Origin of the sequence: Pseudomonas sp. G5(2012), assembly GCF_000408945.1 — a bacterium.
GTDB classification, from domain to species: Bacteria; Pseudomonadota; Gammaproteobacteria; order Pseudomonadales; family Pseudomonadaceae; genus Aquipseudomonas; species Aquipseudomonas umsongensis.
This window is the reverse complement of record NZ_APIO01000037.1, coordinates 1-57,671: the sequence shown is the minus strand read 5'-3', so window position 1 is coordinate 57,671 and position 57,671 is coordinate 1. Positions and strand designations below refer to the sequence as shown.

Below are 57,671 nucleotides of genomic sequence, written 5' to 3'. Positions count from 1 at the left end.
ACGGAATGCCGTCGCAGGAGCAGCTATCGGATTCCGATCTGGAGTCGGAGAGCCTGTGAGCCAGGCTTTAAATCTGACCACACACGCTCACACGTCCGTATAAGGCGATACGCATAATGTATATTATGTTAAATCATGTATTTGGATTGTTCTCGGTTGCTCACCTCATCAGTCTGGAGTTCTGCCTGCCCCCATTCCCAGTTCTACCCACTGATCACCGAACCTGAAGCACCTTGCGCATGTACATCCACATCCAAGCAAATTCATTTTCTGTTGGAGATTACAAAGCATTGTGAGCAGGCCCAGAGACTCACAGCATTCATCCAGGTAACTAACCACCCCAGATTCGTCCTGTCTGTGTGTATGTCACAACGCATCCCTTAACGCTGTCGTAAAAGACTTCGTCGCCATAAAAAACGTCACCAAACACACCGCCATACGCACCTTCCGGTTCTGGATCGTGGGAAAGTTCCGATCCTACGGTTGTGGCGTAGATGTGGAATCTGATGTCGGGCCTGTTCTTTAAATAGGCCGTGAGTTGTTCGGACGTCGAAAAATATCGATCTTTTTCGCCGGTCTGTGCGGTGAGAAAAGCAAGCTTAACCTCATGGAGAACGCGTTGCTAATAAGTAAGGATCATCGACTTATCCCTCCGCTATGGTGTTCGCTGGTTGATAGCTCAAAGGTAGAAATTTCTACCTCATGCAATCAAACATCATCCTCCTGACGTAATCAACTGCACATCCAACCCAAACCTCTCCTGAGAACCCTCCCCCCTTACCAAATCAGAGCTCACCAGCAAATTCCACCCAGATCTTTATCAGCGAGACTGACGCCAATGTGCGGTTGCTGTGGTCGACCTTCCACTCCATCGAAATGGCCAGGCGTTAGTGGTTGCCGTGTTGGATGGGATTGAAACGCCTTGCCAGTAAGACCTGAATTCAGGCTTGCTGGCTACGCTCTGTTTCCAAGTCACTTCACTTCCTCCACCTCATAGTTCGCAAAACCAAAATCCTCGGACTGAGCAGCGTAAGCGGCCAGCCAAACCTGAGCCTGTACGCAAAAGCAAAGGGCCCAGAAGCGCTAAAGCATCAACCCCAACCATGAGCTTCCTCGATGAAGTGCAACACGGCGCTGGAACGCTCATCAATGCGCGAAATCAGAGAAAGCTCACTGACCATTTCCGGCTGAGCCAACGGAATTATCCGCACGCCAGGCATGGTCAGTCGGGTCATGGTTTCCGGCACGATACTCAAACCAATGCCCGCTGCGACCAGTCCGGGAATGCTCATCAACGAGGGCACATACATGATGTTCTCCGGATGCAGTTGATTCTGTCGGCAGGCCTGCAGTGTGTGCGAGGTTAAGCCGATACCGGCAGTGTCCTGCAAAAATACGAATTTCTCGTGCCGCAGCATCGCCAGCTCGCCGGTAAAACGTTCGGCTAGTTCGTGGTTGTCCGGCATGAGCAGGACGAGATTGGACTGACTGAAATGATGTGTGCGCAACCGGTCTGGAAGGTGATCCTTGAACACCCTGGCAAACGCCAGATCCAGCTTGTGATCGAGCAGCATTTCAAACTGCGCGCGAATACCCGCATCCACCAGCGACACTTTGACTTCGGGGAACGTGCTGAAGTAATGCCGCAGCAATTGCGGCAGATTGGCCTCGAACAATGCCGAATGGTAGCCGATGTTGATTTCGCCGACTTCGCCCCTCCTGGCACGCCGCGCAGCCGCAATCGCCAGTTCGCTAGACTCAATGGATTGCCTGGCATGGGGCAGAAACGCCAGGCCGGCAGCGGTCAATGCCACGCCACGGTTCTCGCGCCTGAACAGTGTCAGGCCTAACTCTGATTCAAGGGTACGCATCAATTGACTGAGCGCCGGTTGTGCAATGCCCAGCTGCTCGGCGGCCTTGCTGAAATGCTGGAGGTCGGCCGCAACGACAAAGGCCTTCAGATGTCGCAGTTCCATTAGGCGTACTCATAAGGTTGGCTTATGTATTTGTGCAGATTTCGATAATTATTCTGCAAGCAGGATGCGTTAACGTCTACCCACTTCGACGCGTCCTTCCAGTGGCCCTGCCCCGAATGGGAACGTGTGAGTACCCATAACCATAAAAACAACGACGAGCACCTCTATGAGCACGACAAGTCACGAGACTCATGATTCGCGCATGCCTCGCAAAGCGGTGACCGCCGCGACTATTGGCACCGCGCTGGAATGGTTTGACTTCACGCTGTATGGCGCGATTTCGGCAACCATTTTGCCCAAGCTGTTTTTCCCGGCGATGGAACCAACGGCGGGCCTTCTGGCCTCGCTGGCAACCTTCGGTGTGGGTCTGGCCGCTCGCCCATTGGGCGCGATTACCTGTGGCTACCTCGGCGACAAACTGGGCCGTCGCAACCTGATGCTGGCCACCGTGACCCTGATGGGGCTGGCGTCAGTACTGATGGGCCTGTTGCCGACTTATGGTCAGATCGGCGTCTGGGCACCGATTCTTCTGGTGCTGCTGCGCATCATTCAAGGCTTCGCACTGGGCGGTGAGTCCACCGGCGCCCAACTGATGGCCTTGGAACACGCCTCACCCGATCGCCGTGGGCGCTATTCGGGCATGCTGGGCCTGTGCTCACCGCTTAGCCAGATTTTGGCCAACGGCGTGCTCATGGGACTGGCCGCCACGTTGTCCAGCGAGCAGTTTGAAAGTTTTGGCTGGCGAATCCCCTTTCTCCTCAGTTTCATACTGGTGGTGGTCGGGATCTTCATCCGCCTGAAAGTCGATGAAACACCCGCGTTCGTTGCCTTGAAAAAGACTCCGGTCAAACAGGAAAAAAGCCCACTTAAATCCGCCGTCGGCAGCCACTACAAGACCATCCTGCGCTTGATGTTGTTCTTCTGCTCGCCCGCTGCGCTGTTCTATCTGATCGTGATCTTTTCCCTCAGCTACCTGACCAAGCACCTGGGCTTTAGCCAGCAAACGGGTTTTATGTCGCTGATGGTGGCAAACGTCTGCGCGATATTCGGTGCACTGGCCGGTGGTTACCTGGCCGATCGCTGGGGTCGAAAAAAGGCGCTGGCGCTGGGTTCGTGCATGACCTTGCTGATCCTGTTCGTGTACTTCCCGATCCTCAACACCCTGAACGTCCCCGCCATCATGGCAATCATGGGGCTGTTCCTGGGCTTCACCCAGTTCCAGAGCGGCATCCAGCCCGTGGCATTCGCCGAAGCGTTCCCGACCCAGGTTCGCTATTCGGGTTCCGCACTGGCCTACACCGGCGCCAACCTGGTCATTGGCGGCCCAATGCCAATGATCGCGGTCTATCTGATGGCCCAGTCGAACAACTCGCCGTGGCCTCTGGTGACGCTGTGCGCGGTGATCAATCTGATCTCGCTGGCGATGATCGTCATCGGCCCGGAAACCCGAGGTATTGACCTAAATACCGTCGCTGCACAAGACACCGTTGATACCACCCCCACCGCCATACTCACTAAATAAAGCAGCAGGACGACCATGAACCGCACTGTCTTCATCCTCAACGGCCCTAATTTGAACCTGCTGGGTCGGCGCGAGCCGCACATCTACGGCCACACCACGCTTGATCAGATTCGCCAGACCAGTGAAAGACTGGCCGAGGAACTTGACCTGGTCTGCGACTTTCGCCAGACCAACCACGAAGGCGTGATGGTCGACTGGATCCAGGAGGTTTTTGAACAGGGCGCGGCGCTGATCATCAACCCGGCCGGCTTTTCGTTTCACTCGATTCCGGTGCTCGATGCCCTGAAGTTGCTCGATACACCGCTGATCGAACTGCACCTGTCGAACATCCACGCCCGCGATGAACTACATCGTCACTCGATCATGTCCGGTGTGGTCAACGCCGTTATTTGCGGCATGGGAGCCGACGGTTATCCCCTGGCTATCAGGGCCATTGATGACCTGCTGCGCCGCAAGGCCCTGGGCAACTGACGCATCTCATCGCTTACTCCTGATACGGCGGTCTCTTTGGCAGAAGGTTAGCCGGGCCGCCTGCGCCTGAAATCCAGGTGCCGACCTCATAAGTGCACACAAAAAAACAATAATCCACTGCGAGAACACCTCCATGTACTCCCCTCTTTTTCACTGCAACGTGCCCGTACGACGCTCCTTGATAAGCCTGGCCCTGGCACTCGGTGCAGGACAGGTCGCCGTTGTCCAGGCCGATGAAAACAGCGGTTTTATCGAGGGCGCCAGCGCCACGCTGAATCTGCGCAATGCTTACATCAACCGCAATTTCGTCAACCCCGCCTACCCCAGCAGCGCCGCGCCTCAGGGCAAGGCTGAGGAGTGGACGCAAAACTTCATCCTTGACGCCCGCTCCGGTTATACCCCGGGAGTCGTAGGGTTTGGTGTTGATGTGCTGGGGCTTTATTCACAGAAACTCGACGGCGGCAAAGGCACGGGCGGCACTCAGCTTTTGCCTATCCATGATGACGGACGCCCCGCCGACAATTTCGGACGGCTTGGCGTTGCCGCCAAGGCCAAGGTGTCGAAGACGGTGGTCAAGGTAGGCGAATGGGTCAGCACGCTGCCGATTCTCCGTTCCGATGACGGCCGTTCGTTGCCGCAGACCTTTCAAGGCGCCCAGATCACCTCCCAGGAAATCAGCGGATTGACGTTGTACGGCGGTCAGATCAGGCAGAACAGCCCGCGTAACGACGCCAGCATGGAAGACATGTCCATGAACGGCAAAGCGGCGTTCACGTCTGACCGATTCAACTTCGGTGGTGGTGAATACACCTTCAACGAGAAACGCACCACCATTGGACTCTGGTATGACGAACTCAAAGACATCTATCAGCAGCAATACATCAGCTTGACCCACAGCCAGCCGGTGGGCGACTGGACGCTCGGCGCCAACATGGGCTTTTTCACCGGCAAGGAAGACGGTGCCGCCCTCGCTGGCGACATGGACAACAAAACCGCCTTCGGCTTGTTCTCGGCAAAACTGGGGGGCAACACCTTCTATGTGGGCTTACAGAAACTGACCGGAGACACTGCCTGGATGCGCGTCAACGGAGCCAGTGGCGGCACGCTGGCGAACGACAGCTACAACTCCAGTTTTGATAATGCTCAGGAACGCTCCTGGCAGGTGCGCCATGACTTTAATTTCGTCGCAGTGGGCCTCCCGGGACTGACCATGATGAACCGCTACATCAGTGGCGACAACGTGCACTCGGGAGCGTTTACCGATGGCAAGGAATGGGGGCGCGAGTCAGAACTGGCTTATGTGGTGCAGTCCGGCACGTTGAAAAACCTAAGCGTCAAATGGAGAAACTCAAGTATCCGCAAGACTTTCAGCACCAATGAGTTTGACGAAAACCGGCTGTTCATCAGCTACCCAATATCGTTGTTGTAGGGGGGGCAGTTGAGCCAACTGCGCTCATCGGTACCCGGCCTTGCGAACCAAGGCCGACCCACAAAGGCAGACAGTAACCGGAGTGCAACGAGCTGAGCCGAACCTGAGTAGAGGAGCCGTGTCTCCTCCATACTCATGCCTAGCGACATTCCCATCTCAATAGCCATAAACCCGGTAACCAGCCCGAATGGAACCACTGCGGGAGTCAGTGGGATGAGCGTCCGAATTACGAATTGATGTGTCAACAGCGCTCGTGAATCTTTTTGCTTTTGCGTGATTGACGGTCGCAGGCATAGGCGCTGATTCGCACCAGGTGTCGATGGGAGGGATGAAGTTGGGTTTAAGCCCGCGACGTGTACGCGGTGTGCGAAATTTAGGAGCCCACAAAAAAGGGCCCTCGACGGGCCCTTTTGTTCTCAAACCAAAATCACTTGGTCAGCCAGGACTCAACGGTCGCGGAGCCGTGTTGCACTTTCCATTCCTTCAGCGTTTTGTGATTGCCGCCTTTGGTTTCGACGATCCGCCGGTGTGCGGCTTTTTGTAGACTTTTACCTGACGAGGCTTACGAGTGCTGGTCCTGGACTCAGTAACTGGTGCACGACGACCGGACATCGGGCGTCAGAAAAAGCGTCCACCCGATGTGAGGCAATCGCAATTTTTTTTGTAGGTTTAATCCAACTCGCTGATGCAGACCACTTTAGGCTGCGTCATGTCCTCATACGCAAATCGAACACCTTCGCGCCCCAGACTTCCGTACTTGAAACCACCGAAAGGCATGGCATCGAAACGATAATCCGAAGAGTCATTGATCATTACGCCACCCGCTTCAATCTGACGCGATAGTTTTAAAGCCTTGGAAATATCACGTGTAAAAAGACCTGCATGCAGGCTGTACTCTGTTGCGTTAGCCAGAGCAACGGCGTCGTCCAGATGATCAAAAGGTTCCAGGATAACCACCGGCGCGAAGACTTCCTGCTGCCAAATCGTACTGCTATGTCTCACATGCTCGAGCACGGTCGGCGCATAACTTCCAGCTTGGCGTTGGTGCCCACACAGAAGGACAGCACCTTCGGCCAGTGCTTCATTGACCAATTGCTCCGTACGGCGCGCCGCCTGCTCCGTAATCATCGGGCCTACATCCGTTGCTCGCTGGTTAGGATCACCTACTACCAAGGCGCGCGTTTGACTGACAAAACGCTCACGGAACTCCTCATAAATTGAACTATGTACGAGGATGCGTTGAGTGCCGATGCAATTCTGCCCTGCTGCCCAAAAGGCACCCGACACACAGGACTCAACGGTCGGGCCGATATCACAATCTTCAAGCACAAGAACCGGGGCATTTCCCCCCAGATCCATTGCCAGCTTCTTCAACCCGGCGGTACGAGCAATGGCCTCACCCGTAGCAAAACCACCCGTGAAGGAAATCATCCGTACGTCGCGAACCTCCACCAATGCTTTACCCAGGTCAACGCCACCCGTAGCCGGGGTAATCACAGAGGGTGGAAGCCCCGCTTTCACCAAGCACTCGACGAGCTTGAGAGCAGACAGCGGCGCGAGTTCCGAGGGTTTCAAAATCACGGCATTGCCGCCGGCGATGGCCGGGCCGAGCTTATGGGCGACCAGATTCAGCGGATCGTTATAGGGGGTGATGGCGACGATAAGTCCCAACGGCTCCCGTGTGAACCAACCTTGCCGCGATTCCGATCCTTCATAAGCCCCAAATGGAATTACTTCACCGGCGTTACGACGCGCCTCTTCCGCCGATAGCTTCAAGGTGTTCACGCAACGCTTCACCTCCTTCTCTGCTTGTCGCAGCGTTTTTCCCGCCTCTGCAACGATCAGCTTGGCAAATGCATCAGACTCAAGCTCCACACACCGAGCGGCATCCTCAAGAATGCGCGCACGCAGGTGACGAGGCATTGCCGCACTCTCGCGCACGCCGATTCGCGCGCGTTCCAGCAAGCCAGGAACTGCGGCTGCATCAAGGCAAGGGACGCTTCCTACCAAGCGACCATCGAATGGACTGAACACATCAATCTGTTTGGCTTCCACAAGCTGGATACTGGCCATGCTGGATACGCTCATGACAACCTCCTGTTACTTGCCGTGGGTGGTGTGAATGGCGACGATGTCCGACAGCAATGCAAAGGCCGTCTCGATACGCCCTGCCCCAGGCCCGGACACCGTGACAGCTCCCAGCAGTTCGGTATTGAATGACACGGCATTCGTGGCGCCGGCGATACCTGCCAGAGGATGCGAATCCGGCAGCAGCCGGGCCTCGACACTCGCTCGAACCGAGCCATCGGCTGCACGATCGGCTGAGCCAATCAGTTTCCAGCTCGCACCATTGGCACTTGCCTGAGCAATATCTTGCGCACTGATATTGCTGATGCCCGAACACGCTACATCACTGACATTCAGTCGTGCATTCAGCAGTTCGTTGGCCAGGATGACCACCTTGAGGCGTACGTCAAACCCCTCTACATCGGCGGTTGGATCGGCCTCGGCGTAGCCGAGTTGTTGCGCTTGCACCACGGCATCGTTAAACGCCAGGCCATCTTTCATCTGGCTGAGCACATAGTTGGAAGTGCCATTGAGGATGCCTTCAAAACCTTGGACGTTAGCACCCGCCAAGGCCTGCTTGGCCAGGCGAATCACAGGAGTGCCACTCATCACCGCCCCCTCGTATTCGAAAGCCACCTGGTTGCGACGGGCCAACGCTTTGAGCTCGGCCCCGTGCAGCGCAATGGGCCCCTTATTGGTGGTGACTACATGAATGCCACTTTCCAAGGCCCAACGGCAAAAGGTAGTTGCGGGCTCACCATCCACCGGGTTTGTGAAAGTGGCCTCAGCGATGATGTCTGCACCGGAGTTCTTGATCACGGCTTCATTGAAGGCCTCAGCCTTGCCGCCAGGCAGGTGAGCGAATGCGCCTTTTTCCACCGGTAGCGCGACCAACTGCTTTGCATCAAGACCCTCTTTGGCAACGATGGAGCCAAGGAACAGATCGGTAACACCGACGATTTTAACCGTGAAACCCAGGGAGTTTTTCCACTCGGCATTACGCTCGGCGACCAATTGGGCAAAGCCACGGTTCACGCCACCAAACCCTACCAAGGCAATTTTGTACTCAGTCATAACAGCTGTTCCTTTATTGATGTTGTTCGATAGGAACATCCTAAGAGCGGAGCTTTGGCAGTTGAATATGGCAGTCTGCTGTATTAGTTGAGCGTTTTGCCCAAGCGCGATCTTTTAAAACACCGCGGAAAGAACGAACGATGTCACGGTGTTTTCCACCCCCGACATGGCCGCAATTTCCTTCCACACGAGGTGGACACGTTCAGGTGTGGCGGCATTCACGCGCAGCATCAAATCGAACTCACCACTGAGTACTTCACACTGCACGACTTCGGGAATGGAGCGCAGAGCCGCGAGTACTTCTTCGCCACGCATGCGGTCATAGCGGTAGACAAAGATCACCGCGCTGATAAGCGATGTAGGTCGTCGTGACTCACCGAGAAGGACTGTGTAGCCCTGGATCGCACCATCGCGCTCAAGACGCTCGATACGCTGACGCACAGCATTACGGGACAAGTTGATCTTGGCACCCAGTTCGATATGGGCTATTCGCGCATTGGCGGTCAGTTCGGCCAGTATGCGTTCGTCCAGCGGATCCAGAATGCGCTTCATGGAAGCCTCTGCTGTGCCAGACGGAGAGCCTGGCACAGGCCCTCCAGATCGCCCTTGGCCAGGTAAGGCAGTTGCTCGCGCACCTCGACAGTCCTCGCAACGCTTGCTTGCCAGACGCCGAGCTCTGCCAACAGCGCTGCCGACTTGGCCGGCGCTATTTGCCCGAAGGTGACCATTGGCGCCCCCAGGCTGCGTCGATGAAGCCGGCCGGCCAGCACACCGACAGCGGTGTGAGGATCGATGGCGGAACCTGTCTCTCGAAACAGTTCGACCACCTCATCGCGCACCTGGGATTCGTCTACCGCATAGGAATCGAAGAGTACTCGGGCACGCAGCCATTGCTGATTGCCGATGCTCATTTCTCCGCAACTTTCAAATTGCTCCATCAGCGCTTTTGTTGAGCAGCCATCGTGCTCGTAAATCTCCCAGATAAACCGCTCCAGGTTGGAAAACAACGAGAAGTCCATCGCTGGCGAAACTGTTCGACTGGTCATCCGGGTGGAGTAGCGATTGCAATGAAAAAACTGGTGCAGCGCATCATTGCTATTGGTAGAGATGATCACCTGATTGATGGGTAATCCCATTTTCTGCGCAATGTAACCTGCGCATATCTCGGCCGAGCTGGCAGCGGGAACGCTAAAGCCGACGGGACGTGAACCACCCCCCAGTTGCAACGCCGCGTGGAAGTAAAAAACGATTTGGGCCAGGACGCCGATCCAATTGGTCGAGTTGAAACAGACCGGCATCACTGCGTCCAACGGCCACTCACGCAAGAGTCGGGAGACCAGCGTCTGGCAATCATCGAAATTTCCGTCAACCGCAAACAGCTGAACCCGCGTTGGGTCGGCTGCCTGCAAGGCACTGAGTTGCTCAGGCGCAAGCCCCTCGCGCGGATACAGTATCGCCATGCGGACAGCCGGGCAGTCAGCAAAGGCTTCAAGCGCCGCGAGACCTGTATCACCATTGGTTGCACCGACCACCAACGCCTCTCTACCCACCTCCTCCAGAAAATGCTTGACCAGGCGCGACTGCAACTGCGCGGCGAAATCCTTGGAAGAGTGCGTCGGGCCATGAAACAGCTGGAGTATCCACTCGTTATGCCCGATCTGCTCAAGCGGGGTAATAGCGCGGTGCTTGAATTGTCGATAACTGTCGCTGAGCAATGCTCGGAGGGTGCTTTCGTCCATGGACGAACCAACAAATGGCGAGATTACCCGCCATACCAGCTCATCAAACGGCAGCCATGACCAGCTGGTGATTTGTTTCTCTGTGAATACCGGCAAACGGGTTGGTACATACAGGCCACCATTCTCGGCGAGCCCCGACAGCACCACACGGCGAAAGTCCGCCCGCATGTCACCGCCGCGTGTGCTTACATAATCCATGGTCACTCCCAATCGGTATTACAAAAGGCGATGGGCTTGAGCCACCAGCCAAGTAGAAAAATTTGCGGCATCAGGCGATAGCACTTCGGACTGCTCGTGCACCAGATAAAAAGATTCGCTGGCCTCTATTCGGTGATTGAATGGCGCAATCAATTGCCCACTCTGAAGCAAATCCTCGACAACGGAAGACCGCGCCAGCGCAACGCCCTGCCCCAATTCGGCCATGCGAATCGTGGAAATCAGCGTGTCAAACTGAAGCCCACGGGAATAATCGACGTCGTCTGCTCCAACTCGCTTCAACCAATAGCCCCAACCTTCTTCGTAACCCAACACGTGAAGCAGGGAATGGTTCATCAAGTCGCGAGGCTCATGTATGGGTGATCTGACCATGAGATCTGGAGAGCAAACAGGTTGAAGGATGTCCCAGGTCAATCGCTGAGCGTGCAAGCCAGACCACTCACCGCATCCCCACCGGATCTCCAGGTCATCCTCACCATCCGGTTCTTTCACCCAAAGATTGCTGATGTATCGAATATCAATCTGGGGATACTCCCGACAAAAGTCTGCGAGTCGGGGGGCCAACCAATAATGAAGAAAGGAAAGGCTGCCGCGCACCTTCACATGTCTTCGATTGTGCTGACCGAAAATCTCGTTCGTGCCAACGGCAAGGCGACTGATCGCGTCCTGAACAACAGGCAGGTACGACTGCCCCTCCTCGGTCAAGCCAAGCCCTCGGGGTAAGCGCTTGAACAGCGCCACACCGAGGTGACTTTCTAACTGACGAATCTGCTGACTCACGGCCCCTTGAGTCAAATGGAGTTCTTGCGATGCGTGGGTAAAGTTCAAACAACGCGCCGATACTTCGAATGCCCTCAACCAATTCAAGGGTGGTAGTGACTTTTGACTCATCGGCGCAACCTCATCAGGGCGTTATCTATACTCAATCATTGCCTGAGAAATTCACGCAGTGCTAGAAGAATGAGCAGCTGCGGCTAATGCCAACCTTTCTGCTCTCTTGTTTCGAGTGATCCAATAAACGAAATAGCACCACGCAATAAAGGGCAGGCCGAAATAAAGCGCCACTCGCTGCTCCGGATCAAATGCAATACCGACGCAGGCCAGGAGGCAGCACAACATTGCACCGATAGGCACCCACGGATAGCCACGCACACGGAAATGCAGGTCTTCAACGCGTCCGCCATTGGCAACGTATTGACGACGGAACGCGATCTGGCTTGCAGCAATGCTCATCCACACGACGACGACCGCCAGACCGGAAATGGACACCAAAGCCAAGTAAACCGTATCAGGGGCAAACACACTGCTGAGCAGAGAAGCCACTGCTCCTGCCATGCTAAGAACGATGGCGTTTACGGGCGTTCCGCGCCGGGAAAGCCTGGCGTAGCGCTTAGGCATATGTCCTTGATCGCTCAATGTCCACAGCATGCGCGATGCTGCATACAGCCCAGAGTTGGCGGCAGAAATCAGTGCAGTGAGAATGACAAAGTTCATAATGTCGGCGGAGTATGGGATACCAATCAACTCAAACACCATGACGAATGGACTTTCTACAAGTCCCGCCTGCTCCCGTGGCAGTAAGGTCGCAAGGACGAAAATTGTTCCCACAAAGAACAACGCCAAACGCACCACTGTCGTGCGGATTGCCTTCGGTACACTGGTTTGTGGATCTTTCGCTTCGCCTGCAGCAATTCCGATCAGCTCTGTTCCTGAAAATGCGAAGGAAACAGCCAGGAGGGTCATTGCAATGGGCAAGAACCCGGTGGGGAACAGCCCCTCACGAGTGAAGTTGGAAAGTCCCGCCCCCTGCAGACTCTGTACTTGCAAAAGTCCGATAATTGCCGCCCCCCCGATCGCTATGAACGTGATAACGGTCAGGACCTTAATCAGCGAAAGCCAAAATTCAGTTTCCGCAAACAACCGGACAGAGACAACATTGCTTAAGAAGACTGCAATGGCAAACAACGCACTCCAAATCCAGACCGGCGTTTCAGGAAACCACCGCACCATCAGTATACCCGCGGCTGTAAACTCTGAACCGATAGCGACTGCCCATGTGAGCCAGTAAAGCCAGGCCACTGTATAGCCGGTGCCTGGGCCAAGGTATCGCGTTGCGTAGCTACTGAACGATCCGGTTTCTGGCATCTGTACAGCCAACTCACCGAGACAGACCATGACTAAATACACCATCACCGCACCGATGATGTAAGCGATCACCGCACCGAGCGGCCCTGCCTGATTCACGGTGTAACCGGAGGTAAGGAATAACCCCGTACCAATCACACCGCCCAGTGCCAACATAACGATATGACGGGTTTGCATTTCCTTTTTAAAGCGCGAGTTTGGATCGGGCTGATTATTTTCTATACGCGTGGACATAGTTGTATTCTCATGAAATGTTCGGACAAAACTTGTAACTGGTTTTTTGGCAGTACAATTTTTTCGTCGCTGGATATTATTATTTTCATTCTTCATGAATGGCTTAAGATGAATATCGAAAGTCCTGCCTGCATTCAGGCTTCTATCTCAATGAAACGTTTGGCACTGTCAGCGTGAAGGATTGCATCATTTTGTTTACTTCGCACTAAAGCGAAGGCTTGCTTTAGATCAGCCAGTAAATCTGCTGAATCTTCAATTCCTACAGACACCCGAACCAGACCTTCGGAAATTCCAAGTGCCTGACGTTCTTCCGGGGTATTTTCCACATGACTGGTTGTCCGAGCAGGCCCATAAATAGTCTCGACCGCACCCAAATTACCCGCCCGATGCGCATATCTGAGCAGCGGGAGCAAACGAGTGACAGTGTCCATGCCTCCTTTAAGCACGAAGCTGACGATGGCTCCGAATCCGTTCATTTGCGATCGAGCAATGTCATGACCAGTGTGTTGAGGCAAGCCCGGATAGTTCACGGACTCTACCAACGGCTCGGTACAGAGGTACTCGGCCAAAAGTTGTGCGCTCGCCTGTTGCTGACGAAGGCGCAGAGCCAGAGTCTTGATGCCACGGATGATTAGATACGCCGAAAAAGGATCCAGCGATGCCCCATTGATTTCGCGGTAATGGCGAACTTGAGACATCAGATGCTCAGCGCCGCAGACTACACCGCCGAGTACATCACCATGACCGGACAGAAATTTGGTCGCGCTGTGCACAACCACATCAACGCCTAAAGCGAGCGGATTCTGATTTAGAGGCGTCGCGAATGTGTTGTCCGCAACAACCAAAGCACCCACTCGCTTCGCCGCTGCCACAAGGCGCCGAATATCAACAATTTTCAGCGTAGGGTTCGTGGGTGTTTCCAAGTACAGGACGCTGCATCCTTTAGCAATCTCCTGCTCAAGAACCACAGTGTCGAGCGTATCGCAAAGGGTTACCTCTACCCCCATGCGTGGAAGGAACTCCTCAAAAATCTTGTTCGTACCACCGTAGCTGTCACGTGTAGATATCACACGCTGCCCATAGGATAGGAAGGTGTGTAGTACACCGCTGATTGCGGCCATTCCGGTGCTGAAAGCTACGGCCGACTCTGCGCTTTCGAGTTCACAGATTTTATCTTCCAGGACAGAGACCGTGGGATTGCTCATCCTGCTGTAAATGAAGCCAGGCTCCTTTCCCAATGCCACGTCATACCATTTGTCGATATCGTCATACCCGTAGGCGGCACTGACCACTATGGGTGCCTGGGTCGCATTGTAGGGATGTTGAACCTGCTCTCCTGCCCATACGACTCGAGTTCCCATCCCAACCTCTGAAGCTTGGACGGTGCGTTTTTTGTTTTCCATAAAGTTGTCTCGCATCAAGGGAAACACAACCGTGTTCCTGGTGGGCTTGGGAGGACTATATGGAAGGCTCGTGCTTGTGAAAAATCATGATATCTGGGAGTAAGGGGTGCTTTTTTTAATGGCTGGATGCCAGTTAAAGAGTGTCAAACCGTTACTGGCTGAGAAGTGCTCACATTCAGCTGCGCATGTAGTGGCTGGTATCGCGCCGGGCTACTTGAGCCGTTCTGTAGCCCATGGTCGGTATCCATTTCGTTTTCAAGCGGAACACGCGCTCCATTGGCGCGTTGACCCTCGCGCTCATGGCGGATCGCAAAGTTTGGGTCCCGGGCCCGGGCAATGTCTTCGGTGATCACCCGCTCGCGCCGAAACGCTGCGGTGCCGCAGGTGCCTTCCTGTGTTGTGAACCTCTCTCGCAGCATTGAGTTTTATACAGCTCTACCCGGCTTTAAAGAGGGAATTCCAAGTGAAAGGTCGTGCCTGCTCCAATGCTATCAACGGATACGCGACCGCCATGCAGTTGCATGATTGAGCGAACAATGGCCAATCCCAGACCACCGGAATCGTCGGGTTGATTGCGTGAAGGGTCGCACCGGTAAAAGCGCTCAAACAATCGCGGTAGATGTTCTGCTGCAATCGGCTCGCCGTGGTTGTGCACCGTAATTTCGAGCGTGTCTTGCGAAACCCTGCTGCTAATCGTCACTGCAGATTCGGGAGTTGCGTAGCGCAGCGCATTGGCCAGCACGTTAGCCAATGCTCGACGGATCAAGCCTGGATCACCCACCAACTGATCCTGAGTCCGGTTTATCAGTTGCACATCTCGCTCTTGCGCCACGCCTTCAAAATACTCACATAGCTGCTCGATCAGACCGTGCAGGTTGATTTGCTCGAATTTTACGCAAGCGTTTGGCTGCTCGGTGCGAGCAAGAAACAGCATGCTGTCGATCATTCTCGCCAGCCTTTCATACTCTTCCTGATTGGAAACCAGCAAGTTCTGGTAGTCCTCGATAGATCGACTGCGTCTCAGGGCTTGCTGGGTTTGTCCCATCAGGTTGCCAAGCGGGGTTCGCATCTCATGGGCGAGGTCTTCCGAGAAGCGTGAAAGCTGGGCGAATCCATCCTCAAGGCGTGCAAGCATCTGGTTGAGGGCGCTACAGAGCAGCTTGAGCTCATTCAGTTCATTGAACTGATCCAGCCGCAGATGCAGATGCTGCACATCGATTCCCGCTGCGCGCTTGGCCAGCAGGCGCACAGGGTGCAAGCCTCGTTGACTGACCCACCAGCCGAATGCGAACGCCAGCAGCGCACCGACTGACATGGCCACCCAGAGCTTGAGCCGGTAAGCCCCCAGCATTTGGTCGCGCTCCCCCAACAACTTGCCAGCAATCAGGGTCAAACCGCGATCACCCTCTATTACATCCTGCCAGGCAAGTCGCACCGGCTCGGAGGACTGATCGTCAACGAGGCGAGCGTGGGGTGCAGCCGGCAACTTTGGAAAAGTCATACCCACCGGGTTGATTTCGATCAACACCTTGCCGGTGTCATCGACAATCCATAGCAGACTGTCGCGATTGCCCAGCATGTTTTCGTAAAGCTTGGGCCGAGCTCGCAGTTGCTCGATGCTGTCGCTATCGCTGATCAATGCTTGCATTCGCTCCAGGCGTCCCAGCAGGGCCTGGTCGTCGCGCCACGCAATCTCTCGCTGTAACGATTGATAAAGATAAAAACCAATGGAGCCCAGTAACAGTGCGCTGACCAATGCGAACATGATCGCCAGGCGCAGGCTCAGGGTGCGCGGAAAAAGAGTCAAGATTGCACCTCAAGCATGTAACCGATACCACGCACTGTGTGTATCAACTTGAGCGAGTATGGATCGTCGACCTTGGCCCGCAGGCGACGAATCGCGACATCCACCACATTGGTGTCACTGTCAAAGTTCATTTGCCAGATCTGTGAGGCAATCAACGAACGCGATAGCACCTCCCCTTCACGACTGAGCAGAAGATGCAGCAGGGCGAATTCCTTGTTGGTCAGGGTGAGGCGCTCTCCGTTGCGCGTTACCTTGCGTCGCAACAAATCCAGGCTCAGGTCGCCAGCCACAAAATGCTCCACCTCGCGAGGCGGGCCACGGCGCAGCAAAGTGCGTACGCGCGCCAACAGCTCGGCATAGGAAAAGGGTTTGACCAGATAATCATCGGCCCCCAACTCCAGCCCTTTGACCCGATCATCAACCGAATCACGTGCGGTGAGAAACAGCACCGGGGTCTGCCACTTACGGCGGATGATTTGCAGCAATTGCCAGCCATCCAACCCCGGCAGCATGACATCCAGAATGATCAGATCGTACTCACTCTCCTGCGCCAAATGCTGGCCATCTAGCCCGTCAAGGGCGATCTCTACGACATAGCCCGATTCAGTCAGGGCTTTGCGCAGGTAATCCGCCATTTTCGTTTCATCTTCAACCACCAGGATACGCATTTTTTCCTCCAGGACTGGAGCACAGGCTAGCCCGCTTCGCTGATTTCTCACATTACATATTGGTAATCCGCAGGCAATCATTCTGACGGGGTGCGCTGTTCATGATGTCTGGCAATGACTCAGACAGACTCAACCCACCAAGGAAACAGCATGCGTAAAAGCCTATCGACTTCATTGCTGATCACACTCGCAATGAGCTCTGCATTCGCCGTTGCAGCCCCGGATCAAGTTGCGCAGCGCAAGGACGTGTCACTTGCAATGGCCAACGATTTGCTAAATGCCGCGCTGACGGCCTGTCACGCCGATGGCCGCACAGCCGTTGCCGCAGTTGTCGACCGTGGCGGCAATCTGGTTGCCGTGCAACGCGATGACAATGTCGGCCCGCACAACACCTTAGCCGCACAACGTAAAGCCTATACCGCCCTGTCGACCAAGACTTCGACGCGCGTGTTGGCGGAGCGTGCTCGCGCTATTCCAGATGCTGAAAACCTCAACACCCTCGATGAGTTGTTGCTGCTGGGCGGAGGCGTGCCATTGAAATTCGATGGTCAGGTCATCGGCGCCATCGGGGTGGCTGGTGCGGGGGGCGCGGCACACGATGAAAGTTGCGCAGAGGTCGCTATCAACAAAGTTTTACCTGCCGTTAAAAACTAAGGACATCACCATGACTGTATTGAAAAGCTTCTTCGCTGGCGCTGTATTGAGTGCCCTTTCAGCCCTTGCATCAGCGGCAACAAATCCATTGAGCGTGCATGTACTCAACTTGCAGGATGGCCTGCCCTCCCCTGGAGTCAATGTCACATTGGAAAAACAGGACGGGAAAAACTGGGACATGCTCAACAGCGCGGCAACCAATGAGCAAGGTCGTATTACCGGGCTGTATCCGGAAGGTCGGGGTCTGGAGAAAGGTACGTACCGTGTCACCTTCAAAACCGGTGAGTGGTTCAAGGCGCACAAAACGTCCAGCTTCTTTCCGGAGGTACCCGTCATATTTGAGGTGGACGGCACTGTCCCGCACTACCACATCCCGTTGCTTCTCAGCCCCTATGGTTTCTCCACGTACCGAGGAAATTGATAAATAAGCGATACCCAATGGTAGCCGCCCGAAGGGGAAGACAGCCGCCCTACTCGAAAGGGCGGCACTGTGGCCTGACTTTGCGGCGTCAAAACCTTGCGCGATAACCGGCTACGGAAATGACTTTAGGCGCCATCCGTGCGCCCCTTTCAGTCGGATATTGAGTGCTCTGCCAATCATGCGGCAGCTGCGAAAAGAGAGGGGCAAACGCCGATGCGCAATCCCCTACCCGATCAATGCGTGATTCGCGATCAACGTGCGTACCTCGTGTTTAACCACGGATTTTCTTGTACAATCTCTATCGCTATGTATAAGTATTGCGTTTAATGAAAGTGCCAAGCAGTCCATACCACTGAGGTACATATGTTCAACTCGCAAATCAAAAAAGAACTGGCCATCAGCCAGCAGCGCTTGGCCGACTGCGAAGCCACCCTCGCTGCACTGGGTGGCTCCATGGCTCTGATTGAGTTCCAACCTGATGGCACTGTCCTCGACGCCAATAACAATTTCCTGAGACTAATGGGCTATCGCCTTGAGGAAATTCAATCTCGGCATCACCGCTTATTCTGTACGCCGACATACGCCAACAGCGTCGCTTATCAAGGTTTTTGGTCACGCCTGAGTAAAGGTGAGGTCATAAACGACCACTTCCTGCGCCTGGACAAACAAGGGCGTGAGATCTGGCTGGGGGCCACTTATAACCCAGTTCGCGACATATCCGGACGGGTTATCAAGGTCGTCAAGATTGCGACTGATGTCACTGCCCGGGTACAGAAGGAACAAGAGCAGGAGAGCCAAATCAAGGCGATTAACCGTTCCATGGCAACCATTGAGTTCAACCGGCAGGGAGAAGTGATCAGCGCCAACGAAAACTTCCTTGCAGTGATGGGTTACCGCCTGGATGAGATTATTGGCAAGCACCATCGTCTGTTCTGTGAGCATAGCGAAAGTGAATCCAACGAGTACCGACAGTTCTGGGAGCGCTTGAATCAAGGCGAATTTTTCTCTGGTAACTTCAAGCGCCTCAACAACCAGGGACACACCGTCTGGTTACGTGCGACTTACAATCCGGTGTTCGACGCCAACGGCAGCCTTTACAAATTCGTCAAGTTTGCGAGCGATATCACTGCTCAGGTGCTCCAGCAGGAAGCTGAGTCACGAGCCGCGCGCATGGCCTATGAGACTTCATTGAAAACCGACGGTACAGCGCGCGAAGGAGCACGAGTGGTGCAGGAGACAGTGGATGTCATGCAAAGCCTGGCTGGCGAATTGAATCACGCAGCCGAAGGTATCAATGCTGTCAGTCAGCAGTCGGAAGTCATCAGCAGCATCGTGCAGACCATCCGTGGCATCGCCGAACAAACGAATCTTCTCGCACTTAACGCAGCCATCGAAGCGGCTCGTGCCGGAGAGCAGGGTCGTGGTTTTGCGGTGGTCGCCGACGAAGTGCGCAATCTCGCTTCGCGCACAAGCCAAGCCACCATCAAGATTGTCGAGGTGGTGCAACACAATCGTGAATTGGCCAAGGGGGCAGTGACCAGGATGGAGGCGAGTAAAGACAAGGCAGAACAAGGCGTCAAATTAGCCGGTGAGGCTGGACAAGTGATCCTGGATATTCAGGACAGTGCTCGCCAAGTCGTACACGCGATCAGCAATTTCTCGTCGGCATTAGCACGATGATTCAGCCTTGCAGCCTTGTGCAAAGTCTTGTTTTGTCAGCATCAATTTTTTACCCAATGCGGCCTATGTTATGCAAAACCTATACGCGACCATACCATCTGTACAATAAAGAGTATCGACCACTGACGCTGTACCCTGAGCGTGAAGTTAACTTTACTGGACGATGTAGCGAAGCCTATGCACCTTCGTTCCATCAATCACCTGCGTGAGTTAATGCAGCTTGTCCCGCCATTTCCATGCGTGCTTGTGCAGCAGTGTGTCCATGACGAGATGTGCGGCTCACGTGAGGGTCCCATCGAGCCGTTGCGCATTCCTTTCTCCCTGGCTGCGCCTTGGTAAGTCACACTTACGCTGGATCCTGTCAAATGAACAAGACTCACCGACTATACCTGGTCTTGGGCGACCAGTTGTCCTTCGACCTGGCCTCATTGAAAGGGCTGGATGCGGAGCAGGATACGGTTTTGCTGGTGGAGGTAATGGAGGAAGCCAGCCATGTGCCCCATCACCCGCAAAAAATCACCCTTATCTTCAGCGCCATGCGCCATGCGCCATTTTGCCGAAGCGTTGAAGCAGCGTGGCATCCGAGTGCAGTACGTCACCCTTGATGACCCACAGAATAGCGGAACGGTGCCGGGCGAATTGCGCCGCTGGCAGACGCTGCTGCACGCAGAGGAACTGCACCTGACTGAGTGTGGTGACTGGCGTTTGGAGCAGTCGCTCAAGGACTGCGGCTTAGCGATCCAATGGCATAGCGATAGCCGTTTTCTCTGCAGCCGCACCGAATTTTCGTCCTGGGCCAAAGATAAAAAACAACTGCGCATGGAGTTCTTCTACCGAGAGATGCGGCGCAAGAGTGGCCTGTTGCTCAATGGCGACGGCAGCCCGGTCGGCGGCTCCTGGAACTTTGATGCGGAAAACCGCAAGGCATTACCCAAAGGCGTGCGCCCCCCCTCGCCCGTGCGCTTTTCGGCAGATGCGATTACCCAGGAAGTGCTGGCGCTGGTCGTAAAGAACTTCTCCAGCCACTATGGCGTCCTCGACACCTTTGACTACCCGGTAACCCACGCCGATGCCCAGGCGTTATGGGACTATTTCCTCGATTGGGGTCTGGCAGCCTTCGGCGACTATCAAGATGCGATGGCCAGTGATGAGCCCTTCCTGTTCCACGCGCGGATCAGCGCTGCACTCAATATTGGCCTGCTGGATCTGCGTGAATTGTGCAATGACGTGGAAGCTGCTTACTGGGCGCACAGGATTCCGCTGAACGCTGCCGAAGGCTTTATCCGCCAACTCATCGGCTGGCGTGAATACGTGCGAGGCGTCTACTGGCTGAAAATGCCCGAGTACGCCGGCGGCAATCTGTTTGGCAACAGCAGGCCGCTTCCGGAGTTCTATTGGACGGGCGCTACGAAGATGAACTGCATGAGCCAGGCGATCGGTCAAAGTTTGAAACACGCCTATGCCCATCATATCCAGCGCCTGATGGTGACCGGCAACTTTGCGCTGCTGGCCGGCATCGCGCCGAGCCAGATTTGCGACTGGTACCTGGCGATATACATGGACGCGTTCGACTGGGTCGAACTGCCGAATACGTTGGGGATGGTCATGCACGCCGATGGCGGTTACGTGGGCTCCAAACCTTATTGCGCCAGTGGCCAATATATAAAGCGAATGTCTGACTACTGCCGTAACTGCGCTTACAAAGTCAGTGAAAGTACGACGCACGACGCTTGCCCTTTCAACTCGCTCTACTGGCATTTCCTGATGCGTCACGGTGACCTTCTGCGTGGCAATCAGCGCATGAGCATGATTTATAAGAACCTTGATCGCATGCCTGAATCCAGGCAGCAGGCGCTATGGCAACGTGGCCAATTTTTGCTCGCGAAACTAGATGAAGGTGAGTCATTCTGAAAAAGAGTGAACGCCTGTCAAAGCATGCCTGGCATGCGGCCTTCCCTTCACATGGAGGAAGAAGTGGGCTCACGGCCGGGAGGAAGTGCGCTACTGCCCGGAATGCTGCCATAGGTAGTCTTCAGACGTAGGCATTCCAACAACAAATTGACGTGGAGCAGCAACGCTTGGAATTAAGACAACTGCGTTATTTCGTAAAAATCCTCGAACACGGCAGCCTGGGACGCGCAGCGCTTGAACTGGACGTGGGCGTATCAGCCCTTAGCCAACAGATCGCGAAACTTGAAAGTGAACTGTCAACCCGCCTCCTTAATCGCACCACCACTGGCGTCACACCGACCAGCTCCGGTATGGCGTTCCTGCACCATGCCCAGCTGTGTTTGCGGCAGGCCGACAATGCGATCATGGCGGCTCACCGTGGGCGAATGAGTGGGTATGTCACCGTCGGAATGGCGCCCACGACTGCCACTGTTCTCGCCCTGCCATTGATCAACGCGATGCGAGAGCGCTACCCGGATATTCAATTGCACCTGGTCGAGATGCTGTCCGGGCATTTGGCCACGCAACTCAATGCTCGCCAGATCGACCTGGCCATTCTGTTTCAACTCGAAGGGGGTAAGCGCTGGAGCGTGACGCCGCTGCTCGACGAGAAACTATTTGTCATCAGCTCTCCTCACCTGCTCCACGCCCCCCAAGGAACCAGCGTGCAACTGGCGGATCTGGGTCAACTTCCACTGGTGATGCCGAGTGTGCAACACGGTTTGCGTTCTACGCTGATGGTTGCGTTTGAACGTTCGGGATTGGCGCCCAACATCATCATGGAAGTGGATGGTCTTGCCGTATTGATGAACGCCGTACGCGCAGGTCATGCCGCCACCATCCAGCCCGGAGCGGCGGCGGCGCTTAAAGGCGAGTCGGGACTTTCCGTGGTGGAAATTTCCGATGCTCACGTGGGTCGACGAAACCTGTTGGCGACACTGCCTGATGATGAACTGGCTCCCGCAGCCCTGGCGGCGCGGCTGGTCATCACTGATGTCGCGCGACAGTTGGTGATTGATCATCAGTGGCCGGGCGCTTCGTGGATCGAAGACGTCGCGCCATGATCTCTATGCCCCCTACCCCGGCTTTACGGTGAGCGCCAACCGGCAAAGCCTTTACGAAAACTAAACACCCCAACTCATTTCGCGCCTTTCGACAATAAGCTGACAGCTCTACCTTCTCCCCACTCGCGAGGAGCACTTCGTTCATGCCTCCTTGCGATTGAGGAGTGATGATGATCGACGTATTAGTAATTGGCGGTGGCAATGCTGCCTTGTGTGCAGCGTTGATGGCTCGAGAGGCCGGCGCTAGCGTCATGTTGCTGGAAGGTGCACCCAAAATCTGGCGCGGCGGCAACTCGCAACACACCCGAAACCTGCGCTGCATGCACGACGCACCGCAAGATGTGTTGGTCGATGCCTATCCCGAAGAAGAATATTGGCAGGATCTGCTGAAAGTCACCGGTGGGATTACCAACGAAAAGCTTGCTCGTATTGTCATCCGCGCCTCGTCGAACTGCCGTGACTGGATGCGCTCCCATGGTGTGCATTTTCAGCCGTCGTTGTCTGGAGCCCTACATGTTGCGCGCACCAATGCGTTTTTCATGGGCGGCGGCAAAGCGTTGGTTAATGCCTACTTCCGCAGCGCCGAGCAGCTGGGCGTCAAGATCCGCTACAACGCACAAGTCACTGACATTGAGTTGAAGGGTGGAGAGTTCGTCGCGGCGTACATCGGTGAACGTGAGGTCGATGGTCAGCGTTTTCCCGCCGAGCGTATCCAGGCCAAGGCCTGCGTTCTGGCCGCTGGCGGATTCGAATCCAACCGCGAATGGCTCCGCGAAGCCTGGGGTCAAAACGAGCGCGGAGAATGGCCTTCAGACAACTTTCTGATTCGCGGGACGCGTTTCAATACCGGCGTACTGCTTCGGCGCATGCAGGCCCTGGGCGCCGATTTCATTGGCGACCCGACGCAAGCGCACATGGTGGCCATCGACGCCCGTGCGCCCCTGTATGACGGTGGTATCTGTACCCGTATCGATTGCGTATCGCTGGGCGTGGTGGTTAATCGCGACGGTGAACGCTTCTATGACGAGGGCGAAGACTTCTGGCCCAAGCGGTATGCGATCTGGGGGCGCCTGGTCGCGGGTCAACCCGGCCAACAGGCTTACTCGATCATCGACCAACAAGCCCTCGGCCGGTTCATGCCGCCTGTGTTTCCGGGCACTAAAGCCAACTCGTTGGAAGATCTGGCCCGCCAGTTGAAGCTTCCCGTTACCCAATTCGTCAAAACCATCGAGCAATACAACGCGGCCTGCCGCGTCGGCACGTTCGACCACACCGCACTGGACGATTGCCACACCGAGGGTTTGGCGCCCGCCAAAACCCATTGGGCCCGCCCGCTGGTAAAGCCACCGTTCTGCGCCTACCCACTCAAGCCCGGCGTGACATTCACCTATTTAGGTCTCGCTACCGACGAAACCGCCGCCGTTCACTTCAACGACAAGCCTAGCCCCAACCTGTTTGTTGCAGGAGAAATGATGGCGGGCAACGTATTGGGCAAGGGCTATACCGCCGGCATCGGCATGGCCATCGGTACCGCATTCGGTCGCATCGCCGGTGTGCAAGCCGCGGCTGCGGCCGGCTTCCTTACCCCTTCATTCACGGAGCCCCAACATGCAGCTGTTTGATCCCCAGGCACCGGGTCAATTGATACCGGTACTCAACCTTGAAGAAAGTGAAGTCCAGCGACAAATGACCGTTTGCAATGCCTGTCGTTATTGCGAGGGCTTCTGCGCTGTATTCCCGGCCATGACAAGGCGTCTGGAGTTTTCTCAGGCAGATATCCATTACCTGGCGAACCTTTGCCATAACTGCGGTGCGTGCCTGCATGCCTGTCAGTACGCTGCCCCTCACGAGTTCGAAATCAATGTGCCCAAGGCCATGGCCAAGGTCCGCCTCGACACTTACGCCGAGTACGCCTGGCCACAGGTGATGGGCAAGTTGTACCGGCGCAACGGACTGACTTTGGCGCTGGCATCCGGTGCAGGGCTCGCGCTGTTTCTCTGCCTCACGTTGTTGGCGATGGGCAATCTGTTTACCGCAATGCCCGGGGGAAATTTCTACGGGATCTTCCCGCATAACACCCTGGCACTGATGTTCGGTGCGGTCTTCGGCTTCGCGGTACTGGCTTTGACGATTGGCGTGCGACGCTTCTGGCGCAACGTTTCACCGGCGGATGCGCCCCGCCAGGAAAAGACAGCCGCTGTGCTGGAGGCCACGGCCAACGTCGCCCAACTCAAATACCTGGACGGGGGTCATGGCGAGGGCTGCAATAACGCCGATGATCAATTCACCCAGTGGCGGCGGCGCTTCCACCACTTCACCTTCTACGGCTTCATGCTGTGCTTCGCCGCCACCGGTGTCGCCACGCTCTACCATTTCCTGTTGGACTGGTCGGCGCCCTACCCCGTCCTGAGCTTGCCGGTAATGCTGGGTATCACCGGTGGACTCGGCCTGCTGATCGGCCCCGCAGGCCTGTTGTGGCTGAATCTGCGTCGCCACCCCGAGCACGGCGACGAGAATCAGAAACCCATGGATCGCGGCTTTATCGCGCTGCTGTTTCTAGTTAGCGCCAGCGGCCTCGCACTTCTCGCGTTTCGCGACACCACTGCCCTGGGCCTGCTGCTGGCGATCCATCTCGGCCTGGTCATGGCGTTTTTCCTGACCATGCCCTACAGCAAATTCGCCCATGGCATTTTCCGCAGCGCCGCGCTGCTCAAATACTCCATCGAAAAACGCCAACCGAACCCGATCAACGCTGGAAGCGACTGATCGTTGAGCCATCTATTCCAAAAACAATATTGATCACCACGGTAGCCATGATGAAAACAACAACTCAAGACACCCGATCCAAGGGGTCGAAACTGGGCGCCATCCTGCGTGTCACCAGCGGCAATTTTCTCGAACAGTTCGACTTCTTTCTGTTCGGGTTCTACGCGACCTACATCTCGCAGACTTTCTTCCCTGCCACCAGCGAGTTTGCTTCGCTGATGATGACCTTCGCCGTATTCGGCTCGGGGTTCCTGATGCGTCCGTTGGGCGCTATCGTGCTGGGGGCGTACATCGACAAGGTGGGACGGCGCAAGGGACTGATCGTGACGCTGTCGATCATGGCTGCCGGAACAGTATTGATCGCCTTGGTACCCGGCTACGCCAGCATAGGCATCGCAGCGCCGATATTGGTGTTGCTCGGGCGACTGTTGCAGGGATTCTCCGCGGGTGCGGAAATGGGGGGTGTTTCCGTGTACCTGGCTGAAATCGCCACGCCCGGACGCCGGGGTTTCTTTACCAGTTGGCAGTCGGCCAGCCAACAAGTGGCAATCATTCTTGCGGCTTCGTTGGGTTATGCGATTAACGCGTCCATGGACGCTGCGGACGTTGCAGCCTGGGGCTGGCGTATCCCATTCTTCATTGGTTGCCTGATTATCCCGTTCATCTTCATCATTCGCCGCTCGCTTCAGGAAACCGATGCTTTCAAAGCGCGCAGCCATCACCCAAGTGCCAGTGAAGTCTTTCGCTCGATGCGCGACAACTGGCGCACGGTACTGGCTGGTGGTCTGTTAGCGTCGATGACCACCACCACGTTCTATCTCATTACCGTCTACACCCCGACTTTTGGCCGGTCTGTACTGAACCTGAGCACCAGCGACAGTCTGGTGGTCACGCTCTTCGTCGGCCTGAGCAACTTCATCTGGCTACCCATCGGCGGTACGATCTCTGATCGCATTGGTCGCCGCCCCTTGTTGCTGGCGGTCAGCTTGCTGTGCATCTTCACCGCCTATCCCGCCATGCATTGGCTGGCCGCGGCGGCAAGCTTCGAACGACTGCTCGCCGTGCTGCTGTACTTCTCTTTTTTCTTTGGCATTTACAACGGCGCGATGGTTGCGGCATTGACCGAGGTAATGCCGCAGAACGTACGAGTCGTAGGATTTTCACTGGCATTCAGTTTGGCAACGGCTGTGTTTGGCGGTTTTACACCCGCCATCTCAACAATCCTGGTACAGGCAACAGGAGACAAGGCGTCGCCCGCCTACTGGCTGATGTTTGCTGCGGTGTGTGGGTTCACAGCGACGACGATCCTGTATCGCAGGCAAAAAGCAGTGCCAGTCAACGCTTGATCAAAGATAGGTTTCGGCGGAATTCAGGGCTTTGCGCTGAATAGATATCGCGCCCTGGCCTGCATTGAGTCCTCTTCGTCTCAATGCAGGCCAACAACCTACCTATCCTTTCCAGAGCCCTGCTCCACGGTGCCCAAACCTAAAACCAGAGCAAACAACATCTCGGGTGCGCGAGGCCGCGATCAGGGGATCACCAAAGAACGATGTCGTAGGTAAAGTAGACCCGGTTGCTGTCTCGGCCACGGGAATAATCCGAACGGTAAACGTAGTTACGCAACCGCACACCCAGGCCTTTGAAGGTGCCTTGCTGTACGACGTAAGCCAGTTCGGCATCACGCTCCCACTCTTTTACCGTGGTGTTGGATTTACCGTCGTTGCCGCTCAAATAGCGGGTGGAGAACGTCAGGCCCGGCACACCAACGGCAGCAAAGTTATAGCCGTAATTGAGCATCCAGGTTTTTTCATCTTCCTCGACGAACTTGCCTATCCCGGCGTTGCTGAACGAGTAAACCGTAGCGCCACTGATAAAGGGCAAACCAGCATCACCACTCAGGGTCTGGTATCCGCCACCGAAGGTATGGCCGGAGATGGCGTAGGACAGTTGCCCGCTCAGCATGTTGTTGTCGATCTTGCCGCTGTAGGCAGAACCGGTATCAACACTGTTGAAGTAGCGCAAATCACTGGTCAGCACGCCGCCGCCCAACGGAAGATCGTGCTGGATACCCGCAAAATTCTGACGGTAGAAATTTTCCAGCTCGCCGTAGAAGTAACTCAAGCGAATGGTTTTCCCCAGCTTGTACTCGGCCCCTGCGTAGCTGAAGTCGCCTGATTTATCACCGCCATAACCGTCGGGCACAATCGGCATGCTGTCGGTGGAATCACGCTGTTTGAATCGATCCAGGTAGCCCCCGGTGAGGGTGAGGTTGTCGATGTCGACGCTACTGATCTGTGTGCCCTGGAACGTTTGCGGCAATAGTCGCGCATCGTTGTAGATCAGCACCGGAGTCTTGGGTAACAAGGTGCCGTATTTGACCGTGGTCTTCGCCAATTGGGCCTTGGCGGTCATGCCCAGGCTTGAAAACTCGTCAGCCGCACGTCCGTCATCATGGACAGGCAACAAGCCAGTGCCGCTACGGCCCCGGCCGGAGTCAAGCTTGACCCCGAGCAGGCCAAGGGCATCCACACCAAACCCGATGGTGCCGGGGGTAAACCCTGACTGGTAATCCAACAGGAATCCCTGGGCCCACTCGGTTCGCTCGCTCTTCGCCGTCCTTGCCGATTTGGCACTCAAACCATGCTCGTCGCGGAAATTTTCATTGAAATAGACATTACGCAATTGCAGCTTGAGCTTGCTGTCATCGATAAATCCTTGCGCACTGGCACTGGCCAGCGGCATCAAACAAAGAAGTGGAAATAGCGCCCGTTGGGTGTGCAAAGTGGTCATGACAAGCTACTCATTGTTGTTTTTTTGGAGTGCAGGACAGCGCGCGCCTCACTGGCGAGGCGCGTCAGGAAAAAGCAAGTGGTGTTGGGGGAATCAGGTGAAGAGACTGATCGCCCCGGTCAACAGCGCTAGCGCGGTAATCACCAGGGAAGTGAGCACCGCCCATTTGACGGTGGCTTTCTGGAAGTCGCCGATATCGCGATCAACCATTCCCACCAGCAACAGGGTTGAAGCTACCAACGGACTCATCAGGTGTACTGGCTGGCCGAGAATCGATGCGCGGGCGATCTCCACCGGATCAATGCCATACGCCGCAGCGGCATTCGCCAGGATGGGCACCACACCGAAATAGTAAGCATCGTTGGACAGGACGAAGGTCAGCGGCATGCTGGTAATCGCCACTACCAGTGGGAACAGATGCCCCCAAGACGGCGGAATCCAGTCAACCAGGGTTTGCGCCAGCGAGTCGACCATCTTGGTGCCGGAAAAAATCCCGGCAAAGATACCGGCGGCAAACACCAGGAGTACGACTGTCATCGCGTTGCCCGAATGGGCAAGGATGCGTTCCTTCTGAATATCCAGTTGCGGATAGTTGATCATCAGCGCCAGTACGAATCCGATCAGGAACAGGATCGCGGAATGCATTATCCCCATCACCAGCGCTACCATCACCACGATCACCAACAGCAGGTTGACGTAGGCCAGTTTCGGGCGCTTGTGCGGAGTATCTTCAAGAATCGCCTTGATGTAGCAATCACCGCCGCCGCTTTCCAGTTGGATATTACCGATACGCTTGCGCTCGGCACGGCCCAGCAGGAAGGCGGTGAAGACCACCCACATTGCACCGCCGATCATGGTCGGCAGCAACGGCACGAAGTAGGCACCGGCATCCAGGCCCAGCGCCGCGATCGCTCGGGTCGCGGGCCCTCCCCAAGGGGTCATGCCACTCATGATGCTCAGAGAAAGCATGGCAATGGTCGCCAGGATCATCGGATTCATCCCGATACGTTTGTACAGGGGAAGCATTGCCGCACAGGTAATCATGTAGGTGGTGGTGCCATCACCGTCCAGGGCTACCAGCAGCGAAAGCAACGCTGTGCCGACCGCGATTTTCATCGGATCGCCGTTGACGCGCTTGAGGATCTTGCGAATCAGTGGGTCAAACAGGCCGGCGTCGATCATCAAGCCAAAAAACAAGATCGCGAACAGCAGGAGCGCGGCCGAAGGTGCGACCATTTTCAAGCCGTCGAGCATCATCTTGCCGGTAGTGCCCCCAAAACCGCCAATGACGGCAAACACAATCGGCACCACTGTCAGGGCGACAATCGGCGACAACCGTTTGGTCATTATCAGGACTGTGAAGACCACCACCATGGCCAAGCCAAGCAATGCGAGCATAGGTAAGTTCTCTTGTTCTTATGAGTAGCGTGGCCGACGCACAGACGCACGACCCCGTGCCCGCCAGATGGCACGATCAACGGTACCTGGCGGGGGGTGTTAATTGAAGTATTGAAGGGGGCTCAATTCAGCCGTGACCGGTTAGACGTGTTCCGTGACCTTCAGGCCGTCCCAGTCCGGCGTCTGGACTTGGGTAGAGGCCACCGCGGGCAAAGGTGTGCCGTCCAGGGTGCGCATCAAGGTCTCGCGGTCGCAGGCGTTCTCCGAGATGGACATCACCACGGTAGCCACCGCGTTGCTCGCCAGACTGGTCAATGCCCGGGCTTCCGACATGAAGCGGTCGATACCGATCAGCAGGGCGAGGCCGGCCAGGGGAATATCATGGATCACGGTGAGTGTCGAAGCCAGCGCGACAAAACCGGCGCCGGTGACACCTGCGGCCCCCTTGGAGGACAAGAGCATGATCGCCAGCATGGTCACGGTCTGGGTCATGCTCAGTTCGATGTTGCAGGCTTGGGCAATGAACACTGCTGCCAGCGAGAGGTAGATCGCCGTACCGTCGAGGTTAAACGAGTAACCCGTTGGCAGCACCAACCCCACCACACCTTTCTTGCAACCCAGGGCTTGCAGCTTTTCCAGCATCCGCGGCATCACAGGCTCAGTGGAAGAAGTCCCCAACACCACCAGGAATTCTTCACGGAAGTAGCGCAGCAACTTCCAGAGGCTGAAACCATTGGCCCGGCAAATGCTCCCCAGCACCACAAAGACGAAGAACGCGCAGGCGATGTACAACGTCATGATCAACTTGGCTAACGAGCCCAGCGATGTAATACCGTACTGGCCTACGGTGAACGCCAGGGCGCCGAAGGCACCGATCGGAGCGAAGCGCATCAGGTAGGAGAAGATCTTGAACACCATGTGCGAGGCGGATTCCAGTACATCCAGCACCGGCTTGCCACGCTCGCCGATGGCCGAGAGTGCAAAACCGCAAAGCACCGCGATGAACAACACCGGCAGTACTTCACCTTTATTGAAAGCACCGATGAACGTGTCCGGGATGATGTGGATGAAAAACTCGACCACTCCCAGCTTCGCGGCAGAATCGGTGTACTGCGACAGGCCCTTGGTGCTCAACTGGGTGGGGTCAATGTTCATGCCCACACCGGGCTTGAACAGGTAGACCGACACCAGGCCGATGATCAAACTGATCACGGTCAGCGCCAGGAACAGCAGCATGGTCTTGCTCAACAGGCGGCCGAGGGAGCGTTTGTCGCTCATCCCGGCGATGCCGGTGACGATGGTGCAGAAAACCACCGGAGCGATCATCATCTTGATCAGCTTGATGAAGGCATCACCCAGCGGTTTCAAGGCAATGGCCTGTTGCGACCAAAAATGTCCGACCAGCACGCCCAACAGCACGGCGAGGAGGATCTGGAAGTAGAGCGATTTTACAACTTTCATGGCATCACCCATTTTTAGAATTGTGCTGATGCAACAACGGCAATGACTGGGGGGAATTATCCGGCGAGTCGTTGGGAAGCCGCGGCGTAGACAAAACCGGAGAACAGTCGGCGCGCTGTACGTACCACCGAGGCGCGAATGGTCTCACCCTGATCGCCGGTGTAGGACAATACGACATCTATTCCACCACTTGGATGTTCAATGCGTACTTGCTTCAAGCGTGGCTCGCTTACCCCGCCAAGCAATTGCGCGACCACACTGCCTGGCGTGACGCAAGCGGTGGCCAGGCCGATGGAACCGGTGATCGCCAAGGCCCGGTGGCAGTTGTGGGGCATGAAGTAGCGCACCTGGATTGTGCCGCCAGCCTTGGCCGGAGATACCAGCACGGGCTTGGGAATCACTTTATCGCTGACATCACCCAGGCCCATTGCCAGGCCCGCTTGCAGTCGCAAGGACTCCAGGCGACGCAGGAACTCTTTATCGGCATCCAGTTCAGCAGGGCTTTCATCACCCTGTTTACCCAGTTGGCCGGCTTCGACGATCATCATCGGCATTGCCATGTCGATGCAGGTCACGGGGATACCGTCGATCAAATCCTGCGTTTGCCCCGTCGGGAAAAGTTTGCCGGTCTTGCTGCCCGCAGCATCCAGGAACGTCAGTTGCACAGGAGCGGCGGTACCCGGCACACCATCGATGGCAGTGTCGCCTTCATAGCTGACCGTGCCACCGGGGGTCTGTACCTCGGCGTTCACAAAAGTCCCGGTATTGAGGTTGCGAATACGCACACGGGTCAGGTCTTTGCAGGCTTTGACCAGCCCCTGCTCGATGGCGAACGGGCCAACGGCGCAGAGCATGTTTCCGCAATTGGGCGCGGTATCGACTCGACGCTGGGAGACCATGACCTGAACGAACAGATAGTCGACATCCGCATCAGGATGCAGCGACGGGCTGACGATCGCCACCTTGCTGGTTTGTGGGCTACCGCCACCGATACCGTCAATTTCCAGCTCATGCCCAGAACCCATAAGGTTGAGCAACAGTTCATCACGCTCTGCGATCGCAACAGGTAAATCCCAGGCGAGGAATACCGGGCCCTTGGAAGTACCACCGCGCATTAGCACACAGGGAATTCGTTGCATGAATACTGACTCTTGTTGATCAATGGGGGTTATTGATGTCTTGTGAGCAAGAGTCGCAGGCTTTCAAAATTGTTTCCAATGCAAATATCAGCCTGATTATTGCGTTTGACGAATGATAAACCTAGGATGACTGGGCTGACCAACGCTCCTCTGAGGGGATAAAAAAAGTGAATTATGAGCTCAATGACATTCGATCTTTCGTGAAGATCGCAGAACTTGGCAGTTTCCACGAAGCTGCCGATGCATTGCATCTCTCTCAACCTGCGTTGAGTCGCAGAATGAAAAAGCTTGAAGAGGGATTGGGAACAGCGCTCCTCGATCGCACGACAAGAAGGGTAAGCCTCACCAGTGTCGGGCGAGACTTTCTGCCCAAGGCACGACGCTTACTGGATGACTTCGACGACTCGATACTCAACATCCGGGAGCTGGCGGAGCGCCAAAGCGGCCGGGTAACCCTGGCTTGCATCCCCACCGCAGCCTTCTATTTTTTGCCATCGGTCATCCGTCTCTACAACGAGCGCTATCCACAAATTCGCATTCGCTTGCTTGACCTGAGTGCGAACGAAGGGCTGGAGGCTGTCCTGCGTGGCGAAGCCGACTTTGGCATCAACATGATGAGCGGCCAGCACCCGGACATAGAGTTCGTGCCGTTGGTCAACGAGCCTTTTGTACTGGCGTGTCGACGCGATCATGAGTTGGCCAAACGAAGCGCCGTCACCTGGTCTGAACTCAGCAATTACCGCCTGATCGGGGTCGGTCGCCTGAGCGGCAACCGAATGTTGCTTGACCACGCTTTGTCGGGCTTGAGCTGGCGCCCGCAGTGGTTTTATGAGGTGCAACACCTGTCTACATCGCTGGGTCTGGTAGAAGCTGGATTAGGCGTTTCGGCAATGCCGAGCCTGGCAATGCCTGCAGTGGATCATCCAACGTTGGTGAGCATCCCTTTGATCGAGCCTGTTGTGAACCGATCGTTGGGACTGGTTTACCGACGAGGCGCCTCCCTCTCCCCTGCAGCGGAAAAATTCGTCTCCATCCTACTGGAACAGTGGGAGCAATGACCCTTGAGTTTCCGCTAGCCTAAGTTGAGAGAAAGGCCGATCGGCTTGGGCGGCTTATCCAGCAAAACGCGCCGGTGCATCAAATCAATGATCACATTTTGGCGCGTGTCAGCCGTAATCGGGTCGCCTCCTACCTGTGACACTCAGCCGCTTACGAATAACACTCGCAGAAATCTAAGCGACTGGATCGTCCGGCACTGTTTTTATCGTACACCCCTTCGATCCTTGGTCTTTACTGCCAAGCGGACAGGAGCGCTCGATTTCGACCTGTCCTTAGGACTTAGTCAACGCCATCTAGGGAATGATCGATGAAGTGCATCCAGTTGAAAGAAAATCATCCGGGAAAAATGCCTAAAAAACGCGTTGCATTTCAATGGACAGCCATTGGGATGTTGGTATTCAGCTTTCCGCTCAGCGGCCTCAGCGCTGCAAAGGCGGCTACTCAAGTCGCAGACACCGTCTATTTCGGCGGCTCTATCTTGACCATGGAAGGTGATAATCCAACCTATGCTGAGGCGATTTCCGTGAAGGACGGAAAGATTCTGTCTGTCGGAAACAAGACTGATGTCCTGAAGGGTCAGGGAGATCACAGTCGCCTTGTGGATTTGAAAGGTAAGGTACTTCTTCCGGGATTCATTGATGCGCATGGCCATGCCTGGACAACGGGCTTTCAGAAACTGTCCGCTAACCTGCTGCCACCTCCGGATGGCGGGGGCAAATCCATTCCAGCGGTGGTAGCTGCGTTGAAAAGCTGGCAGCAAAAAAACGCTGTCGCTATCGATAAGGTTGGCTGGATTGTCGGATTTGGCTATGACGACTCTCAATTGGTGGAGCAGCGCCATCCCAACGCAGATGATCTTGACCAGGTTTCTACCGAGCTGCCTGTTGTCATTATCCATCAGTCAGCCCACCTGGCAGTGATGAATCATAAAGCACTGGAAATGTCCGGCATTTCGGCGCAGAGCACCGACCCTTCCGGCGGCGTGATTCGTCGTACAAGCGACGGTAAAACCCCTGACGGCGTGCTGGAGGAAATGGCGTTTTTCGCCCCGATCTTCAAACTGCTGGCCACTTTTGACCCTTCGGTGAATGAAAAAATTGCCTTGGCCGGTGCCGATTACTACGCACAATACGGATTTACCACGGCCCAGGAAGGCCGAGCCAGCAAAGCGCAGGTAGAGACCTGGCAAAAACTGGCCAGCCAGAAAAAGATGAAGATTGATGTGGCAGCCTATCCAGACCTTCAGGCTGAGCAGGCTTTCATGAAAACGGTTTCTCCGAGTGTCGAGTACGACAACCACTTCCGGATCGCCGGGGTAAAGCTCAGTTTGGATGGCTCTCCCCAAGGACGCACTGCTTGGCTGACAGAACCGTACAAGGTTCCGCCGCCAGGCCAGGCAGCCGACTACAAAGGCTACCCTGCAATTCCCAAAGCTGAAGATAGAGAAGCGCTTGTCAATCAGGCATTTGAGAGTAACTGGCAGGTGCTTGCCCATTGCAATGGTGATGCTGCATCCGACGCATTCATTGATGCGGTGACAAAAGCCGAAAAAAGGTACGGCAAAGGTGATCGTCGGACGGTGATGATTCATGCTCAGGCTGTTCGTGAAGATCAGTTGGACAAGATGAAATCGCTGGGCATCATCCCGTCTTTCTTCGGCATGCAGACCTTCTATTGGGGGGACTGGCACCGCGATGTGACCATGGGCAAAGAGCGTGCATTTCGTTGGGATCCTGCCGCCTCTGCCATCAAACGCGGAATGCTTTTCACTGAGCATCACGACGCGCCAGTCGCCACACCTAGCGCAATGATGATCGTCTTTGCCTCAGTCAACCGCACCAGTCGCTCGGGAGAGGTGATTGGACCTGACCAGCGCATCAGCCCATACGTGGCTTTGAAGTCCATTACGGCCTCTGCGGCTTATCAATATTTTGAAGAACGGAGCAAAGGAACCTTGCAGCCAGGCAAACTCGCCGACTTCGTTATCTTGAACAAGGATCCTACCAAGGTTGCCCCTGCAACAATCAAGGACATCCAAGTTCTCGAAACGATCAAAGAGGGCGACACTGTCTATCAGGCAGTAGAAGGATAACTATTTCTAGAAGTCGCGGCTTATCGCGGTGTTGGAAGCCGGTAGGTGTGTTTGGCAAACGCTTACGCATGATGCGCGGACAAGGTGAGGCTGCCGAGAACATACGCGGGGCCCTGGCTCCCAAACAGGTGAAGGGCGATCCAACCGCATGGCCGGATTATCACGCCCTGGAATCCACCATTACGCTGATGCCTCACTCAATGCAGCGCGTTCGGCCACATGCCGTAAAGAGTCGAAATTGATATTGGCACCGGAGTCGATGGCAATCAGTGTCTGATCCCGCACACCCGTTCGTGCAACGTATTTCTTGATGCCAGCAACGGCCAGAGCGCCAGAAGGCTCAGTGATAGAGCGTGTATCGTCGTAGATATTCTTCATCGCGATGCAAAGCTCATCGTTACTGACAGTCAGTACCTCATCGACGCAAAACCTGCACACCTCAAAGCCGTGGGCGCCGATCTGCGCGACCGCCACACCATCGGCAAAGGTGCCCACACTTGGCAGCACCACTCGATCATCGGCCTGGAGGGCTGCATTCAAACAGGCTGAATGTTCCGACTCGACGCCAATGATGCGCACCTCTGGCCGCAAGTATTTAACGTAAGCCGCGATGCCGGCGATCAAACCGCCACCGCCCACCGGAACAAAGATGGCATCCAGCCCCCCTTGATGCTGACGCAGTATTTCCATGGCGACCGTGCCCTGCCCGGCAATGACATCTGGATCATCGAAAGGCGAAACAAAAGTTTTGCCGGTTTGGCGTGCCAGTTCTAGTGCATGAGACAAGGCAAACGGAAAGCTTTCGCCGTGCAGCAGTGCCTGGGCGCCACGACTACGGACTCCTGACACCTTCAACTCTGGCGTCGTGGTGGGCATGACAATCATGGCGTCGATGCCAAGTTGCCGTGCTGCCAATGCCACACCCTGGGCATGATTACCCGCTGAAGCGGTGATCACTCCGCGCTTCTTTTGCGCCGCGCTCAAGTTGACCAGTTTGTTGTAGGCGCCTCGGATCTTGAAGGAAAAGGTCGGTTGAAGATCTTCGCGCTTGAGCAGGATCTGGTTACCCAATGCCAACGATAATGCAGGTGCCGGCTGCAGGGGCGTATGCACGGCCAGTTCGTAAACCGGCGCGGCGAGGATCTTTTTGACGTACTGCTCAAGTAGGGTGTGTTGGGCGAGCGTACTGGGCATGATCGTCTCCTGACATTGATCAGAGCCCCGAGACAGAAAATGAAAACCCGCCTCCAGGGCGGGTTGGGTGCTGCAGTCGTGAGCTAGCCCGCCAAATGAGGAATGGCGGTAATAATGCTTGGCTGGCAGCGCAATACGATGAAAGTCATGCTCGGAAATTAGCCGGGCGCCGACGGCAAGTCAACGGCCAATTTCCAAATTCTTCGGTAGCTGATTGGCAACGCCTCATTTACGTTTGCGTGGCGGCAAAAGCATCGGACTTTGCAGTGTTCCGTAACGCAGTTGCCCCTTTATCTGAAACATTGCAGTGGATTAGACCGCACTAACTCAACAACGGACTGGCTCCAGCTAAGGCCGAGAAAAAACTTAACGTCGTGTCCGGGATTAGTTGCCCACTACAGAGCGTCCGTTCTGAGTGACTGAAGAACTCGACCTTTATCGAACCCTTGCCGAAGCGATAGGTCTGCTCTTGTACACGTCCACGGAAATAATCGAATGTCCGCTCAACACACCCTTGTCGTCCTCGCTCGGGGCGGATATGCCGCTCGCGGCGTTCTGTATCTGATCATTGGTATCTTCGCGCTGCTGGCAGCTCAAGACTCAACAAAACCGAAGGACAGCCAAAAAAGCCTTGAAGCGTTGTTGAGCCAGCCATTCGGATATGTCCTGGTTGGGCTAGTGGTGGCCGGTCTACTGGCCTTCGCAGGGTGGCGAGTGCTGCAAGCCATTCGCGACGTCGATCATCACGGTACGAAACTAAAGGGGCTGGTGATTCGTGCGGGTTTGTTGGCGGGCGGTTTACTCAATGGTGCTCTTGCGTTTTTTGCATTAGGGCTGCTCATTAGCGGCGTCAGAAGCTCAGGTAATGCCGGAGGTGGGGAGACGAAGGATCTACTGGCGCATCTTTTGTCCTGGGATCACTCAAACGTGGTCGTCTACCTCATTGCGCTCGTTCCATTAGGCGTAGGAATTGCTCACATCATCAAAGGATGGAAAGCGTCGTTCGAGAAGTATTTTGAGGCTGATGAGGACGTGATGCGATACGTCCGTCCGGTGGCTCGTTTCGGACTCATGGCTCGCGGCGTGGTGTTTCTTGAGATCGCCCTGCTCCTGGCAATCAGCGGCTCCCGTTATCAGGCCACGGATCCACCTGGCATGAAGGAAGCGCTCGATGCTCTTCAGAACCTGCCTGTTGGCGGTTTGATTCTGATGGTGATGGCATTGGGATTGATCGCCTTTTCAGCCTACAGCTTCTCCGAAGCCGCATGGCGCAAGATAAACATGGATGTGCCTGGGGTAACGAAAACATAGGCGCGTGGCAGGAGTCATCGCCAAAGCGGAACCCTCCGTATTAAATTAATTTGAACCGCTTTGGGACGTGCCCGCCTAATGATCAGCTTGTGATGAATTGCACAGGCAATGTGCCAATAACGGCATGCTCCGAGAGGTGATCGACGTGGCTAAAGACGAGAAGAAAAGCAAAGGTGACGCTTCGAAAGCAAGCAAGGATTTGAAAGACAAAAAGGCATCACCGGCGAAGAAATCAGCTGCGGCCTCGGCTCTTTCGAAGTCTTCCGAAAAGAAAGACAAGAAAAAAGATGCCGAACCAAAGAAGTCTGCAAAAAAAGCTGATAGCAAGCCAGAAAAGGCCAAGAAATCAGAGAAAGCAGAAAAGTCGACGAAAAAGAAAAAGTGACATCCTGGTATTTGCTAGGGCTTTACGCCCTAGCTTACTCAGGCCGAGTTGTTCGCAACCGCGATCAGTACCTTCGCCATGAAGGTGGAGCATTTGGACAATCTTGATTGGGTTCAATGGCCCGCGATGTTCGTCACGGTACTTGCGGCATGGCTGATCGGATCTCAGCGCCCAAGAAGGCGAATGACCGGGTTCGTATTGTTCAGCTTGAGTAACGTGCTATGGGTGATTTGGGGCATTTATGCGCAAGCTCATGCCCTTATCGTGTTACAGATTTGCCTGTTCCTGATGAATCTCCGTGGGTTCAAAAAGAACTCTAGGGCCCCGTAGCATCAGGATCCTGGGAACTCCTCAAACCCTTGAGATTCTTTCTGAAACCCCGGGCGTTCATCCCTAGAAGAACACACTCAAGTACGATCAACGCATAAGCGTGCGAGTGAAGGCCCCAGACAACCCACAACGCATTGCTCGCGATGAAGCCCCAAAAAGCGATCATCCGTCGGCGTGGTCGTTGGGAACCGACGAACCAGGCCGAGATCACCGTGACCACCATAGCGGGCCATTGCACAAGATCGATGTATTCCAAGCCAGCCCCCCTCGCGCTACAGCCTTATTCAATGTGCAACGCCAGCACTCGCCAGCGAGTTGAGAGTTGGCAGTCCACGCAAACCGTGGATATCGCGAATAGGTGATTCAGGCCATCGACGCGGTAGATGTAAGGGTCTGGACACCGCTGCACAGCTCAAAGTTCTAAGCGAAGCCTTCGGGTTACGGTTTCGTTCGCTAATCGCACGACATCTCCTGCCAGGACACCCGCCTGCGCCCATTGTTTGGCACCCTATGCACATCGTTGCAGTAACCATGAATTCATGCGGTTTGGCGTCAGAGCATTCTGTTCGGCCAACTTGAAAACAGGAGTAAGCCTTGATCAATAAAACATTTGAATCCGTCGCTGCTGCACTGGACGGTATTGCCGATGGTTCGGTCATCATGGTGGGTGGCTTCGGTACTGCCGGGATGCCGTCGGAGTTGGTAGATGGCGTCATCGCTTCGGGTGCTCGCGATCTGACCATCATCAGCAACAATGCCGGCAATGGTGAAATCGGCCTGGCCGCCTTGCTCAAGGCCGGGCGCGTTGCCAAGGTCATCTGTTCGTTTCCGCGCCAATCCGATTCCTATGTATTCGACGAACTCTACCTGGCGGGAAAAGTACAGCTTGAGGTGGTGCCGCAAGGCAATCTGGCCGAACGTATTCGTGCGGCTGGCTCTGGAATCGGTGCGTTTTATTCGCCTACCGGATATGGCACCTTACTGGCCGAAGGCAAGGAAACCCGGGTAATCGACGGTCGTAACTATGTGCTGGAAATGCCGTTGCATGCCGATGTCGCACTGATCAAGGCTGAAAGTGGCGATCGCTGGGGCAACCTCACCTATCGCAAAGCCGCGCGTAATTTTGGACCGATCATGGCGATGGCAGCGAAAACGACAATCGCCCAGGTCAAGCGGATTGTCGAGTTGGGAGAGCTGGACCCCGAACACATTGTCACCCCGGGGATCTTCGTTCAGCGCGTGGTAGCAGTGCCGCTCGCCCCTATCTCGAATGCCAACGTCAACTGAGGCCCGCCATGACTGTCATGAAAAAACTATCGCGTAGCGAAATGGCCCAACGTGTGGCCGACGATATTCTCGAAGGCTCTTACGTGAACCTGGGCATTGGCGTGCCCACGCTGGTGGCCAACTACCTGGGTGACAAGGAAGTGTTCCTGCACAGTGAAAACGGTGTACTGGGCATGGGCCCGAGTCCTGCGCCGGGCGAGGAAGACGATGACCTGATCAACGCGGGCAAACAGCATGTGACGCTGCTGCCCGGTGGGGCCTACTTTCACCACGCCGATTCGTTTTCGATGATGCGCGGTGGGCACATCGATATTGCCGTGCTTGGCGCCTTCCAGGTTTCGGTCAACGGCGACCTTGCCAACTGGCACACCGGTGCCGAAGGTTCCATTCCCGCAGTGGGTGGCGCAATGGACCTCGCGACAGGCGCACGCCAAGTGTTCGTCATGATGGATCACCTGACCAAGACTGGCGAAAGCAAATTGGTGCCGCAATGCACTTACCCGCTGACCGGCATTGGCTGCGTGACTCGGATTTATACCGACCTGGCTATTCTGGACGTGACTGCGCAAGGCTTGAAGGTGCGGGAGATCGTCGCCGATATCAGCTTTGAAGACTTGCAAGCGCTCAGTGGCGTGCCGCTGATTCGATAACGGATCGAGTTTGCGTGGCCACGCAGCCATGTTGCCGGACGACTTCAAGCGTGTCCGGCAACATGGCTGCGATGGGTTGCTTGTTCGCTGGCGGCCGGACGCAGGCTGAACTGAACGTCATCTCGACGTTGTGGCCCTGGGTCGAACTGGGAAGAAGAGTCAGCCTGTTCAGGCCGCTATCCGGGTTGCCTGCAGTGCCAACTCGTGCAAACTGGCCAAACGCTGCATGACGCGCTCGACCACTTCCAGCCTGGCCACCGCACCACTGCGCAACTCCCCCATCGATTGCAAGGCGACCTCGGCCTTGTCCAGCCCCAGGCGCGTTGAATCGGTAAGCTGTTCAAGCCCCTGACGGGCATCTTGGGCCGACTTTTCCAGGCCTGTGGCGATCTGCCGGATTTGCGCACTGGAGTCCGATGCCTGGCGTGACAGATTACGGACCTCGTCCGCCACCACTGCGAAACCGCGGCCATGATCACCGGCCCGCGCGGCCTCGATCGCGGCATTAAGTGCCAGCAGGTTGGTCTGCCGGGCGATGTCCTGGATGCTGCCGACAATCGCACCGATGCGTACCGACTGGCTGCCCAGCTCATCGAACACCTGGTCCAGGCGCTGCAGATACTGATCCAGGTCCCCAAGCACCGCAGCCGAAGACTGCATGCTCACCGCACTGGCCTGTACCCGCTCGCCCGCGCCTCGCGCCAACTGGTTGGCGAAGCGCATGTCTTCTTCAGTTTGCAGCACCACTCGGGTCAGGTGTTCAAGTGCCACCTTTACTTGAGCCCCCGGCCAAGCGGGCTCGGCCACAGGCAACGACACAAGCGGGACCGGCGCGTTGCAAATCATCGGTTCCGGCTCCTGCTGTACAAGCACTTCAACCACCCGCACTGGCTGACGGTGATAAAGCACCGCCGCTGCCAGCAGCAACAGGTCGATGATGCCGGCATATATCAGGTGCAGGCCGTTGCCGGCAGCGAGCAGCAACACCGCGCTGCCAGCGGCAACCAAGGCCAATCGCGCCAGAATTTTATTGTCCATACTTGTCTCCAGGTCACTCACAGCAACGTCCAGGTGTAGCTCAGGATCAGTGTGCTCTTATTGTTGTTATGAACGAGGCAAGGCGTGGCGGCAGCACTGTTGCGCGCCATGTAAAGCACCGTTACGCAGGATGCAAGTGGAAGGTATTGAGACGGTGAGCGTGGCAATATCCGCTTTGCGCTTATCGCTATCCGCTTTGTGCAAGGGCACGACATAGATGCTGATCAGCGCGCGTACCGATTCTGCAAAGACCGAAGGCAAAATCAATGACGCCAACGTACCGATCAAGGTGTTCTGAACAGCATGAGCGCGCCCGGTTCAACCGGGCCGTGAAATACCGTGCTGACGCAGTTTGCGATAGAGCGTATTGCGGCTAATCCCCAGGCGTGCGGCAACATGGGCGATATGCCAGTGTTCTGCCTCAATCAGCGTCAGCAGCGTCTGCCGTTCGGATACCCCAAGCGGATCTTCAGCCAGCGCGGCGGTCGCTGGCGGTTCCGGCAGCAACTCTGCCAAGTCGTCCAGGGTGACACGTCCCTCCAACGCCAACGCTACCAGTGTGCGCAAACACGTACGCAGCTGCCGGACATTGCCCGGCCACGGTTGTTTCAGCAAGCGTTCCCTGACGCCCGCCTCCAGCCGAATCCTTGCACCTTTCGTCTCTTCGCGTAGCAGCAGGTCGAGCACACTGCCTTTGTCTGATCGTTCGCGCAACGGCGGGAGCTGCACGGCGAATCCGGCGATGCGATAAAACAGATCTTCGCGAAAGCGCCCTTCGGCCACACAGGTGAGCAGATCCTGGTGGCTGGCACTGATAAGGCGTACGTCGAGGGGACGCGCCGTCGCGCTACCTAGCGGCACCACTTCACGCTCCTCCAGCACCCGCAGCAGGCGAGTCTGTAACGCCAGTGGCATATCGGCGATCTCATCGAGAAATAGAATGCCGCCATGGGCCTGTTCCAGCTTACCGATCATCCCGTCCTTGCGTGCACCGGTGAAGCTGCCGCCGCGATAGCCGAACAGTTCGCTCTCGATCAGCGTTTCTGGAATGGCCGCACAATTGATCGCCACAAACGGCTGGCTCGCCCTGGCGCTGGCGCGATGCAGCGCCGCCGCAAAGGCTTCTTTGCCGGTACCGGTTTCGCCCTGCAGGAACACCGGAACGTCACGTTCCAAAACACGCAATGCGCGAGCAAAGCCGCGTTGCAGGCGCGGGTCTTCGAGGCACACGCGCACATCGTTGATCTTGGGGATAGCAGGAGTGACCAAAGGCACCTGGCGCAGGGGTTCTCGCAGCTGTCCGTAGAGCAGGCGCCCGTCCACCAGCCGCATTGGCCAACAGACACTCGGTTGGGCGCTGGCCTGACTCATCACCTGATCGATAGGTGTTTCCAGCAGCATCGTCAGAGATTGCCCGATCACTTGATCACGGCTGAGGCCCAGCAGGTCCAGCGCCGCTTGATTGACGGAACAGATGCGGGCGCCCTCGTCGAAACTGAGCAGTCCTTCACCCAGCAGCCCAACGAAGCCGGCCTCAGGATGGAAGCGCAGCAAGTATCGCTGCGGATCATGCCCCAGGAAAAAACAGTTCTCGATCAACTTGGCTGACAGGTTGGTCAATGCCATGGCCTGGAAGTGTTGCTGAAGACTGTGGTCATCCCTTGCAGAAGAGAGGTTGAGCACGGCAAGCAACTCTCCACTGGCATCGAATATCGGGCTGGCCGAACAGGTCAGGCCGACGTGTTTGCCACGGAAATGCTCATCTCGACGGATGGTTACATGCCGTCGCTCGACCAGACAGGTCCCGACACCGTTGGTGCCCTCACAATCTTCACTCCACACCGAGCCGAGCCACAGCCCGGAGCGCTGGGCATCGGCGCGTTCCGATTCGTTGAACACACTGTCGATCGCCACACCGCGCGCATCGGTGAGAAGCACCACGTGGCCGTCCCGCCCGAGCTGTTGGTGCAAACTGTTCATCTGCCAGTGCGCCACGGCAATGATGTGTTCCAGGGGCGCACGGTGATCTTGCAAGCGTGCCTGTTCAACCACATTAGGTGCGCGGCGGCTGGCGGGATCGAGCTGATATTGATCCAGGCATCGGCGCCAGGATCGCGTGATAGCCAGGTCAGCAACAGGACTGTGGCTGGCGATAGTGCCCTGCACAGCTTGTAGCACTTGTTGTGCATGGGCGTTGATCAAAGCCGGCTTCATTGTTGTTGTTCTCCGCTACGGTCAGGACACGGGTCTATTCGCAGCTTATATGAAAAGGCTGCAACGAGCGTTTTTTGCGCCGCGTGACACTCTGTCATCCGCCATTCCCGAATTCGTGACATGAATCCTGATCAAGACCTGGGAAATACTGCACCAGCCGCTCTGCAACAGGGGTTTCGTGAAGATGGCCCGGCCCTTGCTCCAGGTCAACTCGTTACCAAAACAACAAGATCGGGAGAGGCTCCATGAACATCGCTGTCGAAACACCCCTGCAAACGCCAACTGCCCAGCTCACGGCTTGGGTCGAAAACCTCGGCGAGTGTCTCGCCCAACGTGATGTGGACGGCGCGTTGCAATTGTTTGCCGAGGAGTGTCACTGGCGGGACCTGCTACTTTTCAGCTGGAACCTGGTGACCTTGGAAGGCAAGCCTGCCATCCGGGATATGCTCGAAACGCGCCTCGACCAGACTCATCCCGGGCGATGGATACTGGAAGGTGAGGCGACGCTGAACAACGGTGTGCTCGAAGGCTGGATCAGCCTGGAAACCGACGTGGCGCGAGGTAAAGGCTACGTGCGCCTGAAGGAAGGCTTGTGCTGGACGCTGCTGACGACCATGCGTGAGCTCAAGGGTTATGAAGAACCCAGCGGCCGCCGTCGCCCAATGGGGGCCAGTCATGGTCACGCCCATGCCGACAAACGCAACTGGCTGGAGCGCCGTCGTGATGAAGAAGCCGCGCTCGGTATCACCAGCCAACCGTACTGCCTGATCGTGGGCGGCGGCCAGGGCGGGCTGGGGCTCGCAGCACGGCTCAAGCGAATGGGCGTACCAACCCTGATCGTCGACAAGGCCGAACGGCCTGGCGATCAGTGGCGCGGTCGCTACAAGTCGCTGTGTTTGCACGACCCTGTCTGGTACGACCACATGCCCTACCTGCCCTTCCCCGATCACTGGCCGGTCTTCACCCCGAAAGACCAGATTGGCGACTGGCTGGAAATGTACACCAAAGTCATGGAGCTCAATTATTGGCCGCGCACAGAATGCGTGAGCGCCAGCTTTGACGAACAAAGTGGCACCTGGAAGGTTGAAGTGCAGCGCGATGGCGAGCGTCTGACTTTGCAGCCGACCCAGTTGATCCTCGCCACCGGCATGTCTGGCGTACCCAATGTGCCCAGTTATCCGGGTGCCGAGGCATTCAAAGGCCAGCAGCATCATTCCAGCCGCCATCCCGGCGGAGACGCCTGGCGCGGCAAGCGTGCGGTGGTCATCGGTGCGAACAATTCGGCTCACGACATCTGCGCCGACCTGGTGGAGAACGGCGCCGAGGTGACCATGGTGCAGCGCTCCAGCACCCACATCGTGCGTTCCGACAGTTTGATGGAGCTCGTGTTCGGCGGGCTCTACTCTGAAGACGCCGTGGAATCGGGTTTGACCACGGACAAGGCTGACATGCTGTTCGCCTCGATCCCCTACAAGGTCATGCCAAGCTTTCATCAACCCGTCTTTGACGCGATCAAGGAGCGTGACAAGGACTTCTACGAGCGCTTGGCCAAGGCCGGCTTCATGCTCGATTTCGGTGACGACGAGTCCGGCCTTTTCATGAAGTACGTACGCCGTGGTTCTGGTTACTACATCGACGTCGGCGCCTCTGAACTGATCGCCAACGGCACCATCAAGCTCAAGAGCGCGCCTGGCCTGGGTGTCGAACGCATCGAAGCGGATGCCGTCGTGCTCAACGATGGCAGCCGGCTACCGGCCGATCTGATCGTCTACGCCACGGGCTATGGCTCAATGAATGGTTGGGCGGCGAAGCTGATTTCCCAGGAAGTCGCTGACAAGGTCGGTCGTTGCTGGGGCTTGGGTTCCGGAACCACGAATGATCCTGGCCCCTACGAGGGCGAACTGCGGAACATGTGGAAGCCAACCCAGCAGGAGAACCTCTGGTTCCACGGCGGCAACCTGCATCAATCACGGCATTATTCGCTGTATCTGGCGCTGCAGTTGAAGGCGCGCTTCGAAGGGATCAATACATCCGTCTACCGCCTTGCAAAGCGTCACCACACCGGCTGAGTCAAATGGCGCCCAGTCTTGGCTGGGCGCCTCTGCACTCTGGCCCCATTGGGTCTTCTGGTTCTCCATCCGTCGCCATCGAGTCGTGCGTATAATGCGTTTCCTTTCAATCGCTTAAGCTGTCCAATGAAAAAACTGCTTGCCATCGTAGCGCTGTCGCTCTCGATCATTACCCCCGCCTTTTCCAGTCCTCCATCGACCTTCTCCGAAGCCAAGGTCATCGCAAAGCAGAAGATCTACCTCGACCAGGCGAACAGCGCCATGGGCGAGCTCTATTGCGGCTGCAAATGGACGTGGGTCGGTAAGTCGGGTGGCCGTATCGATGCCGAATCATGCGGCCTCAAGGCCAGGAAACACGAGAATCGTGCGCAGCGGACTGAGTGGGAACACATCGTTCCCGCCTGGACGTTCGGTAACCAACGCCAATGCTGGAAGAACGGCGGGCGCGAACACTGTGTAGACGATGATCCTGTGTTTCGAGCAATGGAAGCAGACCTGTTCAACCTGTACCCCTCTGTTGGAGAGGTGAACGGCGACCGGAGTAATTTCAACTACGGCATGGCCGCCGGGATAGCGCCGCAGTATGGCCAATGCAAGACGCGGGTGGATTTCGACCAACATGCTGCGGAACCGCGTGACGAGGTCAAAGGGCTGGTTGCCCGAACAACCTTTTACATGTTCGACAGATACAAACTGAGCATGTCACGTCAGCAGCAACAGCTACTGATGGCTTGGGACAAGCAGTACCCGGTTTCGCCTTGGGAAATAGAGCGGGATCGACGCATTGCAGCGATCATGGGGCACTCCAATCCATTCGTAACGGGCGAGCGTCGATGGTCGCAAGGATACAAGGCAGTGGGTGATGGGGTGGTTAGCGCCATTCCTGTCAATCCTCCGCGAACAGCAGCCCAGCCAACCTTGGCCAGCGCGACCGGCGCAGGCTTGATCATTGGCAACCGAAATAGCCAGGTCTACCACCTCTCCATCGGGTGCCCTGGGTATGCTCAGATGTCCGCGAAAAATCAGGTCTCCTTCACGTCAGAATCTGAAGCTCAGGCGGCGGGATATCGAAAGGCAGGCAACTGCAAATAGGGGGTTTGCCGCCCCCGGCAACGTCAAGAGAACGGCCTTTCCAGCAAAGGCCGTTCCGACCACTGATCATTTATATTCGTGCTTTTCCCGTACTTCCGATATGCGGTCATAACTTTCGCGTTCCTCCGAGTCCTAACAAGCTGATCGTCGATGGAATATTGGCGTGCGCTGCGGTTTAGCCTGTTACGGAGATAAGTTAATGATATTCAACGTACAAAATTTTGGCGCTAAAGGCGATGGAAGTACCGACGACACGGCGGCGATACAGAGTGCCATTGATGCGGCAGCTGCTGCTGGTGGCGGTCAGGTGTATATGCCAGCCGGAACCTACATCGTTTCCGCAGGGACGGAACCCTCAGACGGTTGCCTGATGCTCAAGAGCAACGTCTACCTGTACGGCGACGGGATGGGCGTCACCAACGTCAAGGTGGCCGACGGCTCCGACACCAAGATCACGGGCGTTATCCGCTCCGCCTATGGTGAGGAAACCCACGATTTCGGGGTCAGTAATCTGACCATCGACGGCAACCGCGACAACACCACGGGCAAGGTCGACGGATGGTTCAACGGCTACATTCCCGGCGAAGAAGGCTACGATTCCAACGTCACCCTCGACAGCGTCGAGATCAAGGATTGCTCCGGGTATGGTTTCGATCCCCACGAGCAGACCGTCAACATGGTCATCAAGAACAGCGTGTCCCACGGCAATGGCCTGGATGGCTTCGTCGCTGACTTCCTGAGCGACAGCACCTTTGAAAACAACATTGCCTACGATAACGACCGGCACGGTTTCAACGTCGTTACCAGCACCCACGACTTCACCCTGACCAATAACATTGCCTACGACAACGGCGGCAATGGCATCGTGGTGCAGCGCGGCAGCGAAGACATTCCCTCCCCGAGCAATATCACCATTACCGGTGGCGAGGTGTACGGCAACGGTGCTGAAGGGGTGTTGATCAAGCTGTCCAGCGAAGTCACGGTCACTGGCGTCGATATCCACGACAACGCCAGCGCCGGGGTGCGCATCTACGGCAGTAATCACGTCGAGATCATCGACAACACGCTCAACAACAACTCCCTGGGCAACCCCGTTCCGGAAATCATCATCCAGTCCTACGACGACACCCTGGGCGTGTCCGGCAAGTACTTCAACGGCAGTGACAATACGATCCAGGGCAACATCATCAGCGGCAGCGACCTGTCGACCTATGGCGTTGCAGAGCGCAATGAAGACGGCACCGATCGCAACGCCATCGTCGGCAACACCATCAGCCACACCAGCAAAGGCGCGACGCTGGTCTATGGCGACGGCAGCTACGCCAGTGCCACGGTGCCGATGACCACTGTGCAAGGCACGGCTGGCAACGACACCCTGCTGGGCAGCACCGCCAGCGAGATCTTCTTCGGCGCAGCCGGGAACGACACCATCAACGGCGGAGCCGGTGCCGACATTCTGGTGGGCGGTGCGGGCATCGACAAACTCACGGGCGGTACCGGCGCCGATACCTTCCGTTTCTCCTCGCAGTCCGACAGTTACCGCAACGCCACCGCAAGCTTCGATGACACGATCACCGACTTCGACGTCACCCAGGACAAGATCGACCTCGCCGGCCTTGGTTTCACCGGCCTGGGCAATGGCCGTGGCGGCACGCTGCAGGTCAGCTACAGCGCCAGCAATGACCGTACCTACATCAAGGACTACGACGCCGACGCCAGCGGCAATCGCTTCGAGCTGATTCTTTCGGGCAATCTCGCCAGCACCCTGACCGCCAGCAATTTCATCTTCAATCGCGTGGTCACCGGCACCAGCGCCAGTGACGCGTTGTCAGGCAGCGATTCGGCCGACACCTTGCTTGGCCTGGCAGGCAACGACAGCCTGGCTGGCGGCGCGGGCGATGACAAGCTTGACGGCGGCGCCGGCATGGACAGCCTTTCCGGTGGCGCCGGAGCGGACACTTTTGTCTTCTCCAGCCGCATGGACAGTTATCGCAACTACAACACTGGCGGCGCCAACCTCAGCGACGTGATCACCGATTTCGATATCAGCGCCGACAAGATCGACCTCTCGGCCATCGGCTTTACCGGCCTGGGCGATGGCAAGAACAACACGGTGTACCTGGCGCTGAACAGTACCGGCACCAAGACCTACATCAAGTCGCTGGCCGCCGACGCCGATGGCAACCGTTTCGAAGTGACGCTCACTGGCAACTACCTCGACAAGCTGACCAGCGCCAACTTTGTCTTTGCCACGGCGTCTACGACCAACCAGGCGCCGGTGCTGGCTACCCCCCTGCTCGATCAGAACGCCACGGAAAGCACCCCGTTCAGCTACGTGGTGCCGGCCACCAGCTTCACCGATCCGGATAACGACAGCCTCAGCTACATCGCCAAACTGGCCGATGGCAGCGCCCTGCCCGCCTGGCTGACGTTCGATGCAGCGACTCGTACGTTCAGCGGAACACCGAGCGATACCGCATCGGGCACTTACTCTATCCAGGTCACCGCGACGGATGGCAGCAACGCCACGGTCAGCGACAGCTTTACCCTCGCGGTGCAGGATGTGCCGGCCTCTTCCACGCAGATCAACGGCACGCCGAACAATGACACCCTGACCGGCACCGCTGCCAATGAACAACTGTTCGGTGGCGCCGGCAACGACACGCTCAATGGCGGCGCGGGCAACGATATCCTGGTGGGTGGCACGGGGGCGGACAAGCTCACCGGCGGCGCGGGTGCCGATGTGTTCCGCTACACCTCGTCGCTCGACAGTTACCGCACCAGTTCCACCAGCGTCAGCGACCAGATCCTCGATTTCGACGTGACCGCCGACAAGATCGATGTGGCGGCGCTTGGTTACACGGCCCTGGGCAACGGTCTGAATGGCACCCTGCAACTGACCTACAGCGCGTCGACCAACCGCACTTACCTCAAGGACCTCACCGTCGACGCCAACGGCAACCGCTTCGAAGTGTCGATGGCGGGCAACCTGGTGAGCAGTCTGACGGCGAGTCATTTTGTCTTCGCCGGCCAGAACACCTCGAGCAATGTCGCGCCGGTGGTGACCATTCCCCTGCTCGACCAGAACGCCACCGAAAGCACGCCATTCAGTTACACGGTGGCCCGTGACAGCTTCACCGACGCCAACCAGGATGCATTGGTCTATACCGCGACCCTGGCCGACGGCAGCGCCCTGCCTGCCTGGCTGAGTTTCAACGCCACCAGCCTTTCGTTCAGCGGCACGCCGCTGAGCACGGCGTCCGGCAATTACAACGTCCTGGTCAAGGCCACCGATCCATCGGGAGCCTCAGTCAGCGACAGCTTCGCCCTGGCGGTGGCCGATGCGCCGGCCACTACCATCGCCGGCACCAACAATGCCGAAACCCTCAACGGCACGGCGGGCGCGGACCTGATCCTTGGCCTGGGTGGCAATGACACCATCAAGGCCGGCACCGGCGCGGACATCCTTGATGGTGGCGCTGGGCGCGACTCGCTGTACGGAGGCGATGGCGCCGACACCTTCCGCTACACCGACGTGCTCGACAGCTACCGTGACTACGACACCGGCGGAATCACCGCCACCGATACGATTTATGACTTTACCGCAGGCGTCGACAAGATCGATGTGTCGGGCCTGGGCTTTCTCGGTCTGGGCGACGGCAGCAATGGCACGCTGTACATGACCCTCAACGCCGCTGGCGACAAGACTTACGTCAAGTCCGCCGAAGCGGATGCCGATGGCAACCGTTTTGAGATTGCCCTCAATGGCAATTACCTCAACACCCTGACCGCCAGCGACTTCGTGTTCGGTGAGCGCGCGCAACAGGACATCCTCTACCTGCCCACCCTCGGCCAATCCAATGCGCGCCTGCTGCGCATGACCGAAGACGACGATCAGTCCGGCACCTCGATGCTGGTCAAGGACCTGGACCGCTACACGCCTTATGACGTGCGCAGCCAGTTCACCGATGCCGATGGCAACGGTATCGACATCGCGGTAGGTGGTAGCACGGTCAACGGCCTGTCGACCCTAAGCGCCGAGGAACTCAAGTTGTGCTGGTGGCTGACCGACACCGATCAACCGGGGCCCGCGCTATTGCGTGCCGTAGCGTTGCTGGGAGATCAACTGACCGAACTGAAATCGATCGATAACGTCACCATGGGCATCATTTGGGGACAAGGCGAAGAAGCCGCCCAGGAGATTGGCCGCGCCACCGACAAGACGGCGGCAGCCGCGGCCTACAAGGCGGCAACCCTGAAGGTGTTTGATTACCTGCATACCCAGTTCGGCAGCTTCAGCGTGTACATGATGGAAACCGGCCACTACCAGGAGGATGCGGCGCGCGCCCGTGGTTATTCGCCCGAGAAGATTGCCTCCATCGTCGAGGGCGTTGGTTATGTCCGCGCCGTCCAAGAGGAGATCGCTGCAGAGCGCACCGACGTCAAGCTGGCGGTGGACTACACCGACCTGCCCTTGCGCTACGAAGTCGATCCGCTGGTGTATCCGGACGACGTCTGGCACCTGCACGAGGAATCGGCGGAAATCGTCGGCCAGCGCCTGGCCGACTACATCGCCAATGACCTTGGGTTTCAAGGTGACCCCAGCGACAACAATAGTGTTCAGGCGATTTTCGACAACGCTCAAAACCAGGGCGGCATGATCTCCGGTACTGACCAGGCCGATACCCTGGTGGGCAGCTCGGGCAATGACACCCTGGATGGCGACCTGGGTGCCGACACCATGACCGGTGGCGACGGCAATGACATCTATGTGGTCGATAACGCATCCGACAGCGTGGTTGAGACCAACACCTCACCCGCGCAGATCGATACGGTACAGGCCTCGGTCAGTTGGACCTTGGGCGCCAATCTGGAAAATCTGGTGCTTACCGGTGTGTCGGAGATCGACGGTAACGGTAATGAGCTGCGTAACTTCATCACCGGCAATGCCGCCGCCAACGTGCTCAATGGTGCCGCAGGGGCCGACAGCATGAGTGGCGGCGACGGTAACGACACCTACTATGTCGACAACGTCGACGACAGCGTGATCGAGGCCCAAGGCAATCCGGTGCCAGGAGGTATCGACAGCGTGCACAGCAGTTTGGCGGCCTACACCCTCAGTGCCAATGTCGAAAACCTGTATATCGATAGCACCGGCGCCGCCAACGGAACGGCCAATGCGTTGGACAACACACTGTTCGCCGCAGCGGGCAACAATGTGCTGGACGGGCGCGAGGGTAATGACACCGTGTCTTTCGAACGCGCCCTGTCCGGTGTCACCGTCACGCTCTCGACGTCAGCGCAACAAAACACCGTGGGTTCAGGGCTCGACACCTTGAAGTTCTTCGAAAACCTGACCGGCAGTGCCTACGCCGACAGTCTGTCGGGCAACAGCGCGGCGAACGTACTCAACGGCGGTGCGGGCAACGATACGCTGGTGGGCGGTTCCGGCGATGACCGCTTGATCGGCGGAGCAGGCACCGACACGCTCACCGGTGGCACGGGTGCGGACACTTACGCATTTGGTGCGCTGTCGGACATGGGTATTGGGGATTTGCGCGATGTGATCAATGGCTTCAAGACCACTGAGGGCGATCACCTGGATTTCACCGGCCTGGACGCCAACCCGTTGACCGCCACTGTCGATACCTTCACCTTCATCGGCAGCAACGCGTTCGACCCTGCCAACGCCACCGGCCAGCTGCGCTTTGCCGATGGCATTCTCTACGGCAGCGTCAACGCCGACGCCACCCCGGAGTTCGAGTTCGCACTGGTGGGGGTCAAGGAGCTGCACGCCAGCGATTTCACCGCATGAGTCAACACCTGTAGGCGCGAGCCCGCTCGTGAAGCGGTGGCAGATCCAGCATGGATGCTGACCGACCCACCGCTTTCGCGGGCAAGCCCGCTCCCACAGGTGGTTTGTCGTGCCCACAAATCCAAGGACAACCACAAATCAAAATGTGGGAGCGGGCTTGCCCGCTCCCACAGGGATTTGCACTTTGAGGGGAGGCAGGCGTCAATCTTGCCCTTGCTTCATGTCTCAGAACAGGTTTTGCACTTGCTCCAGGACTGCCCGGTTCATCTGGCCGGTATGGGTGTGCAGGCTTACATAGCTTTGCAGCATGTCTAGCTTGGTATTGAGCAAATCCCGTCGTGCCTGGAACACCCGCTGCTGGGCATCGAGAATATCCACCGTGGATCGCACGCCACCCTGGAAACCTTTTTGAGTGGAGATCAGCGCCCGCTGATTGGACTCCACCGCCCGCTGCATGGCCTTGCTCTTGGCAAATCCGGCCACCACACCCAGGTAGTCGGCCTCGATATCCTCGGCCAATTGTTGGCGCTGTACATCATAATCGGACTGGGCGCCGGCCACCTGGGCCTCGGCCTTGGCCACCGACGCACGCACCGCACCGCCGCTATACAACGGGATATCCAGTTGAACCCCCACGTAATAGGCATCCTGTCGCGGGTCTTGCTCCTGATACTGACGGTTTTCCCGGCGACTGAGCTGGCTGGTCAGCGACAAGGTCGGATAATGCCCGGCGCGTTGGCTGTCGGCCTGAGCCTCGGCGACGTTCACCGCCGCCAGCCGCGCTGCCAGCTCGGGGTTGGCTTCACGGGCAATGTCCGTCCAGTACGACAGATCCCGTTCCGGCGGTATCGGGGTGCCAGCGGGCAGTTCTTCGTCCATCGCCTGGATGTCATCGATGGCGACACTGGCGCGACCGGACAATGCCCGCAACGCCGCCACCCGACGAGCCTGGGCCTCGGCCTCCTGGGCTTCGACCAGGTCGAGCCGGGCCTGGGCTTCATCAACATCGGTGATCGCGCCCTGCCCGCCCTGGTAGAGTTTTTTGCTCTGCGTCACCAACCCGTTGATGGCGGCCTTTTGCTGGGCGATCAACTTGATCTCGTTCTCGGCCCGGGCGACGTCGAAGTATCCTTTCGCAACCCGGTCGTACAGTGTCTGGCCGGCAACGTCGAACAATTGGGTACCCAATTGCCCACGCGCCTTGCCCTCCTGATACGCCGCCCAGCGCCCCTTGTCGTACAGCGGTTGCTGCGCCGCCAGGGTGACATTGTTCGACTGGTAATCGTTACTGTTGACGTAACTGCTGTCATCGCCGCCATCGGTACGACCGCCGTAGCCGTAGCGCGACGTCAGCGACACTTGCGGATAGAGGCCACCGCGGCCGATCGCCTCTTCATGGGTCGACGCCTCAAAGGCATGGGCGGCCGATTGCACGGTCGGGTCGTTGACGCGCGAAGCATCGTACGCGGCGGTCAGGCTCAGTGCCTCCTGGGACGCCCAGACGGGACTGAATGCTCCCCAACCGGTACACAGACTCAGCAACAGGCGGGCGCTATAACGGAACCGTACGGTCATGCTCATTCCTCTTTGAAGGCTGCGAGCAAGCGTTCGCGCAAGGGTTTCATCAGGTAGTTCATCAAGGTGCGCTCACCCGTGACCACCGTGACGTCGGCCAGCATGCCTGGGCGCACCAGCAGGCCGGCGGTCTGTAGCGACACCACGGTGTCTGCGGGAATTTCCACCTTGGCGGAAAAATACGGCTGGTGGGTCTGTTCATCGATCAACTGGTCGGCCGACACCGTCGTCACCGTGCCGGTGACCGTCGGGGTGTCCACCCGTTGCAGCGCCGTGAAATGCACGTGCACCGGCAGCCCCGGACGCAATTTATTGGCCATCAACGGCTCGAAACGCGCGGTGATCGCCATCGGCGCATCCAGCGGCACCACCTGCATCAGGGTTTGACCGGCCTGCGCAACGCCGCCGACCGTATGAATGCTCACGTCCATTACCTGCCCGGACACCGGTGCCCGGATCGCACCGTTGTCGACTTCAAACTCAAAGGCCTGGATCTGATCGGCATAGCCTGACGCCTCGACCGAGACTTCACTGAGCTGGATTTCAGCATCGCGACGAAATTCCTGTTGCGCCTGCAAGGCCTTGAGCCGACTTTCATTGATCGCCTGGCGTGTCCGGCCGATATCGCCCACCCCGGAAGCGATTTGCCCGGCCATCTGGGCGGCGTTGCGCTCGGCCTCGAACAGCTTGTTGCGTGCCACATAGCCCTCGCGAGCCAGCTCACGCAGGCCTTCGAGCTCCTGCTGCTGGAAGCGCATCTGCGTGTCGTAGTTGCGCTTGACGCCTTCGTAGCCAAGCAATTGCTGCTGCAAGGCCGCGGCTTCGTGTTCGATGATCTGCAAGCGACTGCCCAATTCTGCGCGACGGGTCTCAAACAGCTGGCTCTGCAAGGCCATGGCGGCCTTGACCCGGGGCTCTTCAGCGTGGTCCAGCAGTTCGGCGGGCCATTGGATGCCGGTTGTGCCCAAGCGCTCGGCAATCAACCGCGCCTCGACGCTGCGAGCGTTGAGCAACTTGCCCCGGGTCACGTCGAGTTGTGACCGCGCTTGCACCGTGTTGAGCTGCACCAGCAACTGCCCCTGGTTGACGCGGTCGCCATCGCTGACCAACAGTTTTTCCACAACGCCACCCACCAACGACTGCACCGCTTTGCGTTCGCCCGCCACGACCACCGTGCCGCTGCCCACGACTCCCTGGTCGAGCGGCGCCAAGCAGGCCCATAGCAGGAAGCCGCCAAGCGCCAGGACCAGGAAACCCACGCCATAGCGCGCCACGCTTCCCGCGTCGGTATTGGCACCCGCCGGCGCCGGGTTTGCGCGCAGGATCGGTCGCTGCTCGCTGTACACCTGTGTGCCCGGAGTCAGGTCATGCATCTTCGCCAGCCTCCTTGACCGCTGCCGGCCTTGGCGCCGCAATCAATGCCTTGAGCACCCGATCCCGTGGACCGAAGGCTTGTTGGGTGCCGTCCTTGAGCACCAGGATGTGATCGACCACCGCCAGTACATTGGGTCGATGGGTTATCAGTACCACGGTGCTTCCGGCCGCCTTGAGCGCACGAATAGCCTGGACCAGCGCCAACTCTCCGGCTTCATCGAGATTGGAGTTCGGTTCATCGAGCACGATCAGCGACGGAAGCCTGTAAAGTGCGCGGGCCAGCCCCAGGCGCTGCTTTTGTCCGCCGGACAAGCCAAGCCCGCCGGGGCCCAGCGGCGTGTCGTAACCCTTGGGGAACTTCAGGATCATCTCGTGAATGCCGGCATGACGTCCGGCCGCGATGATCTTGTCGGCGTCCTGCTCACCGAAGCGGGCAATATTGTCGGCCACGCTGCCGTCGAACAATTCGATGTCCTGTGGCAGGTATCCGAGGTAGGGGCCCAAGGCGTCGTGAGACCATTGACTGATCTCGGCGTCGTCCAGGCGCACCGATCCGCCCATCGCCGGCCAGATCCCGACCAGCGCCCTGGCCAGCGTTGATTTGCCACTGGCGCTGGGGCCGACGACAGCGAGCACTTCGCCGCTGGCGAGGCTGAAATTGATCCCGCGCAGGATCGGTTGCGAGGCACCGGGCGGGCCAACGTACACCTGCTCCAGACGTACTGCGCCGGTGGGTGGCGGCAAAGGCATGCGCAGGCGCTCGCGCGGGTGTTGGGCAAGCAGCAGGCTCAGGCGCTGGTAACTCTGACGGCCAGCGGTGAATTGCTTCCACGAGCCGATGGCGATTTCCACGGGTGCCAGGGCGCGCCCCAACAGCAGCGACATGGCGATCATCATGCCCGCCGATAACTGGCCTTCGAGCACCAGCAATGCGCCCAGGCCCAGGGCCAGCGACTGCCCGGAGATGCGCACGAAACGTGTCATCGAGGTGATCCGCGCGCTTCGGTCGCTGGCATGGGCCTGGGCGGCAACGATGCGCTGCTGCAGCAGGCTCCAGCGCTGGCGTAATGGCCCGAGCATGCCCAGGGCCTGGATGACTTCGGCATTCTGGAAGGAGCTGTTCAGGTAAATCGAGGACTGCACGCCGAGCCGATTGGTTTCGCCCAGAGGCGTTCGAGTCGCCAATTCGCCCCACAGGGCCAGACCGATCAGCACCAGGGCCAGCACCACCGTCAGCACGCCGAACCAGGGGTGGATAATGAACGCTACCAGCACAAAAATCGGCAACCAGGGCGCATCAAGCAACGCAATCAGGCCCTGGCCGGTGATCAATTGCCGTAGCGTCGCCAAATCGATGAGCACTTGCGCCGGGTTGGCGTTGTGTTCGCGAAGACTGCGGGCGAAGGCCGCGTCGAAAATCCGCTCACCCAAGGCATCGTCAAGCCCCGCGCCCATGCGAATCATCACCACACCGCGAACCCACTCGATCAGGGCGCTGAACATCAACAGCCCCAGGGCGATGAAGGTGAGCATGAACAACGTGGTTTCGTTGCGACTGGTGAGTACCCGGTCGTACACCTGCATCATGTAGAGCGACGGCACCAGCACCAGCAGGTTGATCACACCACTGAACAGCGCCAACGACCAGAACACCCGGCGGTAGCTTAATAGAGCGGCATCGATGTCGTGCCGTGGATCGAGAAGAGAACCCAATAGAATGTCGCTCGTAAAAGAATGAGTCGGTTCGGGACGCAATCCATCGCGAGCGTAAGCCCAAGGGGCGAAACACTAAATGCAGCCTGACGTGCCGCTATCAGAGACGAATCTCGTCGTTAGAGGCGCCAATAACTGACAACGTGACTTCGGGATAGTGCCGGTCATGGACATCGGGCTTTTAATTGGGTGACGGGCGGGTATGTTGCGCATCGGCACGGGCGCTTGTTGTTGGAGTACATGTCCATTGCTGCGGTAGCGGCGGCTTAGGGTTTCGCTTCGCCCCACTGCCAGAACGAAGGCATTGCTCCGTGGGGCGCCCGCGATCAACAGCAAAGCGAGGCGGCCTTAAAGCCGACCTGACTGTTACGGGTGCACCTGATCCCTTGTGGGAGCGAG

Annotated in this window: 40 protein-coding genes and 7 pseudogenes; 24 read left to right on the top strand and 23 right to left on the bottom strand. The window is 57.1% G+C overall.

Annotated features, from left to right (window positions below; translation table 11 throughout):
* Positions 1-1,091: 1,091 nt before the first annotated feature.
* Positions 1,092-1,976: a LysR family transcriptional regulator gene (locus PG5_RS12590; RefSeq protein WP_020797508.1), complete on the bottom strand. Its 885-nt coding sequence runs from the start codon at positions 1,974-1,976 to the stop codon at positions 1,092-1,094.
* Between the two features lie 166 nt (positions 1,977-2,142).
* Here PG5_RS12590 and PG5_RS12585 point away from each other — a divergent pair, with 166 nt between their 5' ends.
* The 3 genes from PG5_RS12585 (at position 2,143) to PG5_RS12575 (ending at position 5,398) form a co-directional block, all read left to right on the top strand.
* Positions 2,143-3,498: an MFS transporter gene (locus PG5_RS12585; protein ID WP_042955354.1), complete on the top strand. Its 1,356-nt coding sequence runs from the start codon at positions 2,143-2,145 to the stop codon at positions 3,496-3,498.
* Positions 3,499-3,513: 15 nt separating this feature from the next.
* Positions 3,514-3,969, top strand: coding sequence for a type II 3-dehydroquinate dehydratase (locus PG5_RS12580; RefSeq protein WP_020797506.1), 456 nt, complete (start codon positions 3,514-3,516; stop codon positions 3,967-3,969).
* Between the two features lie 133 nt (positions 3,970-4,102).
* A complete protein-coding gene (locus tag PG5_RS12575) occupies positions 4,103-5,398 on the top strand; it encodes an OprD family porin (protein WP_042955353.1) in 1,296 nt (431 codons plus the stop codon).
* 427 nt (positions 5,399-5,825) lie between these two features.
* On the opposite strand, the pseudogene PG5_RS34870 reads toward PG5_RS12575, so the two are convergent.
* The 11 genes and pseudogenes from PG5_RS34870 to PG5_RS12525 all read right to left on the bottom strand — a co-directional run.
* Positions 5,826-6,013 (bottom strand): annotated as a pseudogene (locus PG5_RS34870) (histone-like nucleoid-structuring protein, MvaT/MvaU family); the annotation flags it as partial.
* Between the two features lie 54 nt (positions 6,014-6,067).
* The gene (locus PG5_RS12570) at positions 6,068-7,486 is read right to left on the bottom strand and encodes an aldehyde dehydrogenase family protein (protein WP_020797504.1); all 1,419 of its coding nucleotides are present in this window, start codon (positions 7,484-7,486) and stop codon (positions 6,068-6,070) included.
* A 12-nt stretch (positions 7,487-7,498) separates the two neighbouring features.
* The gene (locus PG5_RS12565; protein ID WP_020797503.1) at positions 7,499-8,539 is read right to left on the bottom strand and encodes a homoserine dehydrogenase; all 1,041 of its coding nucleotides are present in this window, start codon (positions 8,537-8,539) and stop codon (positions 7,499-7,501) included.
* Between the two features lie 114 nt (positions 8,540-8,653).
* Positions 8,654-9,091, bottom strand: coding sequence for an Lrp/AsnC family transcriptional regulator (locus PG5_RS12560; protein WP_020797502.1), 438 nt, complete (start codon positions 9,089-9,091; stop codon positions 8,654-8,656).
* Positions 9,088-10,476 carry a threonine synthase gene (gene thrC / locus PG5_RS12555; RefSeq protein ID WP_020797501.1) on the bottom strand — a complete coding sequence of 463 codons (1,389 nt, stop codon included), beginning with the start codon at positions 10,474-10,476 and terminating at the stop codon, positions 9,088-9,090. Before thrC ends, PG5_RS12560 begins: the two co-directional genes overlap by 4 nt.
* 18 nt (positions 10,477-10,494) lie before the next feature.
* Complete coding sequence (locus tag PG5_RS12550) at positions 10,495-11,385, bottom strand: LysR substrate-binding domain-containing protein (RefSeq protein ID WP_033045435.1); 891 nt, start codon at positions 11,383-11,385, stop codon at positions 10,495-10,497.
* A 51-nt stretch (positions 11,386-11,436) separates the two neighbouring features.
* Positions 11,437-12,873, bottom strand: a complete 1,437-nt coding sequence (locus PG5_RS12545; protein ID WP_020797499.1) for an amino acid permease — start codon at positions 12,871-12,873, stop codon at positions 11,437-11,439.
* A 134-nt stretch (positions 12,874-13,007) separates the two neighbouring features.
* A complete protein-coding gene (locus PG5_RS12540) occupies positions 13,008-14,276 on the bottom strand; it encodes a cystathionine gamma-synthase family protein (protein ID WP_042955360.1) in 1,269 nt (422 codons plus the stop codon).
* Between the two features lie 184 nt (positions 14,277-14,460).
* Positions 14,461-14,589: pseudogene (locus PG5_RS35330) on the bottom strand (IS3 family transposase); the annotation flags it as partial.
* Positions 14,590-14,721: 132 nt separating this feature from the next.
* Complete coding sequence (locus PG5_RS12530; protein ID WP_020797496.1) at positions 14,722-16,083, bottom strand: heavy metal sensor histidine kinase; 1,362 nt, start codon at positions 16,081-16,083, stop codon at positions 14,722-14,724.
* Positions 16,080-16,751, bottom strand: coding sequence for a heavy metal response regulator transcription factor (locus PG5_RS12525; protein WP_020797495.1), 672 nt, complete (start codon positions 16,749-16,751; stop codon positions 16,080-16,082). Before PG5_RS12525 ends, PG5_RS12530 begins: the two co-directional genes overlap by 4 nt.
* A gap of 150 nt (positions 16,752-16,901) precedes the next feature.
* On the opposite strand from PG5_RS12525, the gene PG5_RS12520 reads away from it, so the two are divergent.
* From PG5_RS12520 to PG5_RS12485, 11 genes and pseudogenes are all read left to right on the top strand, one after another.
* Positions 16,902-17,405 (top strand): heme-binding protein, encoded by a 504-nt coding sequence (locus PG5_RS12520; RefSeq protein ID WP_020797494.1) that lies wholly within the window; start codon positions 16,902-16,904, stop codon positions 17,403-17,405.
* A 10-nt stretch (positions 17,406-17,415) separates the two neighbouring features.
* Positions 17,416-17,826 (top strand): hydroxyisourate hydrolase, encoded by a 411-nt coding sequence (gene uraH / locus PG5_RS12515; protein ID WP_020797493.1) that lies wholly within the window; start codon positions 17,416-17,418, stop codon positions 17,824-17,826.
* A 363-nt stretch (positions 17,827-18,189) separates the two neighbouring features.
* Positions 18,190-18,963: pseudogene (locus PG5_RS35325) on the top strand (PAS domain-containing protein); the annotation flags it as partial.
* 33 nt (positions 18,964-18,996) lie between these two features.
* The gene (locus PG5_RS35320) at positions 18,997-19,506 is read left to right on the top strand and encodes a methyl-accepting chemotaxis protein (RefSeq protein WP_371106610.1); all 510 of its coding nucleotides are present in this window, start codon (positions 18,997-18,999) and stop codon (positions 19,504-19,506) included.
* A gap of 144 nt (positions 19,507-19,650) precedes the next feature.
* Positions 19,651-19,845 (top strand): annotated as a pseudogene (locus PG5_RS34865) (DUF6482 family protein); the annotation flags it as partial.
* A gap of 26 nt (positions 19,846-19,871) precedes the next feature.
* Positions 19,872-21,417: pseudogene (locus tag PG5_RS12505) on the top strand (cryptochrome/photolyase family protein).
* Positions 21,414-21,535 (top strand): annotated as a pseudogene (locus PG5_RS33400) (DUF2256 domain-containing protein). The pseudogenes PG5_RS12505 and PG5_RS33400 overlap by 4 nt, the downstream one beginning before the upstream one ends.
* Positions 21,536-21,584: 49 nt before the next feature.
* Positions 21,585-22,520 carry a LysR family transcriptional regulator gene (locus PG5_RS12500; RefSeq protein WP_020797489.1) on the top strand — a complete coding sequence of 312 codons (936 nt, stop codon included), beginning with the start codon at positions 21,585-21,587 and terminating at the stop codon, positions 22,518-22,520.
* Positions 22,521-22,690: 170 nt separating this feature from the next.
* Positions 22,691-24,142, top strand: coding sequence for an FAD-dependent tricarballylate dehydrogenase TcuA (tcuA, locus tag PG5_RS12495; protein ID WP_020797488.1), 1,452 nt, complete (start codon positions 22,691-22,693; stop codon positions 24,140-24,142).
* Complete coding sequence (gene tcuB / locus PG5_RS12490) at positions 24,129-25,286, top strand: tricarballylate utilization 4Fe-4S protein TcuB (RefSeq protein ID WP_020797487.1); 1,158 nt, start codon at positions 24,129-24,131, stop codon at positions 25,284-25,286. The genes tcuA and tcuB overlap by 14 nt, the downstream gene beginning before the upstream one ends.
* 47 nt (positions 25,287-25,333) lie before the next feature.
* A complete protein-coding gene (locus PG5_RS12485; protein WP_020797486.1) occupies positions 25,334-26,632 on the top strand; it encodes an MFS transporter in 1,299 nt (432 codons plus the stop codon).
* Positions 26,633-26,822: 190 nt separating this feature from the next.
* Here PG5_RS12485 and PG5_RS12480 read toward each other — a convergent pair whose 3' ends face one another.
* The 4 genes from PG5_RS12480 to PG5_RS12465 form a co-directional block, all read right to left on the bottom strand.
* On the bottom strand, positions 26,823-28,076 hold the full coding sequence (locus tag PG5_RS12480; RefSeq protein ID WP_020797485.1) for an OprD family porin: 1,254 nt from the start codon (positions 28,074-28,076) through the stop codon (positions 26,823-26,825).
* Between the two features lie 93 nt (positions 28,077-28,169).
* On the bottom strand, positions 28,170-29,474 hold the full coding sequence (locus PG5_RS12475; RefSeq protein ID WP_020797484.1) for a CitMHS family transporter: 1,305 nt from the start codon (positions 29,472-29,474) through the stop codon (positions 28,170-28,172).
* Between the two features lie 141 nt (positions 29,475-29,615).
* A complete protein-coding gene (gene dctA / locus PG5_RS12470) occupies positions 29,616-30,947 on the bottom strand; it encodes a C4-dicarboxylate transporter DctA (RefSeq protein ID WP_020797483.1) in 1,332 nt (443 codons plus the stop codon).
* Between the two features lie 44 nt (positions 30,948-30,991).
* A complete protein-coding gene (locus PG5_RS12465; protein ID WP_020797482.1) occupies positions 30,992-32,074 on the bottom strand; it encodes a 4-oxalomesaconate tautomerase in 1,083 nt (360 codons plus the stop codon).
* 167 nt (positions 32,075-32,241) lie between these two features.
* On the opposite strand from PG5_RS12465, the gene PG5_RS12460 reads away from it, so the two are divergent.
* Both PG5_RS12460 and PG5_RS12455 read left to right on the top strand, forming a co-directional pair.
* A complete protein-coding gene (locus PG5_RS12460; RefSeq protein WP_020797481.1) occupies positions 32,242-33,132 on the top strand; it encodes a LysR family transcriptional regulator in 891 nt (296 codons plus the stop codon).
* A 308-nt stretch (positions 33,133-33,440) separates the two neighbouring features.
* Positions 33,441-35,225 (top strand): amidohydrolase, encoded by a 1,785-nt coding sequence (locus PG5_RS12455; protein ID WP_020797480.1) that lies wholly within the window; start codon positions 33,441-33,443, stop codon positions 35,223-35,225.
* Positions 35,226-35,405: 180 nt separating this feature from the next.
* Here the strand turns inward: PG5_RS12455 and ilvA are convergent, their stop codons facing one another.
* Entirely contained in the window at positions 35,406-36,419 is a 1,014-nt protein-coding gene (gene ilvA / locus PG5_RS12450) for a threonine ammonia-lyase, biosynthetic (RefSeq protein WP_020797479.1), read from the bottom strand.
* Between the two features lie 495 nt (positions 36,420-36,914).
* Here ilvA and PG5_RS12445 point away from each other — a divergent pair, with 495 nt between their 5' ends.
* The 3 genes from PG5_RS12445 (at position 36,915) to PG5_RS34860 (ending at position 38,445) form a co-directional block, all read left to right on the top strand.
* Positions 36,915-37,730, top strand: a complete 816-nt coding sequence (locus PG5_RS12445; protein WP_020797478.1) for a DUF1206 domain-containing protein — start codon at positions 36,915-36,917, stop codon at positions 37,728-37,730.
* Between the two features lie 136 nt (positions 37,731-37,866).
* Complete coding sequence (locus PG5_RS12440) at positions 37,867-38,115, top strand: hypothetical protein (RefSeq protein ID WP_042955357.1); 249 nt, start codon at positions 37,867-37,869, stop codon at positions 38,113-38,115.
* 78 nt (positions 38,116-38,193) lie between these two features.
* The gene (locus tag PG5_RS34860; RefSeq protein ID WP_371106608.1) at positions 38,194-38,445 is read left to right on the top strand and encodes a hypothetical protein; all 252 of its coding nucleotides are present in this window, start codon (positions 38,194-38,196) and stop codon (positions 38,443-38,445) included.
* Here PG5_RS34860 and PG5_RS34855 read toward each other — a convergent pair.
* Positions 38,432-38,668 (bottom strand): hypothetical protein, encoded by a 237-nt coding sequence (locus PG5_RS34855; RefSeq protein ID WP_371106609.1) that lies wholly within the window; start codon positions 38,666-38,668, stop codon positions 38,432-38,434. The two genes, PG5_RS34860 and PG5_RS34855, sit on opposite strands and share 14 nt — an antisense overlap.
* A gap of 371 nt (positions 38,669-39,039) precedes the next feature.
* Between PG5_RS34855 and PG5_RS12425 the strand changes: the two genes are divergently transcribed.
* Together PG5_RS12425 and PG5_RS12420 are read left to right on the top strand one after the other, a co-directional pair.
* Positions 39,040-39,732 carry a 3-oxoacid CoA-transferase subunit A gene (locus PG5_RS12425; RefSeq protein ID WP_020797476.1) on the top strand — a complete coding sequence of 231 codons (693 nt, stop codon included), beginning with the start codon at positions 39,040-39,042 and terminating at the stop codon, positions 39,730-39,732.
* 8 nt (positions 39,733-39,740) lie between these two features.
* Positions 39,741-40,382 (top strand): 3-oxoacid CoA-transferase subunit B, encoded by a 642-nt coding sequence (locus PG5_RS12420; protein ID WP_020797475.1) that lies wholly within the window; start codon positions 39,741-39,743, stop codon positions 40,380-40,382.
* Between the two features lie 168 nt (positions 40,383-40,550).
* On the opposite strand, the pseudogene PG5_RS35315 reads toward PG5_RS12420, so the two are convergent.
* Positions 40,551-40,952: pseudogene (locus PG5_RS35315) on the bottom strand (methyl-accepting chemotaxis protein); the annotation flags it as partial.
* Positions 40,953-41,738: 786 nt separating this feature from the next.
* Positions 41,739-43,634 (bottom strand): sigma-54-dependent Fis family transcriptional regulator, encoded by a 1,896-nt coding sequence (locus PG5_RS12410; RefSeq protein ID WP_020797472.1) that lies wholly within the window; start codon positions 43,632-43,634, stop codon positions 41,739-41,741.
* A 245-nt stretch (positions 43,635-43,879) separates the two neighbouring features.
* On the opposite strand from PG5_RS12410, the gene PG5_RS12405 reads away from it, so the two are divergent.
* The 3 genes from PG5_RS12405 to PG5_RS34840 all read left to right on the top strand — a co-directional run bounded on the left by PG5_RS12405 (position 43,880) and on the right by PG5_RS34840 (position 52,610).
* Positions 43,880-45,703 carry an NAD(P)/FAD-dependent oxidoreductase gene (locus PG5_RS12405; RefSeq protein ID WP_020797471.1) on the top strand — a complete coding sequence of 608 codons (1,824 nt, stop codon included), beginning with the start codon at positions 43,880-43,882 and terminating at the stop codon, positions 45,701-45,703.
* Positions 45,704-45,829: 126 nt separating this feature from the next.
* Positions 45,830-46,795, top strand: coding sequence for an endonuclease (locus PG5_RS12400; protein ID WP_042955351.1), 966 nt, complete (start codon positions 45,830-45,832; stop codon positions 46,793-46,795).
* Between the two features lie 199 nt (positions 46,796-46,994).
* A complete protein-coding gene (locus tag PG5_RS34840) occupies positions 46,995-52,610 on the top strand; it encodes a putative Ig domain-containing protein (protein WP_020797469.1) in 5,616 nt (1,871 codons plus the stop codon).
* A 225-nt stretch (positions 52,611-52,835) separates the two neighbouring features.
* Here PG5_RS34840 and PG5_RS12390 read toward each other — a convergent pair whose 3' ends face one another.
* The 3 genes from PG5_RS12390 to PG5_RS12380 are packed head-to-tail and all read right to left on the bottom strand — an operon-like array spanning position 52,836 to position 57,272.
* A complete protein-coding gene (locus PG5_RS12390; RefSeq protein ID WP_020797468.1) occupies positions 52,836-54,185 on the bottom strand; it encodes a TolC family outer membrane protein in 1,350 nt (449 codons plus the stop codon).
* A 2-nt stretch (positions 54,186-54,187) separates the two neighbouring features.
* Positions 54,188-55,558, bottom strand: coding sequence for an HlyD family type I secretion periplasmic adaptor subunit (locus PG5_RS12385; RefSeq protein WP_020797467.1), 1,371 nt, complete (start codon positions 55,556-55,558; stop codon positions 54,188-54,190).
* A complete protein-coding gene (locus PG5_RS12380) occupies positions 55,551-57,272 on the bottom strand; it encodes a type I secretion system permease/ATPase (protein WP_020797466.1) in 1,722 nt (573 codons plus the stop codon). Before PG5_RS12380 ends, PG5_RS12385 begins: the two co-directional genes overlap by 8 nt.
* Positions 57,273-57,671: the final 399 nt, after the last annotated feature.

Coding starts and splice junctions, on each gene's coding strand:
- PG5_RS12590 (WP_020797508.1), bottom strand. CDS start 1,976: ATGGAACTGCGACATCTGAAGGCCTTTGTCGTTGCGGCCGACCTCCAG.
- PG5_RS12585 (WP_042955354.1), top strand. CDS start 2,143: ATGAGCACGACAAGTCACGAGACTCATGATTCGCGCATGCCTCGCAAA.
- PG5_RS12580 (WP_020797506.1), top strand. CDS start 3,514: ATGAACCGCACTGTCTTCATCCTCAACGGCCCTAATTTGAACCTGCTG.
- PG5_RS12575 (WP_042955353.1), top strand. CDS start 4,103: ATGTACTCCCCTCTTTTTCACTGCAACGTGCCCGTACGACGCTCCTTG.
- PG5_RS12570 (WP_020797504.1), bottom strand. CDS start 7,486: ATGAGCGTATCCAGCATGGCCAGTATCCAGCTTGTGGAAGCCAAACAG.
- PG5_RS12565 (WP_020797503.1), bottom strand. CDS start 8,539: ATGACTGAGTACAAAATTGCCTTGGTAGGGTTTGGTGGCGTGAACCGT.
- PG5_RS12560 (WP_020797502.1), bottom strand. CDS start 9,091: ATGAAGCGCATTCTGGATCCGCTGGACGAACGCATACTGGCCGAACTG.
- thrC (WP_020797501.1), bottom strand. CDS start 10,476: ATGGATTATGTAAGCACACGCGGCGGTGACATGCGGGCGGACTTTCGC.
- PG5_RS12550 (WP_033045435.1), bottom strand. CDS start 11,385: ATGAGTCAAAAGTCACTACCACCCTTGAATTGGTTGAGGGCATTCGAA.
- PG5_RS12545 (WP_020797499.1), bottom strand. CDS start 12,873: ATGTCCACGCGTATAGAAAATAATCAGCCCGATCCAAACTCGCGCTTT.
- PG5_RS12540 (WP_042955360.1), bottom strand. CDS start 14,276: ATGGAAAACAAAAAACGCACCGTCCAAGCTTCAGAGGTTGGGATGGGA.
- PG5_RS12525 (WP_020797495.1), bottom strand. CDS start 16,751: ATGCGTATCCTGGTGGTTGAAGATGAAACGAAAATGGCGGATTACCTG.
- PG5_RS12520 (WP_020797494.1), top strand. CDS start 16,902: ATGCGTAAAAGCCTATCGACTTCATTGCTGATCACACTCGCAATGAGC.
- uraH (WP_020797493.1), top strand. CDS start 17,416: ATGACTGTATTGAAAAGCTTCTTCGCTGGCGCTGTATTGAGTGCCCTT.
- PG5_RS35320 (WP_371106610.1), top strand. CDS start 18,997: ATGGCCTATGAGACTTCATTGAAAACCGACGGTACAGCGCGCGAAGGA.
- tcuA (WP_020797488.1), top strand. CDS start 22,691: ATGATCGACGTATTAGTAATTGGCGGTGGCAATGCTGCCTTGTGTGCA.
- tcuB (WP_020797487.1), top strand. CDS start 24,129: ATGCAGCTGTTTGATCCCCAGGCACCGGGTCAATTGATACCGGTACTC.
- PG5_RS12485 (WP_020797486.1), top strand. CDS start 25,334: ATGATGAAAACAACAACTCAAGACACCCGATCCAAGGGGTCGAAACTG.
- PG5_RS12480 (WP_020797485.1), bottom strand. CDS start 28,076: ATGACCACTTTGCACACCCAACGGGCGCTATTTCCACTTCTTTGTTTG.
- PG5_RS12475 (WP_020797484.1), bottom strand. CDS start 29,474: ATGCTCGCATTGCTTGGCTTGGCCATGGTGGTGGTCTTCACAGTCCTG.
- dctA (WP_020797483.1), bottom strand. CDS start 30,947: ATGGGTGATGCCATGAAAGTTGTAAAATCGCTCTACTTCCAGATCCTC.
- PG5_RS12465 (WP_020797482.1), bottom strand. CDS start 32,074: ATGCAACGAATTCCCTGTGTGCTAATGCGCGGTGGTACTTCCAAGGGC.
- PG5_RS12455 (WP_020797480.1), top strand. CDS start 33,441: ATGAAGTGCATCCAGTTGAAAGAAAATCATCCGGGAAAAATGCCTAAA.
- ilvA (WP_020797479.1), bottom strand. CDS start 36,419: ATGCCCAGTACGCTCGCCCAACACACCCTACTTGAGCAGTACGTCAAA.
- PG5_RS12445 (WP_020797478.1), top strand. CDS start 36,915: ATGTCCGCTCAACACACCCTTGTCGTCCTCGCTCGGGGCGGATATGCC.
- PG5_RS34860 (WP_371106608.1), top strand. CDS start 38,194: ATGAAGGTGGAGCATTTGGACAATCTTGATTGGGTTCAATGGCCCGCG.
- PG5_RS34855 (WP_371106609.1), bottom strand. CDS start 38,668: ATGGTGGTCACGGTGATCTCGGCCTGGTTCGTCGGTTCCCAACGACCA.
- PG5_RS12420 (WP_020797475.1), top strand. CDS start 39,741: ATGACTGTCATGAAAAAACTATCGCGTAGCGAAATGGCCCAACGTGTG.
- PG5_RS12410 (WP_020797472.1), bottom strand. CDS start 43,634: ATGAAGCCGGCTTTGATCAACGCCCATGCACAACAAGTGCTACAAGCT.
- PG5_RS12405 (WP_020797471.1), top strand. CDS start 43,880: ATGAACATCGCTGTCGAAACACCCCTGCAAACGCCAACTGCCCAGCTC.
- PG5_RS12400 (WP_042955351.1), top strand. CDS start 45,830: ATGAAAAAACTGCTTGCCATCGTAGCGCTGTCGCTCTCGATCATTACC.
- PG5_RS34840 (WP_020797469.1), top strand. CDS start 46,995: ATGATATTCAACGTACAAAATTTTGGCGCTAAAGGCGATGGAAGTACC.
- PG5_RS12390 (WP_020797468.1), bottom strand. CDS start 54,185: ATGACCGTACGGTTCCGTTATAGCGCCCGCCTGTTGCTGAGTCTGTGT.
- PG5_RS12385 (WP_020797467.1), bottom strand. CDS start 55,558: ATGCATGACCTGACTCCGGGCACACAGGTGTACAGCGAGCAGCGACCG.